This is a genomic window from Streptococcus sp. Marseille-Q8145, from assembly GCF_965112035.1.
Map to the genome: position 1 here is coordinate 115,343 of NZ_CBCOPQ010000003.1, position 57,671 is coordinate 173,013.

At 44.0% G+C, this 57,671-nt stretch carries 52 protein-coding genes and 3 pseudogenes (2 of these 55 running past the window's edge); 47 read left to right on the forward strand and 8 right to left on the reverse strand.

Annotated features, from left to right (window positions below; genetic code table 11):
* The 5 genes from zwf to ACWPVL_RS06945 form a co-directional block, all read right to left on the reverse strand.
* Positions 1–1,396, reverse strand: the 5' portion of a protein-coding gene (zwf, locus tag ACWPVL_RS06925; protein WP_454387840.1) for a glucose-6-phosphate dehydrogenase. It extends 68 nt beyond the left edge of the window; only the first 1,396 of its 1,464 coding nucleotides appear in the window; its start codon is at positions 1,394–1,396; its stop codon lies off the left edge, out of view.
* A gap of 121 nt (positions 1,397–1,517) precedes the next feature.
* On the reverse strand, positions 1,518–2,882 hold the full coding sequence (locus tag ACWPVL_RS06930; RefSeq protein ID WP_454387842.1) for an MFS transporter: 1,365 nt from the start codon (positions 2,880–2,882) through the stop codon (positions 1,518–1,520).
* 193 nt (positions 2,883–3,075) lie between these two features.
* Entirely contained in the window at positions 3,076–3,891 is an 816-nt protein-coding gene (locus ACWPVL_RS06935; RefSeq protein WP_454387844.1) for a TIGR03943 family putative permease subunit, read from the reverse strand.
* Positions 3,888–4,793: a permease gene (locus ACWPVL_RS06940; protein WP_454387846.1), complete on the reverse strand. Its 906-nt coding sequence runs from the start codon at positions 4,791–4,793 to the stop codon at positions 3,888–3,890. Before ACWPVL_RS06940 ends, ACWPVL_RS06935 begins: the two co-directional genes overlap by 4 nt.
* Positions 4,790–4,927, reverse strand: coding sequence for an SPJ_0845 family protein (locus ACWPVL_RS06945; protein WP_152902012.1), 138 nt, complete (start codon positions 4,925–4,927; stop codon positions 4,790–4,792). The genes ACWPVL_RS06940 and ACWPVL_RS06945 overlap by 4 nt, the downstream gene beginning before the upstream one ends.
* Before the next feature lie 171 nt (positions 4,928–5,098).
* Here ACWPVL_RS06945 and ACWPVL_RS06950 point away from each other — a divergent pair, with 171 nt between their 5' ends.
* The 10 genes from ACWPVL_RS06950 to ACWPVL_RS06995 all read left to right on the forward strand — a co-directional run bounded on the left by ACWPVL_RS06950 (position 5,099) and on the right by ACWPVL_RS06995 (position 12,929).
* Positions 5,099–7,231, forward strand: a complete 2,133-nt coding sequence (locus tag ACWPVL_RS06950) for a Tex family protein (protein WP_454387848.1) — start codon at positions 5,099–5,101, stop codon at positions 7,229–7,231.
* Positions 7,218–7,667 (forward strand): SprT family protein, encoded by a 450-nt coding sequence (locus ACWPVL_RS06955; protein WP_454387850.1) that lies wholly within the window; start codon positions 7,218–7,220, stop codon positions 7,665–7,667. The genes ACWPVL_RS06950 and ACWPVL_RS06955 overlap by 14 nt, the downstream gene beginning before the upstream one ends.
* A 103-nt stretch (positions 7,668–7,770) precedes the next feature.
* A complete protein-coding gene (locus ACWPVL_RS06960) occupies positions 7,771–8,043 on the forward strand; it encodes a PspC domain-containing protein (protein WP_454387852.1) in 273 nt (90 codons plus the stop codon).
* 272 nt (positions 8,044–8,315) lie between these two features.
* Positions 8,316–8,750, forward strand: a complete 435-nt coding sequence (locus ACWPVL_RS06965; RefSeq protein ID WP_454387854.1) for a preprotein translocase — start codon at positions 8,316–8,318, stop codon at positions 8,748–8,750.
* Between the two features lie 47 nt (positions 8,751–8,797).
* Positions 8,798–9,289 (forward strand): NUDIX hydrolase, encoded by a 492-nt coding sequence (locus tag ACWPVL_RS06970; RefSeq protein ID WP_454387856.1) that lies wholly within the window; start codon positions 8,798–8,800, stop codon positions 9,287–9,289.
* A gap of 143 nt (positions 9,290–9,432) precedes the next feature.
* Positions 9,433–10,368 carry an HPr(Ser) kinase/phosphatase gene (hprK, locus tag ACWPVL_RS06975; RefSeq protein WP_015605214.1) on the forward strand — a complete coding sequence of 312 codons (936 nt, stop codon included), beginning with the start codon at positions 9,433–9,435 and terminating at the stop codon, positions 10,366–10,368.
* Positions 10,361–11,140 carry a prolipoprotein diacylglyceryl transferase gene (gene lgt / locus ACWPVL_RS06980; protein ID WP_061910101.1) on the forward strand — a complete coding sequence of 260 codons (780 nt, stop codon included), beginning with the start codon at positions 10,361–10,363 and terminating at the stop codon, positions 11,138–11,140. Before hprK ends, lgt begins: the two co-directional genes overlap by 8 nt.
* 12 nt (positions 11,141–11,152) lie before the next feature.
* The gene (locus ACWPVL_RS06985) at positions 11,153–11,548 is read left to right on the forward strand and encodes a DUF948 domain-containing protein (RefSeq protein ID WP_454387859.1); all 396 of its coding nucleotides are present in this window, start codon (positions 11,153–11,155) and stop codon (positions 11,546–11,548) included.
* A 15-nt stretch (positions 11,549–11,563) separates the two neighbouring features.
* Positions 11,564–12,007 carry a YtxH domain-containing protein gene (locus tag ACWPVL_RS06990; RefSeq protein ID WP_061423198.1) on the forward strand — a complete coding sequence of 148 codons (444 nt, stop codon included), beginning with the start codon at positions 11,564–11,566 and terminating at the stop codon, positions 12,005–12,007.
* Positions 12,008–12,086: 79 nt separating this feature from the next.
* The gene (locus ACWPVL_RS06995) at positions 12,087–12,929 is read left to right on the forward strand and encodes a C39 family peptidase (protein ID WP_454387861.1); all 843 of its coding nucleotides are present in this window, start codon (positions 12,087–12,089) and stop codon (positions 12,927–12,929) included.
* A 50-nt stretch (positions 12,930–12,979) separates the two neighbouring features.
* Here ACWPVL_RS06995 and ACWPVL_RS07000 read toward each other — a convergent pair whose 3' ends face one another.
* Positions 12,980–13,270: a DUF3270 family protein gene (locus ACWPVL_RS07000; protein ID WP_454387863.1), complete on the reverse strand. Its 291-nt coding sequence runs from the start codon at positions 13,268–13,270 to the stop codon at positions 12,980–12,982.
* A gap of 129 nt (positions 13,271–13,399) precedes the next feature.
* On the opposite strand from ACWPVL_RS07000, the gene ACWPVL_RS07005 reads away from it, so the two are divergent.
* A complete protein-coding gene (locus ACWPVL_RS07005; protein ID WP_454387865.1) occupies positions 13,400–14,329 on the forward strand; it encodes a peptidase U32 family protein in 930 nt (309 codons plus the stop codon).
* A 129-nt stretch (positions 14,330–14,458) separates the two neighbouring features.
* Here the strand turns inward: ACWPVL_RS07005 and ACWPVL_RS07010 are convergent, their stop codons facing one another.
* Entirely contained in the window at positions 14,459–15,022 is a 564-nt protein-coding gene (locus tag ACWPVL_RS07010; RefSeq protein ID WP_454387867.1) for a TetR/AcrR family transcriptional regulator, read from the reverse strand.
* A gap of 141 nt (positions 15,023–15,163) precedes the next feature.
* Between ACWPVL_RS07010 and ACWPVL_RS07015 the strand changes: the two genes are divergently transcribed.
* The 6 genes from ACWPVL_RS07015 to ACWPVL_RS07040 all read left to right on the forward strand — a co-directional run bounded on the left by ACWPVL_RS07015 (position 15,164) and on the right by ACWPVL_RS07040 (position 21,661).
* A complete protein-coding gene (locus ACWPVL_RS07015; protein ID WP_048792072.1) occupies positions 15,164–15,865 on the forward strand; it encodes an ABC transporter ATP-binding protein in 702 nt (233 codons plus the stop codon).
* A gap of 1 nt (position 15,866) precedes the next feature.
* Positions 15,867–18,590: an FtsX-like permease family protein gene (locus ACWPVL_RS07020; RefSeq protein ID WP_454387870.1), complete on the forward strand. Its 2,724-nt coding sequence runs from the start codon at positions 15,867–15,869 to the stop codon at positions 18,588–18,590.
* Between the two features lie 97 nt (positions 18,591–18,687).
* Positions 18,688–19,536 carry a metallophosphoesterase family protein gene (locus ACWPVL_RS07025; protein ID WP_454387872.1) on the forward strand — a complete coding sequence of 283 codons (849 nt, stop codon included), beginning with the start codon at positions 18,688–18,690 and terminating at the stop codon, positions 19,534–19,536.
* 56 nt (positions 19,537–19,592) lie between these two features.
* Positions 19,593–20,042 carry an Rrf2 family transcriptional regulator gene (locus ACWPVL_RS07030; RefSeq protein WP_048763305.1) on the forward strand — a complete coding sequence of 150 codons (450 nt, stop codon included), beginning with the start codon at positions 19,593–19,595 and terminating at the stop codon, positions 20,040–20,042.
* Between the two features lie 228 nt (positions 20,043–20,270).
* On the forward strand, positions 20,271–21,128 hold the full coding sequence (locus ACWPVL_RS07035; protein ID WP_061910080.1) for a VOC family protein: 858 nt from the start codon (positions 20,271–20,273) through the stop codon (positions 21,126–21,128).
* A gap of 35 nt (positions 21,129–21,163) precedes the next feature.
* A complete protein-coding gene (locus ACWPVL_RS07040) occupies positions 21,164–21,661 on the forward strand; it encodes a methylated-DNA--[protein]-cysteine S-methyltransferase (RefSeq protein WP_454387874.1) in 498 nt (165 codons plus the stop codon).
* 63 nt (positions 21,662–21,724) lie between these two features.
* Here ACWPVL_RS07040 and ACWPVL_RS07045 read toward each other — a convergent pair whose 3' ends face one another.
* Positions 21,725–22,807 (reverse strand): M24 family metallopeptidase, encoded by a 1,083-nt coding sequence (locus ACWPVL_RS07045; RefSeq protein WP_454387876.1) that lies wholly within the window; start codon positions 22,805–22,807, stop codon positions 21,725–21,727.
* A gap of 262 nt (positions 22,808–23,069) precedes the next feature.
* On the opposite strand from ACWPVL_RS07045, the gene yycF reads away from it, so the two are divergent.
* The 30 genes and pseudogenes from yycF to ACWPVL_RS07195 all read left to right on the forward strand — a co-directional run.
* A complete protein-coding gene (gene yycF / locus ACWPVL_RS07050; protein WP_005589489.1) occupies positions 23,070–23,771 on the forward strand; it encodes a response regulator YycF in 702 nt (233 codons plus the stop codon).
* Positions 23,764–25,128: a cell wall metabolism sensor histidine kinase VicK gene (vicK, locus tag ACWPVL_RS07055; protein WP_005589490.1), complete on the forward strand. Its 1,365-nt coding sequence runs from the start codon at positions 23,764–23,766 to the stop codon at positions 25,126–25,128. Before yycF ends, vicK begins: the two co-directional genes overlap by 8 nt.
* Complete coding sequence (locus tag ACWPVL_RS07060; protein ID WP_037586201.1) at positions 25,121–25,921, forward strand: MBL fold metallo-hydrolase; 801 nt, start codon at positions 25,121–25,123, stop codon at positions 25,919–25,921. The genes vicK and ACWPVL_RS07060 overlap by 8 nt, the downstream gene beginning before the upstream one ends.
* A gap of 312 nt (positions 25,922–26,233) precedes the next feature.
* Entirely contained in the window at positions 26,234–26,593 is a 360-nt protein-coding gene (locus ACWPVL_RS07065) for a YbaN family protein (protein WP_125373727.1), read from the forward strand.
* A 145-nt stretch (positions 26,594–26,738) separates the two neighbouring features.
* On the forward strand, positions 26,739–27,428 hold the full coding sequence (gene rnc, locus ACWPVL_RS07070; protein WP_454387880.1) for a ribonuclease III: 690 nt from the start codon (positions 26,739–26,741) through the stop codon (positions 27,426–27,428).
* Positions 27,428–30,964, forward strand: a complete 3,537-nt coding sequence (gene smc / locus ACWPVL_RS07075) for a chromosome segregation protein SMC (RefSeq protein WP_454387882.1) — start codon at positions 27,428–27,430, stop codon at positions 30,962–30,964. Before rnc ends, smc begins: the two co-directional genes overlap by 1 nt.
* Positions 30,965–31,330: 366 nt before the next feature.
* A pseudogene (locus ACWPVL_RS07080) lies at positions 31,331–32,015 on the forward strand (AI-2E family transporter); the annotation flags it as partial.
* Positions 32,002–33,297 carry a hypothetical protein gene (locus ACWPVL_RS07085; protein ID WP_015605191.1) on the forward strand — a complete coding sequence of 432 codons (1,296 nt, stop codon included), beginning with the start codon at positions 32,002–32,004 and terminating at the stop codon, positions 33,295–33,297. The pseudogene ACWPVL_RS07080 and the gene ACWPVL_RS07085, both read left to right, overlap by 14 nt.
* A 4-nt stretch (positions 33,298–33,301) precedes the next feature.
* Positions 33,302–33,529, forward strand: a pseudogene (locus ACWPVL_RS07090) (nucleoside deaminase); the annotation flags it as partial.
* A 332-nt stretch (positions 33,530–33,861) separates the two neighbouring features.
* A complete protein-coding gene (locus ACWPVL_RS07095; RefSeq protein WP_015605189.1) occupies positions 33,862–34,653 on the forward strand; it encodes a Cof-type HAD-IIB family hydrolase in 792 nt (263 codons plus the stop codon).
* Positions 34,653–35,471, forward strand: coding sequence for a Cof-type HAD-IIB family hydrolase (locus tag ACWPVL_RS07100; RefSeq protein WP_454387884.1), 819 nt, complete (start codon positions 34,653–34,655; stop codon positions 35,469–35,471). The genes ACWPVL_RS07095 and ACWPVL_RS07100 overlap by 1 nt, the downstream gene beginning before the upstream one ends.
* 3 nt (positions 35,472–35,474) lie before the next feature.
* Positions 35,475–37,001, forward strand: coding sequence for a signal recognition particle-docking protein FtsY (gene ftsY, locus ACWPVL_RS07105; RefSeq protein WP_454387886.1), 1,527 nt, complete (start codon positions 35,475–35,477; stop codon positions 36,999–37,001).
* A 159-nt stretch (positions 37,002–37,160) separates the two neighbouring features.
* Complete coding sequence (gene upp, locus ACWPVL_RS07110; protein WP_015605186.1) at positions 37,161–37,790, forward strand: uracil phosphoribosyltransferase; 630 nt, start codon at positions 37,161–37,163, stop codon at positions 37,788–37,790.
* A gap of 170 nt (positions 37,791–37,960) precedes the next feature.
* Positions 37,961–38,551, forward strand: coding sequence for an ATP-dependent Clp protease proteolytic subunit (locus tag ACWPVL_RS07115; protein ID WP_015605185.1), 591 nt, complete (start codon positions 37,961–37,963; stop codon positions 38,549–38,551).
* A gap of 87 nt (positions 38,552–38,638) precedes the next feature.
* A complete protein-coding gene (locus ACWPVL_RS07120) occupies positions 38,639–38,908 on the forward strand; it encodes a DUF2129 domain-containing protein (protein ID WP_454387889.1) in 270 nt (89 codons plus the stop codon).
* Positions 38,909–39,006: 98 nt separating this feature from the next.
* Positions 39,007–40,167 carry an ABC transporter substrate-binding protein gene (locus ACWPVL_RS07125; RefSeq protein ID WP_454387891.1) on the forward strand — a complete coding sequence of 387 codons (1,161 nt, stop codon included), beginning with the start codon at positions 39,007–39,009 and terminating at the stop codon, positions 40,165–40,167.
* Between the two features lie 139 nt (positions 40,168–40,306).
* Positions 40,307–41,188, forward strand: a complete 882-nt coding sequence (locus ACWPVL_RS07130; protein WP_005589506.1) for a branched-chain amino acid ABC transporter permease — start codon at positions 40,307–40,309, stop codon at positions 41,186–41,188.
* 3 nt (positions 41,189–41,191) lie between these two features.
* Positions 41,192–42,145 (forward strand): branched-chain amino acid ABC transporter permease, encoded by a 954-nt coding sequence (locus ACWPVL_RS07135; RefSeq protein ID WP_005589507.1) that lies wholly within the window; start codon positions 41,192–41,194, stop codon positions 42,143–42,145.
* Positions 42,145–42,909 carry an ABC transporter ATP-binding protein gene (locus tag ACWPVL_RS07140; protein WP_005589509.1) on the forward strand — a complete coding sequence of 255 codons (765 nt, stop codon included), beginning with the start codon at positions 42,145–42,147 and terminating at the stop codon, positions 42,907–42,909. The genes ACWPVL_RS07135 and ACWPVL_RS07140 overlap by 1 nt, the downstream gene beginning before the upstream one ends.
* Positions 42,909–43,619, forward strand: a complete 711-nt coding sequence (locus ACWPVL_RS07145; RefSeq protein ID WP_125370982.1) for an ABC transporter ATP-binding protein — start codon at positions 42,909–42,911, stop codon at positions 43,617–43,619. Before ACWPVL_RS07140 ends, ACWPVL_RS07145 begins: the two co-directional genes overlap by 1 nt.
* Before the next feature lie 490 nt (positions 43,620–44,109).
* Positions 44,110–44,331, forward strand: coding sequence for a helix-turn-helix domain-containing protein (locus ACWPVL_RS07150; RefSeq protein ID WP_454387894.1), 222 nt, complete (start codon positions 44,110–44,112; stop codon positions 44,329–44,331).
* Between the two features lie 103 nt (positions 44,332–44,434).
* Entirely contained in the window at positions 44,435–45,775 is a 1,341-nt protein-coding gene (gene xseA, locus ACWPVL_RS07155; RefSeq protein ID WP_454387896.1) for an exodeoxyribonuclease VII large subunit, read from the forward strand.
* On the forward strand, positions 45,753–45,965 hold the full coding sequence (locus ACWPVL_RS07160; protein WP_005589516.1) for an exodeoxyribonuclease VII small subunit: 213 nt from the start codon (positions 45,753–45,755) through the stop codon (positions 45,963–45,965). Before xseA ends, ACWPVL_RS07160 begins: the two co-directional genes overlap by 23 nt.
* A complete protein-coding gene (locus tag ACWPVL_RS07165) occupies positions 45,962–46,837 on the forward strand; it encodes a polyprenyl synthetase family protein (RefSeq protein WP_454387898.1) in 876 nt (291 codons plus the stop codon). Before ACWPVL_RS07160 ends, ACWPVL_RS07165 begins: the two co-directional genes overlap by 4 nt.
* The gene (locus ACWPVL_RS07170; protein WP_454387900.1) at positions 46,830–47,654 is read left to right on the forward strand and encodes a TlyA family RNA methyltransferase; all 825 of its coding nucleotides are present in this window, start codon (positions 46,830–46,832) and stop codon (positions 47,652–47,654) included. Before ACWPVL_RS07165 ends, ACWPVL_RS07170 begins: the two co-directional genes overlap by 8 nt.
* Complete coding sequence (locus ACWPVL_RS07175; RefSeq protein WP_454387902.1) at positions 47,638–48,069, forward strand: arginine repressor; 432 nt, start codon at positions 47,638–47,640, stop codon at positions 48,067–48,069. Before ACWPVL_RS07170 ends, ACWPVL_RS07175 begins: the two co-directional genes overlap by 17 nt.
* A gap of 8 nt (positions 48,070–48,077) precedes the next feature.
* Positions 48,078–49,736 (forward strand): DNA repair protein RecN, encoded by a 1,659-nt coding sequence (gene recN, locus ACWPVL_RS07180; protein WP_454387904.1) that lies wholly within the window; start codon positions 48,078–48,080, stop codon positions 49,734–49,736.
* 52 nt (positions 49,737–49,788) lie between these two features.
* Positions 49,789–50,516: pseudogene (locus ACWPVL_RS07185) on the forward strand (metallophosphoesterase).
* A gap of 289 nt (positions 50,517–50,805) precedes the next feature.
* Positions 50,806–57,327 (forward strand): SHIRT domain-containing protein, encoded by a 6,522-nt coding sequence (locus ACWPVL_RS07190; RefSeq protein ID WP_454387906.1) that lies wholly within the window; start codon positions 50,806–50,808, stop codon positions 57,325–57,327.
* 186 nt (positions 57,328–57,513) lie between these two features.
* Positions 57,514–57,671, forward strand: partial view of a DegV family protein gene (locus ACWPVL_RS07195; protein ID WP_187422101.1) — the start only. It continues 676 nt past the right edge of the window; the window shows 158 of its 834 coding nt (coding positions 1–158); it begins with the start codon at positions 57,514–57,516; its stop codon lies off the right edge, out of view.

The following is a 57,671-nucleotide window of genomic DNA, read 5'->3' on the forward strand; positions in this document are numbered from 1 at the left end:
GTCCCATAGATCCGACAGGATATTCATGGAGTGGCACTTGATTTTGGCTCCAGAGTTCTTCGATGCGATCGATGAGCTCCCAGCTGGCTTTTACTTCGTCCCAATGGCTGAAATTAGTTGAGTCGTTATTGAGGACATCAAAAATTAGTTTTTCATAAGGGTCTGGAGAGGCTCCTGAAGCTGTGGCATCTGTCCGATAATCCAATGAGATCGGAGCTAGATCAAAGAGTTCTCCAACTTCCTTGCCATTAAGGCTAAGTGAAATCCCCTCAGTTGGCTGGATATAGATGGTTAGGACATTTGGTTTGAGAGGCTCACCAAAGATAGAGTCCATTTGCTTGAAGACGATATTGACATGGGTGCCTTTTTTGGTGAGGCGCTTCCCTGTTCGGAAGAAGAAAGGAACGTCACGGAAGCGGTCGCTATCAATGAAGAAAGCACCAGAGGCAAAGGTCTCAGTAGTAGACTCAGGATTGACATTGGGCTCACTACGGTAAGAAATATATTTTCGACCGTTGATTTTGCCAGACTTGTACTGGCCGCGAATGAAGAAACGTTTCAAATCTTCTTCGCTTGGCTGAACGAGGCGCTCAAATACCTTGGCCTTTTCTGCTCGGATATCGTCTTTGGTAAAGCTTTTTGGCTTATCCATGGCCAATAAGGAGAGGAGCTGCAAGGTGTGGTTTTGCACCATATCACGGAGGGCACCGGATTGATCATAGTAGCCACCGCGTTCTTCAACGCCCAACTTTTCAGCAAAGGTAATCTGTACATTATCAATGTATTGGCGGTTCCAGACATTTTCAAACAGCAAATTAGCAAAGCGGATGGCAAAAATCTTTTGAATCATTTCCTTGCCCAGATAGTGGTCAATGCGGAAAATCTGTTCTTCGTCAAAGGTAGCCAGTAGATCTTCGTTGAGCTTGCTGGCAGTTGCCAAATCTGTCCCAAAAGGTTTTTCGACAATCAGGCGTTCAAATCCTTTTCCATCAACGATTTGCTCAGACTTGAGATGCTTAGCAATGGTTCCGAAAAATTGTGGCGCCATAGAAAGGAAGAAGAGTTTATTATTTTCTGCCTGGTATTGCTCGTTAAGCTTGTTTTGCAACTTGCGCAATTCGATATAATGCTCGGTATCTTGCACGTCATGGCTTTGATAATAAAAGTGGCTGGCGAACTCTTGAGCTTGCTCAGCACTATCGGCTAGGTCTGAGATTGACTCGACAACGACCGACTCGAAATATTCCTTGCTCCAAGGTCTGCGGGCAGTTCCGATAACGGCAAAATGTTTCGAAAGATTGCCAGATTTATAAAGTCGAAAGAGGGAAGGATAAAGTTTTCTTTGAGCCAAGTCTCCGCTGGCACCGAAAATTGTAATAATAACTTTTGAAGACATGATATTTATTACCTATCTAAATGTGATTGTCTCTATTTTATCACAATTTTCAGAAAAATTGTATTTGAAAAATCTGGATTTGACCAAAGAAAATATCCCGAGGGAAAGTCGGGATAGAAATTTATGCTTCTTTCTTCTGATGAATCGCTCGAAATAGGAAATAGTAGAAAATAAAGTTGCCTAGCACGAGAAGGAGCAGTAGGCTAAAGACATTGTGGACGCCGCTTGTCGTATCGGGTGCTTGGTTGAGCAGGACGGCTGCAATTGCCGTTCCCAAGGCACCAGCAAAGGTTTGCGCTAGTTGAAAGAGGGCAGTCACATCCGCTGTCTTTTCTCTGCTGACTTGAGAAGCGGATAAAGCCATAGTATTGTTGAAGGCCATGTTGCGCCCTAGAGTAAAGAGGATATAAAATCCTAAGATTAAAGGCAGATTGAGCCAGCTTGTAAAGAAGCTAAAGACAATCATGACCAGAAAGACTAGGCTATTGCCGCCAAGCAGAGACAGTTTTGGGCCTTTGCTATCGTATAATTTTCCCAGAAAAGGCGACATGAAAGCCCCGATCATAGTTCCGGGAAGAAGGGAAAATCCAGCTTGGGCAGTAGAGACATTCTTGACCAGTACGAGAAAGTTGGGAATGAGAAAATTGCTGGATAGGTTGGAGAATTGGAAAATTAAAAAGGGTAGAATTCCAAAGAAAATCGTTGGTTCTTTGAAGATACGGATGTCCAGAAACGGATCTTGAACAGTCAAACTCCGCCAGATGAAAACGGCAAAGGAAAGGAGGAAAATAGCTAGATAAAGCCAATTGACATTATCGCCCCCTTCCAAACTGGAAATGGTCATCAGAGAAAATGAAAGAGCCGTTGCGAGCGATAGAAAGCCCAGCACATCAAAGGGCCGCTTGCTTTTTCCTGCCGAATTTTCCAAGTTAACATAAGCCAGTAAAAAAGAGAGAATGGGAACGGGCATGATAAAGCTGTAGATCATGTGCCAGTCGAAGGAGCCAATCATGAAGCCTCCGTAGGTCGGGCCGATGGCTGGTGCTATGCTGATGACTAAGCCGCTTAGCCCCATATAAAAGCCGATTTTCTGCCGAGGGACCCGCTCCACGATGAGATTAAACATAAGTGGTATGGTAATCCCAGTCGCTCCGCCCTGAAGGATCCGTCCCAGCATAAGGAAAGTAAAGTCTGGGGCAATCATAGAAAGCAGATTCCCAAGGGTAAAGATGGAAAGCGAGGTAAAGAGGATACGGCGTTCCGTCCAGTTGTGGGACAGAGTTGCGCCTAAAGTTATGGTGATAGCGGCAGCCAGTAGATAGCCAGTGGTAATCCATTGTAGTACCCCTAGGCTCAGGCCAAAGACCTGACTCAGGTGGGGAAAGGTCACATTCATACTGGTCTCTGAAAGAATTCCAGCAAAGGTGATTAAGGCTACAGCTAGAATAGAAAGCAAATCTCGCTTCCTTACTTTTTCTTGATTCATAAAAAGAGCTCCTTTTCAAATGAGATAGTATTATTGTAGCATGATTTTCCAAGATAAGAGAGAAAAAATTAGAGAGCGAGCTTCATCAAGTCTCTTCTAATTTATAAAATTCGGTCAGAGCAACTGAGTAAAGGGTAGAGAATGGCATAGAAAAGAAACACCCATGAAAATGGAATTTCATAGGTGTTTGGCTCTAAAAGACTCGATAGACGTAAGGATTGTCCGGTTTTTCTATCTTATCAAAGCTTTCAACTTCTAGAGTTGGCAGGCTTTGTCCCAGACTTTTATGGTAGTGCATGGCAAGTTTTCCCTTGGCATGAATCCAGGTATTATTCTCGAAACGCTGGGTATTTCCAGTCGTCAAGAGGCCATAGACACCTGAGTCGGCGATACAATGGATAATGCCGAAGCGAAAGAGAAATTGACTCTTATGGTCGCTAGGGTCGTTGTAGACAAAGCCGGTGAATTCCAGCGTTTTGCCTACAAACTCGTCGGGATAATCATAGATGACCTCCATGACCTCCATGTAGTTCTCAGTTGTGACCTGAATGGTATCTTGCTTGACATATTTCTTGGCGGCTGCCCGCATTTCTTTTTCGTAAGCCCCTTTGGTAAAGTAGGTGCTGGTGTCTGGCTTCAGGTATTGGCTGGTTGTGCCTTCGTCCTGCTGAATAGCAGTTGAATTTCCCTCAGCCAGCGGGAAATGAAAACCTTTAGCAGAAACGGTTGTCGAATCCAAGGTGACAGTTGGAAAGAAAATTCCCACAAAAAGCGGAATGACAAGGAGCATCACACTGCCTAACTTGGCCCAGCGAGAGGTCAAATGACTATGAACCTCCATCTTCTTCATCCAGATGATCAGCTGCACGACTGCCAAGATAAAGGACAGAATCATGGATAAATAGGCCAGATAGGAATAGTGGAGATTGATGTATTGGTTGAGCTTGCCCGTCAGCTGCAGATACATGGTAATCTCAAAGTAGCCGACTAAGATTAGAAATCGAATCATAGCACTACCCCCACAAGCCAAGAGTAAAGAAAGACGACGACGGTAACCAAGCTGATAAATTGCCAGATAAAGCGTGTCTTAAAGTAGTTTTTCATCATCAGCAGATTCTTGACATCTAGCATAGGCCCAATGACTAAGAAAGCTAAGACAGGTGATAAGCCGAAGCTAGCAATCAAGGAGCTCCCGATGAAAGCATCAGCTTCGCTACAAAGTGAGAGCAGGAAGGACAGCAGCATGAGCAGAAGAATAGCAACAGCTGGTGTCGAGCTGATAGAGGTCAGGATTCTGGTTGGCACATAGACTTGTACTACGCTGGCGAAGAGACAGCCAAAGACCAAATAGCGGCCTGTATCGAAAAATTCGTCAATGGCCTGCACAAAGACCTGAAAAAGTTTTTGTCCCTTGCTGAGATGTGAAAAGTCATGCTCATGAACAGCCTTGCGATTTTCTTTTTGGATATTGCTGTCTGCAAAGAAGCCCAGAAAAATCCCTAAAAGAATAGCCACGACCATAGAACCTAAGGCACGAAGCAGAGCCATCCGAAAGGAATTTCCAAAGGCTGAGTAAGTCGCAAAGAGCACGATGGGGTTGATGACTGGAGCCGTTACCAGAAAAGGCACAGCAGTGTAGCTGGGCACTTTCTTTTCTAAGAAGCGGTTAATTATAGGAACAATGCCGCACTCACAGGAAGGAAAGACGACGCCGATCAAGCTTCCAAAGAAAATCCGAGCCCATTTGTTCTTGGGCAGGAAACGATAAACCTTGTCTGGCGTGACATACACCTCGATAAAGCCGGAAATAATACTTCCGATCAGGACAAAGGGCAGGGCCTCAATGATGATGGAGAGAAAGATGGCACCAGCCTGTAAGACGCTGGAAGGAAGGTTAGAAAAGAAGCTCATGCTTTTTTAGCCTTGCCTTGCGCTTCTTTTTTCTTTTTGTCATCTGGAAATTCTACTTTTTCAAGCTTGGGCAGAGTGGCAAACTCCTCGAACATCTTGTCTAAATCGTCTGTTTTGGTAAATTTCACAGCCATAGGGCCACCTCATTTCTAAAATAATAATTCTATTATACTACCAAACGAAAAAAAATGATATTTTCAGCCATGATGGATTAGAGACAGTGGACTCATCTTAACAAGAAAAAGATGGATTAAACTAGTCTTTATAGATTTTTCAGCTTCATATTATGATATAATAGAAGCGTTATGGAAAATTTAAATATTGAAAAAATTGCCCAGCAATTGGGCCTTAAAGAAAGCCAAGTATCACAGGTCTTAGAACTGACCGCTGAAGGGAATACCATTCCTTTTATTGCTCGTTACCGTAAGGAAATGACGGGAAATCTGGATGAGGTCGAGATTAAGGCAATCATTGACTTAGATAAAAGCATGACTGCTTTGGCAGAGCGTAAAGCAACGGTCTTAGCTAAAATTGAAGAGCAGGGCAAACTAACGGATGCGCTGCGCTCTGAGATTGAGGCTGCTGAAAAGCTGGCTGATGTGGAAGAACTTTATCTGCCTTATAAGGAGAAACGCCGTACCAAGGCTACCATTGCGCGTGAAGCAGGTCTCTTTCCTTTGGCCCGCTTAATCTTACAAGATGCGGCTAATCTGAAGGAAGAAGCTGAGAAACTGACTAGTGAAGCCTTTCCAACAGCAGAAGCTGCTCTAGCTGGAGCGGTGGATATTCTGACCGAGGCGATTTATGAAGATACTAAGCTGCGGGCTTGGACCTACCATGAAATGCAGTCCAATTCTTCTATCGTATCCAGTCTCAAAGACGGCGACTTGGATGAAAAGCAGGTCTTCCAGATTTATTATGATTTTTCTGAAAAAGTTGCGACTATGCAAGGCTACCGAACACTGGCCCTTAACCGTGGTGAGAAGCTAGGTATTCTCAAGGTTGGTTTTGAGCACAATCTTGAGAAAATCCTGCGCTTCTTTGAAGTGCGTTTCAAGGTGAAAAATACCTATATTATCGAAGCTATCCAGCAAGCGGTCAAAAAGAAAATCATTCCAGCCATGGAGCGTCGTATTCGGACTGAGCTGACTGAGGTGGCTGAAGATGGAGCGATTCAGCTCTTCTCAGAGAACCTCCGCAATCTCCTCCTGATTGCCCCTCTCAAAGGTCGTGTAGTACTGGGCTTTGACCCAGCCTTTCGGACAGGAGCTAAGCTGGCTGTTGTGGATGCGACAGGCAAGATGCTGACGACTCATGTTATTTATCCCGTTCCACCAGCAAAGCCAGCTCAGATTGAAGCTTCTAAGAAGGAGTTATCAGAGCTGATTGAGCGGTTTGGCGTGGAAATCATTGCCATCGGAAATGGAACAGCCAGCCGAGAAAGCGAAGCCTTTGTAGCAGAAGTTTTGAAATCTCATCCAAATGTCAGCTATGTTATCGTCAATGAGAGCGGAGCATCTGTCTACTCTGCTAGTGAACTGGCTCGACATGAGTTTCCAGATTTGACCGTTGAAAAGCGCTCAGCTATTTCCATTGCCCGCCGTCTGCAGGATCCTTTGGCAGAATTGGTCAAGATTGATCCTAAGTCTATCGGAGTTGGTCAGTACCAGCATGATGTCAGCCAGAAAAAACTGTCTGAAAGTCTGGACTTTGTCGTGGATACCGTGGTTAACCAAGTCGGAGTCAATATCAACACCGCCAGTCCTGCCCTGCTGGCCCATGTAGCTGGTCTCAATAAGACTATTTCAGAAAATATTGTCAAGTATCGGGAAACAGAAGGTTTGATTCGGTCTCGCGAGGCCATCAAGAAAGTGCCGCGTCTGGGTGCAAAAGCCTTTGAACAGGCAGCAGGCTTCCTGCGAATTCCTGAAAGTGATAATCTGCTGGACAATACGGGCGTTCACCCAGAGTCTTATAAGGCGGTGGAGGAGCTCTTTAAGCGTCTGGGAATCAGCAGTTTGGACGAGGAAGCCCAAGCCAAATTAAAAGCTGTTCAGGTTGCTAGTTTGGCTGCAGAGCTGGGCTTGGGAGAAGAAACCCTCAAAGATATTATTGCCGATTTGCTCAAGCCTGGCCGGGATTTACGTGATTCCTTTGACGCGCCAGTTCTGCGGCAGGATGTCTTGGATATCAAGGACCTGCGCATCGGTCAAAAGCTGGAGGGCGTTGTACGTAATGTCGTCGATTTCGGAGCCTTTGTGGATATCGGTATCCACGAAGACGGTCTTATCCATATTTCTAAAATAAGTAAAAACTTTATCAAACACCCAAGCCAAGTCCTGTCTGTTGGCGATTTGGTTACTGTCTGGGTGGATAAGCTAGATGTGGAGCGGGAGAAAGTCAATCTCTCTCTGATAGCGCCAAATGAACCTAACTAACTACGTTAAGCAAGTTTCGTTGGAAGATTTTGGCTGGGAATTCCACCATCAAGCTTATTGGAACAAGCAACTTCGTACGACTGGCGGACGCTTCTTTCCCAAAGACGGACATCTAGATTTCAATCCGAAAATTTATGAAACTTTTGGGCTTGAAACTTTTCGAAAAATTGTCCGTCATGAGCTAGTCCACTATCATCTCTATTATCAGGGCAAGGGCTACCGCCATGGAGATAGAGATTTTAAAGACCTCCTTAAGCAAGTTGACGGTCTGCGCTATGCTCCATCCTTGTCAAACTCGCAAACCTTTCTCATTTATGAATGCTTAAGCTGCGGAACACTTATCCGTCGTAGACGCAGAGTCAATCTTCAAAAATATCGTTGCGGTCGTTGTAGAGGAAAACTGTCCTTCCTAAAAGAGGAGATAAACGGAAGCTAAGCGAACCAAAAAACGAATAGATGCAGAATCAGCCTTCGGGCTGATTTTTTTGTTCTCCCGCTATGATAAAATGAAGGAAAGAATGAGAGTTGAGGTCATCATCATGAAAACTAAGTTTTATAAATTAAGAAGAAACCGAGTAATTTCTGGGGTTTTGTCGGGACTGGCCGATAAATTTAACTTTGATCTTGGCTTGTTACGCTTTTTATTCATCATCTTTACAGTTTCCAATTTTGGCTTAGGCATTTTGATTTATATTTTGCTGGCTGTCGTGATGCCTTATAAGGAAGACGTGGAAGCGGAAATGTATGGAACCGGCCCTCGTAAAATGAAAGATGCCGAGCCAATCAATGACGATGACGGCTGGTTTTGGTAAAATAACAAATATAAAATTCGGGAGTATGCCCGAATTTTTGCTGGATGTAGAAGAAAGATAGAAGTTCCAGGAGATATTTTCCATCAGGCTTCTAACATTCAAATCGATACTTTAAGTGTTCCTATCCCAGATTGTTATTTTGAAGGACGGTATTCGTAGTTATTTTATATAGTTTATGCTACATAGACTTGAGATTTGCCTAGCTTCATATATCCAAAAAAATAGAAAAGGCTGGTTCAACTGGTCGCTTTAAAGATTAGAAAGAGATTTAAATGAAACAATTTTCTTTACCATTATATATTTTGAAATTTTTCCTCTATTTAATTATTAGTTTGATCCTACATATGTTCCTTGTTTTTACAGCTGCTATATTAGTAGGAGGGTATAATAGTTTGATTGTTATAATCATTGGTACAGCAGCTTTTCCCTTTGGTCTATGGAATTTCTTCTTTTTCCTTAAGGTCTTATCTCCAGTGCAAAGTTCAAAGCTTTTAGTAGGACTTTTGTCTATCTTATTTCTGCCAGTTCTGACTCTCATATTTTGGGGTTTTATTGGAGGTTTCCAAAGAATTATAAGCTCTCTTCCTAACAGCCTATTTTCTATTTTTGGTATGTTAGTTTCAAATACAATCGTTTACTCTCTGGCTCATTTACTTAATTTTTACAACTATAAGAAGAAAGCTATTTATGAAGGTGAAGTAGATTAAATATTGCAAATTCTACTTGAAATGACTTATTTATCCAAGGAGGAAATATGACAGAAGTTTGGAATGCTTATGACTCGAATCGAAAACAGCTCCCCCATCTCCTGGTTCGAGGAGAAAAGATTCCTGAAGGGCAGTTTCATCTCTGTGTCAATATCTTGGTTCGCCATCAGGATGGCGATATTCTCTTTATGCGGCGGTCAGCAAATAAAAGTCTCTATCCTGGCTACTATGAGTTTGGAGCGGGAGGTAGTGTATTGGCAGGAGAGGATAGTCAGACAGCCGCCTTGCGTGAATTGGAAGAAGAAACAGGCCTGGTTCCCGACAGTATCAGACTGTTAGAGCAGGTGTGCTCTGTCGAAGACCAGTGCCACTTTGATTTCTATGAAGCGGTGGTGTCTGGGGATAAGAGTCAAGTCCGCTATCAGGTAGGCGAAACTGATGCCCATGTCTGGTTGCCTCTAAGAGAAATACCAGCCTTTATCGAGAGCCATCCTTGCTTTCAAAATCAAAAAAGAATTCTTAAAAAATGGATTGGCTAGTTATTTTTACTGGCCTTTTTGCTGGCTGGCATATATTTTTACAAGCATCTAGGGAAAAATCCTGCTTAATTTCCAATCTTAAAAACTCTTTTAGGGTAAAAATTTGCTATAATAGAGAAAGATAAATTTGAAGGGAGCAGGGAATGTCTGTAAAGGTCAAAGATTTGATTGAAAAAGTCCGTTTACGCATCGTTTACGGCAGTGATGACCTCTTAGAAAAGGAGATTTCGACATCGGATATTTCGCGGCCGGGCCTTGAAATGACCGGTTATTTTGACTACTATACGCCAGAACGGATTCAGCTGATTGGGATGAAGGAGTGGTCTTATCTGATGAAGATGACGTCCCACAACCGTCATCAAGTCCTTCTGAAAATGTTTCAGCCAGAAACGCCAGTTGTCATTGTGGCGCGCAATTTGGAGATTCCTGAAGAAATGCGGCGAGCAGCTGAAGAAAAGCAAATCGCGATTCTCACCAGCCGCACGTCAACCAGCCGTCTATCAGGGGAAATTTCTAGTTTCCTTGATTCACGTTTGGCGGTCAGAACCAGTGTTCATGGCGTATTGATGGACATCTACGGAATGGGAGTGCTAATTCAAGGGGACAGTGGTATTGGTAAAAGTGAAACTGGTCTTGAGTTAGTCAAGCGTGGCCATCGGTTAGTGGCGGATGACCGGGTTGATATCTTTGCCAAGGATGAAATGACTCTCTGGGGAGAGCCTGCTGAGATTCTTCGTCATCTCTTGGAAATTCGTGGTGTCGGTATTATCGATGTAATGAGTCTTTACGGAGCTAGTGCGGTCAAGGATTCTTCACAGGTACAGATTGCCGTCTATCTGGAAAATTATGATACCAATAAGACCTTTGACCGTCTGGGCAATAATGCAGAAGAACTGGAAGTTTCTGGTGTCAGAATTCCTCGGATCCGCATCCCAGTTAAGACAGGACGCAATATCTCTGTGGTGATCGAAGCCGCAGCCATGAACTATCGGGCTAAGGAAATGGGCTTTGATGCCACTAAGATTTTTGAAGAACGACTGACTAATCTGATTAGTCAGAATGAGGTGAAAGATGCTTGATCCAGTAGCTTTTTCAGTCGGTCCCTTTAGTATTCGTTGGTATGCCATCTGCATTGTTACTGGCTTGATTTTAGCCGTTTACTTAGCTATGAAGGAAGCGCCACGCAAAAAGATGATTCCAGATGATATTCTTGATTTCATTCTGATTGCCTTTCCATTGGCCATCCTTGGAGCGCGGCTCTACTATGTGATTTTTGAATGGTCTTATTATGGCAAGCACTCTCTGATTGAGATTTTTCAGATTTGGAATGGTGGTTTAGCCATTTACGGTGGTTTGATCACCGGTGCCCTTGTCCTCTATTTCTTTTCACAGAGAAGGCTGATCAATCCTGTTGATTTCTTGGATATTGCAGCGCCTAGCGTCTTGATTGCTCAAAGCATTGGCCGTTGGGGCAATTTCTTTAACCAAGAAGCCTATGGAGCGGTGGTCAAAAATCTTAATTATCTGCCGTCCTTCATCCGCAACAATATGTACATAGATGGTGCTTATCGCCAGCCAACCTTTTTGTACGAATCCCTTTGGAATTTACTTGGCTTTGCCCTACTGCTGATTTTACGACGCCGCCCTAAATTCTTCCGTCAGGGAGAATTGGCAGCCTTTTACCTGATTTGGTACGGTTTTGGCCGGATGATTATCGAGGGTATGCGGACCGACAGTCTCATGTTCTTGGGTGTGCGTGTATCTCAGTGGCTGTCTGCAGCTCTGATTTTACTCGGCATCGGCATTATGATTTACCAAAGAAAAAAACAAGCCCCCTATTATCAAGAATGAGAGGAGAATATTATGCTTGAAATTGCTTATACTTTAGTTGCTGTCGCTTTGATTGTCTTTCTAGTTTACATGACCCTCACCGTCAAAACTCTCGGTGATAAGGCTGCAAAAATGCTGGATGAGACCGAAAATACGATCAAAGTATTGACTTCTGATGTCAATGTCACCCTGCATCAAACCAATGATTTGATTGCCAAAGTCAATGTGTTGACAGATGATATCAACCACAAAGTAGCAACGATTGATCCGCTTTTCAATGCGGTGGCAGACCTATCCGAATCAGTATCTGATTTAAATGATCAGGCGCGTGTTTTAGGAAAGAAAGCAGTCGCAGCAGGAAGCACGACAGCCAAAACAACAGCAGGTCTAACGGCCCTTCGTTTGTTTACAAAATTATTCAAAAAATAAGAAAGTAGGTTTACTATGGGAAAAATTTCATCACTTTTATTAGGTGCTGTGTCTGGTGCAGCTGCAGCGTACTTTCTAACTAGTAAAAAAGGCAAAGAAATCACTGAAAAAGTTCAAGACTTTGTTGTTGATTATCGTGAAGATCCAGATAAGACTCACGAAGCCGTTGTCCAATCAGTAAAGGACTTTTCAGATCAAGCTGTCAAGGCCATCAACCAAACCAAGGAAAAGGTTGAAAATGGTGAAATCACAGCAGAAACGGTATTGGAGTCTGTTAAGGATACGACCAAGTCAGTAGTAGACTATTCACAGGACAAATTCCAAGAAATCAAAGAAAAGTTTGAAAAAGAAGAGGAAATTCTTGAAGAAGAAATTTCTGATATCGTGGTGGAAGAAGGAGAAAAAGCCCCTTCAGAAGAAATCATCATTGATTTAGAAACAGAAGAACTTGAAAAATAAAAATTAGGCTAGCATTTGCTAGCCTATCTTGATTTTCAGAAAAGAAAGCGTTATCATATAAATAAAAGGGGGTGTTGGTATGAAAGATTTAAAAGTACTTGCCTTGCTAGGTCTGGGCTGCTGCTTACTCGCTTGTTCTCGGCAGAAAGCTTCAGAGTCCCCTCAGTCTGGAAGCTCTGACTCTTCTTCTAAGGCTTCGAGCACGAGTCAAGCCCACTCGAAAACAACTAGCAGTAGTCAATCTAGTGCAAATCAATCTAGCCCTAGTCAGAGTTCGACTTCTGCGGAGTCGGAAAGCTCTAGTCAGACCGGTGAAAAGGTCAGAGAGGAGGAGACACAGCCTTCTAGTAAAGAAACGCCTTCTCCAATCCGAAAACGCCTGGAAGTTCCTATGCAGATCCAGCGAGCTTGGAATACTTGTGCACCGACCTCTGTCAGTATGATTCTAGCTTACAGGGGCGTTCAGGCTAGTCAGGAAGAATTGGCACGAGCGATGGGCACCGATGAGACTTTCGGCACCCATAATGTCAATGCAATCCGTGTTTTAAATCAATATTTATTTGGTTATGCGGAAGTGCCGGCAGGTCAAGCGGGTTATCATCTTGCTACAGTGACTAGTAGCGCCCTGCATTCTGAAGATATGCGACTCTTTAAGGAGCGCCTGCGCAAGAATATTGATGATGGCTATCCGCTCTACTATACGATTGATAATGCCTCCATCTACCCAGGGCACAAGGGTGAACACAATGTTGTGGGTACGGGCTATGAATTATCAGCAGACGGCGGTGAAATCCTTGCAGTTTATTACATTGATCCGTCCTACACCGTTCAGGATCCAGTCTATGGAGGGCTGAAAAAGGTGACTCCAGAAGAATTATTGGCAGCTATGTGTGCTTGTCAGGAGCCAAATTACGCTTGGTAAAGAAAAGAAAAAAACAAGATCTCTTGATCTCGTTTGATTTAATTCGTGAATTAACGGTGTTTCTTTCTCCGAACAGTGCGGTATCCTTGAATAACCATGAGACTCAGGACTACAGCAAGTGTAAAGGATAGGAAGGTACTTATCTTTGCAGATAAGAAGATAAAGCTAAAAAAGACTGTTAAAATACAGAATAAAGCGATATTTATAAAGAAAAATAGCTCACGTAATTGTGATGCTGATTCTGCTTGGGGCAGGTATTCTTGATAGGATATTTCCTTAGTTTGTTCTGTCGAATCATGCAGGGGCGCTGATTCAAACTGTTTAAAATCTCTTACAGCCATTGTCTCTCTCCTAGTAGTACCTTATCATTCTATCATGTTTCTATGATTAGATATATTACAAGATAGTTACAAAACGAATAAAATCGAATTAAGAAATCATAAATCCTATTTTTTTGGTATAATAATGACATGAAAAAGATAATCATAACAGCAACAGCTGAAAGTATAGAACAAGTTCAAGCCTTATTGGAAGCAGGAGTAGGTCGTATTTATGTCGGTGAGGAAAAATACGGTCTTCGTTTACCGCATAATTTCACTTACGACGAATTAAATCGTATATCTCAGCTGGTTCATCAGGCAGGAAAAGAAATGACCGTTGCCGTCAATGCTTTGATGCATCAGGACATGATGGACCAGATCAAGCCTTATTTGGATTTTCTTCAGGAGATTGAAGTGGACTATATCACTGTTGGGGATGCAGGTGTATTCTACGTCTTGCAGCGGGATGGTTATAAGTTGAAAACGATTTATGATGCTTCAACTATGGTTACTAGTAGCCGTCAGATTAATTTTTGGGGCAAGAATGCTGGGGTATCGGAAGCTGTTTTGGCGCGAGAAATTCCATCGGCAGAACTCTTTAAAATGCCAGAAATTCTTGAGATTCCAGCAGAAGTCTTAGTTTATGGTGCGAGCGTTATCCACCACTCTAAACGTCCACTTTTGCAAAATTATTATAACTTTACACACATCGATGATGCGAAATCAAGAGAGAGAGATCTCTTTCTTGCGGAACCGAGCGATCCTCAGAGCCATTATTCAATCTTTGAGGACAAGCATGGGACTCACATTTTTGCCAATAATGACTTGGACTTGATGACCAAGTTAACAGAATTGGTTGACCACGGATTTACTCATTGGAAGTTGGAAGGTCTCTATACTCCTGGTCAGAATTTTGTTGAGATTGCTAAGCTCTTTGTTCAGGCAAGAGATCTGATTGAAAAAGGTGAATTTAGCCATGACCAAGCTTTCTTGCTAGATGAGCTGCTTCACAAATTGCATCCGAAGAATCGTTTCCTCGATACAGGATTTTATGATTACGATCCAGACATGGTGAAATAGGACAGATTTTGTTGCCTTTATCTAAGTGGGCATCCTTAAAAAGCCATTTGCTCACCAGAAATGTTTTAAGAAAAGGCACAGATTACTCTGCGCCTTTTTGAGTTTTCAGCTATAAAAATGGAGCGCTGGTCATGATTTCCAATAATCATAATTGTAGGTAGCTAGGATCATTTGAGTAATTTCTTCAGGCTCTTCCTGAGCTCCACCGGCTATCCAAAGAGAAATAATCCCCTCAACACTGGATAGGAAGATTTCCAAGGCGTATTTCTGTGGGATATGAAAGTTCTCCTCTAGAAAACGCTGGGTAGCAGCTTCTTGCTTATCACTCAGAATGATACTGGTTATGAACTCTCGAATAGCTCCGCGAAAGTCAATATAATGGCTTCTGGTCAGGGCATTGATTAGACGTTCATTAGCACGCAGTATATGAAATTTGGCTATCATGAACTGTTTGGAATATTCGCCTTCTTCTTCAAAAAGACTATAACTATAAAGTTGAGAAATGATGTCGCTTTTGAGGCTATCAATCATCTGATACTTATCTTGGTAGTGGAGGTAGAAGGTGCCGCGATTAATCCCTGCTCGTTTGCAGAGCTTGCTGATGGAGATAGTATCAAACCTTTCCTCTGACAGTAGCTGAATCAAGGCTTCTTTGATGTCTTCCTTGGTACTAGTTTTCCGTTTTTGGACCATTTTTCTTCCTTTTTGCTTAAATCAACACTTTGTTGATTTTTGATTATTGCTTTTTGTCTAAGCTCATTATATAATATCTGTGATTTAGAATCAACACTTTGTTGATTTAAGGAAACGAGCTTTGAAAAGGAGAGAGACGATATGGCTTACATTGAAATGAAACATAGTTTTAAACGTTATCAGGTAGGTGACACGGAGATTGTTGCCAATCATGATATTTCTTTTGAGATTGAAAAGGGGGAACTGGTCATTATCCTAGGTGCCTCTGGTGCAGGCAAGTCTACGGTTCTCAATATCCTCGGAGGTATGGATACCAATGATGAGGGAGACATTCTGATAGACGGCCAGAATATTGCTGACTACAATTCCCATCAGCTGACAGACTATCGTCGTAATGATGTGGGTTTCGTCTTTCAGTTTTACAATTTGGTGCCCAACCTGACGGCCAAGGAAAATGTTGAATTGGCTTCTGAAATTGTCAAGGATGCTCAAGATCCAGTAGCGGCTCTGACCGCAGTGGGATTGGAAAATCGCCTCAATAATTTTCCAGCCCAGCTATCAGGCGGGGAGCAGCAGCGAGTGTCTATCGCTCGGGCGGTGGCCAAAAATCCCAAGATTTTGCTCTGCGATGAGCCGACAGGGGCTCTGGACTACAATACTGGTAAGCAAGTGCTGCAAATCTTACAGGATATGTCCCGCAATCAAGGGGCAACGGTGATTATCGTGACCCACAATGCTGCCTTGGCTCCCATTGCTGATCGGGTTATCCGCATGCACGACGCGAGAGTCAAGAGTATCACAGTCAATGATCAACCACAGGATATAAGTACATTGGAGTATTGATATGAAGAGAAAGATTTATTGGAAAGATATTCTGCGCTCCTTCACTAGCTCTAAAGGCCGTTTCCTATCTATTTTAATCCTTATGATGCTAGGCTCTTTAGCTCTCGTGGGACTCAAGGTCGCTCCACCCAATATGCGCAGAGCAGCAACAGATTACTTGAAAGAGCAGCGAACCATGGACTTGGCCGTTATGGCGGATTATGGATTGGATGCGGAGGATCAGAAAGAGCTGGCAGATATCAAAGGAGCGGATATCGAATTTGGCTATCTGACAGATGTCACCGTAGACGAAGAGGCTCTCCGAGTATTCTCAGATACCAAGGATATTTCAAACTTTCAAGTGACCTCCGGTCGTCTTCCCAAGAAAGAGCAAGAAATTGCTCTGGCTAGCTTTTGGTCCAAGAAATATAAACTCGGTCAGGAGATTGATCTGACCGAGAAAGCAGGCAGTCGGTCAGTTCTGAAAAACAAGACCTATAAGATCGTGGGATTTGTCAACTCGGCAGAGCTCTGGTCTGATAGAAATCTGGGCAATGCGACTAGTGGCAGCGGGGCTTTATCTGCCTATGCTGTAGTCAGCCCCAAGACCTTTGATACAGATGTTTACAGTATTGCCCGCCTGCGCTATCATGATTTAGAAAAGCTGGCTCCCTTCTCTGAAAGTTATCAGGAGCATTTGGAGCAGCACCAGACTGCTTTGGACAAGAGCCTGGAAGATAACGGAGCGGCTCGCTTTAAGCGATTAAAGGCAGATGCCAAAAGCACCATTCAGAAGGGGCAAGATAAGATTGCTCAGGCTGAGAGCGAACTGGCCCAAGGGAAAAAACAATTAGAGCAGGCTCAGAATCAGCTGGACCAGCAAAAACCCCAGCTAGAAGCAGCCCAAGCCGCTTCTATCCTCCCTCCTGCACAGCTCAGCCAGAGCCAGCAACAGATTCAGGAAGCTGAGTCCCAGCTCAATCAGAAAAAAGCAGAGTTAGCACAGGCAGAGAAAGACTTATCGGCTAGCAAGGAAAAGCTAGCTGACGCTAAGGCAGACCTGAGTCGTTTGAAAGAGCCGGCCTATCATAGTTATGACCGCAAGTCCCTGCCAGGTGGGAATGGCTATCATATGTATAAAAACTCCATGAATAGTATTGCGTCGATTGGTAATATCTTCCCGGTGGTGCTCTATTTGGTGGCAGCTATGGTGACCTTTACCACCATGACTCGCTTTGTCGATGAGGAGCGAACAAATGCAGGCGTCTTCAAAGCTCTAGGCTATCATAGCCGCGATATCATTCGCAAGTTTGCTCTTTACGGTTTGGTGGCGGGGAGTCTAGGTACCCTCATGGGGATTCTGCTGGGACATTATTTCTTGTCGGGGGTGATTTCTTCTATTATTACCAGAGGGATGGTGCTTTCTGCCCCGCATGTATATTTTTATGCTTCCTATAGTTTACTGGCCCTTGGGCTTTCCCTTCTTTCCAGCGTTCTCCCTGCCTATTTGGTGGCGAGACGGGAGCTGATAGAGGAAGCAGCTCACTTACTTTTGCCCAAGCCACCGGTCAAGGGCTCCAAGATTTTCTTGGAAAGACTGCCCTTTATCTGGCGACGTCTTAGCTTTACTCAGAAGGTCACAGCTCGCAATATCTTTCGCTATAAGCAGCGGATGTTTATGACTATCTTTGGTGTGGCGGGTTCGGTTGCCCTGCTCTTTGCCGGCCTAGGACTTCAGTCTTCTATTGGTGGTATTCCCAAACGTCAGTTTGAGGAGATTCTGCGATACGACTTGATTGTCGCTGCCAATCCTGGAGAAAATCAAGCTGAGCAAGACAAGCTGAAAAAGATGTTGGCAGATGGCTCGATTACTGATTATCAGGAGATCCACAGTGAAACCTTGACGGAGAAATACAAAGGAAAAAAAGAGACAGAGTCAGTCACTTTAATGGTTACAGACAAAGAAAATTTTGAACCTTTTATTTCTATGGAAAGTCCTGACAACCAGCAAAAGCTGACTCTCAAGGACGGTGTGGTTGTTTCGGATAAATTAGCCCGCATAGCTGGAGTTAGCTCCGGTGGCAGTATAGAGCTGGGTGGCAAGCCTGTCAAGATCGCAGCAGTCAATGAGAATCATTTTGGCCATTTTGCCTTTATGAAGGCGACTGACTACCAGAAAATTTACGGGAAAAAGCCTGAGAAAAATGCTTATCTAGTGCGACTCAAGGACTCTTCCAGCAAAAATATTGTCGATAAGGCCAATGAATTCATGAGCCTCAAGTCTGTCAAGAGTGTTTCCCAAAATGCAAGCATGGTGAAGCAGTTCAATGTTTTAGCTAATTCTCTTAATAATACGATGATGATTTTAGTGCTGATTTCCATTCTTTTAGCAGTCGTCATTCTCTACAATCTGACCAATATCAATGTAGCTGAGCGGATTCGCGAGCTATCTACCATCAAGGTTTTGGGCTTTCATAATAAGGAAGTGACTCTTTATATCTATCGAGAGACCATTATTCTTTCAGTGATTGGGATGGCAGTTGGGCTTCTAGGCGGTTTCCTCCTGCATCGTTTTTTGATTGAGAAGGTTGCGCCTAGCATTATCAGCTTAAACCCTCAAGTAAGCCCTTCAGTCTATCTGCTTCCTCTAACGGCAGTGACTCTTATTCTGACCTTGCTTGGCTTCTTTGTCAACTACCGCCTCAGACGGGTGGATATGCTGGAAGCACTCAAATCTGTTGATTAATTTATAAAAACATTTCAAAGCTTTCGCTCACTTGATGGGTGGAAGTTTTTTTGAACTTTGATATAATATTCCTTGTAAAGAAAGAGAAAGACATACGATGACACGAAAAATTGCCTTATTATCCGATGTGCATGGGAATAGCACAGCTTTGGAAGCAGTACTGGCGGATGCGGAAAGCCAGCAGGTGACAGACTATTGGTTTTTGGGAGACTTGCTCCTGCCAGGAACCGGTCGCAGAAATATCTTAGATAGGATGGAGCAGCTGTCCATCAGCCTTCAGGTCAGAGGAAATTGGGAAGACAGTCTCTGGCATGCCCTGCACCAAAAGCTGGATTTGGATCGTCCCAGCCATCTCTACCTGACCCGGCTCTGCCATTTTGTCCTAGAGGAAATCCGTCCTGAAGAGATTGACCGCATGCAAGAACTTCCTCTGCAGGTCTTGACAGAAGTAGAGGGATTGAAGATTGCGGTCAGCCACCATCTGCCCGATAAGAATTGGGGACGGGAGCTGATTCATATTGGCGAGCAGAGCGATTTCGACCGACTTTTTGAGGGAAACGACTGCGCTGTCGCTGTTTATGGTCATATTCACCAGCAGTTTCTCCGCTACGGGACTAAGGGGCAGTTGATTATCAATCCCGGCTCTATTGGTCAGCCATTCTTTCTAGATTCGACTTTGCGTCAGGACTTGCGAGCCCAGTATGCCATTTTAGAGATAGATGAGACTGGTCTGAAAAATATTGATATGCGTCGTGTGGCTTACGATGTGGAGCAGGAGCTACGATTGGCTCGGGAGCTCCACTTGCCTTACTATGAGATTTATCGGGAGAGTTTGGTCAATGGTATCCACCATACCCATAACCACGACCTGCTGCGGGAAATCAGTGAGCGGGAAGGCTATGCAGATGAGATTGCAGCTTTCTTAAAGTCTAGTCGTAACTCTTGAAGTTACACCCTTTTTGGGATATAATAGTGAGAGAAAATGATGAGGGAGGAGAAGAGATGCAGATTTCTAGTCGTTTCACCATTGCCACTCATATGCTGATTGTCCTGGCTTTGGAGGGAAAAAAACGAAAACTGACAAGTGATATCCTTGCTGGCAGTGTCGGTGTCAATCCAGTTATTATTCGCAAGACCCTGTCCCAGCTCAAGAATGCCGGGATGATTACAGTTGCTCGTGGGACTGGCGGAGCAGAGATTGCCAAAGATTTGAAAGATATTAGTCTGTTGGACGTCTATAGTGCGGTTGAATGTCTTGGCAAGAGCGGCCAGCTCTTTAGCTTTCATGACAAGCCCAATCCAGACTGTCCTATCGGTAAGAACATTCACAATGTCTTAGATGACCGCTTGGCAGCTATTCAAGCAGCCATGGAAGCTGAATTGGCTCAGACCAGCCTTGACGAAGTCGTCGCAGCAACCGAAAAAGAAATTAAAGAACAATCTGTTTCCTAGTGAGCAGATTGTTTTTTGTTAAGAATTTTGCAAGATGTAATTGTTGACATTACATTAAAACCTGCTATACTAATAGATGTAATAAAAACAATTACAATCTGAATAATCTTTCGGAGCAAATGGAGATGTGGAAAACCACATCAAGAAACGTATTTCTGTTTTGGAGAAATAAAAAAAGATGGAGCAGACGAACTGCTGAACTTTAAAATTAAAGAGAGGAGAAAAAACATGACTTTTGAATATCAAAGCAAGATTTATCTAGGAGAGGTGGCACTTTATGTGGCCGATTTAGCAAGACAAAAGGATTTTTATCAGCGCGTTTTAGGGCTGGAACTTTTGGAAGAGCAGGACGGACAGGTGGCTTTGGGCAGGGACGAACAAGTGTTGGTGCGGCTTTTAGCGACCAGTGACCGGCAGTCAGTTAAGTCGGCTTACGGTCTTTATCATCTGGCGCTTTTGCTTCCCAGCCGTCAAGCTTTAGCAGATATCCTGAAGCATTTATCCGAAAATAAAGTTCCTATGGTTGGAGGGGCGGACCATGGTTATAGTGAAGCCATTTATCTGGAGGATCCAGAAGGCAATGGCATTGAGCTTTATCGGGACAAACCTCAGGCTGATTGGGATATTCGAGAAGATGGCCGCATTATCGGAGTGACGGAAGCACTTGCGGCTCAAGAAATCTATGAATTAGGTCAGGAAGTCCAACCCTTTAGTATTGCTGCAGGCACTCGTATGGGCCATGTCCACCTATCTGTGACAAATAGCAGAGCAGCCAGTCATTTTTACCAAAAGCTTCTAGGCTTGGAGGACAAATTTTCTGTACCTTCTGCTAGCTGGCTGGCATCCGGAAACTATCATCATCATTTAGCGGTTAATGAATGGGGTGGTTCTCACTTGAATCATCGCCAACCTAAGCAACTAGGACTAGCCTATTTTGAGGCGCAAGTAGAAGGAAAAGAAGACCTAGTAGCTATTTATGAAAATGCTCTGGACTTGCAGGCGCCAGTCCGATGGATTAGCTCCCAAGAGCTAGAAGTCACAGACCCAGATGGGATTGTGGCAAAAGTTAAGACAAGAGTGGTATAATAAGGCTTATCAAGAAGCTAAAAGAAAGAAAAAATATGTACAAGACTTATTATACATCGCCGATTGGCCGGATTCTCATCTTGACAGACGCAAATGCCTTGTTGGGGCTTTGGCTGGAGAATCAGAAATATTTTGGGGCAGGCTATGATCTGGAGCAAGCGCAACAGGGGGAGACAGAAGTCAGCCGACGCGTCTCTGCTTGGCTCGACGCTTATTTTAAGGGGGAAAATCCCGCAATAGATGAAATTCCATTGGCACCTCAAGTAACTGAGTTCAGAAGCAAGGTTCTGACAGTATTGCAGAAGGTTCCCTATGGGCAAACGGCTACTTATTCAGATATTTTGCGGGAATTGCAGGCTGAGTATGGGAAGATTGGCTCGGCTAGAACAGTCGGTGGTGCCATCGGCCATAATCCTATTTCACTACTGATTCCCTGTCACCGGATTGTCGGAAGCGACGGCAAGCTGACCGGCTATGCCGGCGGTCTTGATAAAAAAGCCTTCCTGTTGAAACTAGAGGCGGGGGAGAGTTGAGAGGCTAACTGTTTTAAATTATTGATAAACTAAAAAAGCACCGTTCGGTGCTTTTCTAGTTTCTTAATCAAAATACAGCAAGTCCTTGCTAGTCTCGGTGAAGAGTTCAAAACCATTCTTGGTAACATAGCCGCAGTCCTCGATGCGGACGCCGACCTTGCCAGGGATGTAAATGCCGGGCTCGACAGAGAAGCACATGCCTTCTTCGATGACCATGTCGTTGCCCTCCATGATGGATGGAAATTCGTGAACATCCATGCCAATACCGTGGCCAAGGCGGTGGTTAAAGTATTCGCCATAACCAGCTTTTTCGATGACTTCACGGGCAGCGCGGTCTACTTCATGAGCTGTGACGCCTGGTCTGATAAAATCAAGTGCAGCTTGTTGGGCTTCCAGAGTCAGATAGTAGATATCCTTTTTGAACTGATCTGGCTGGCCGACAGCGACGGTCCGTGTCATATCACTGGCATAGCCATTGACCATGCAGCCAAGGTCAAAGAGAAGAAGGGCGTTGTTTTCGATTTTATTGGCTCCGGGAATGCCGTGCGGATTGGCTGCGTTATTGCCTGTCAGCACCATAGTTTCAAAGCTCATTTCGTAGCCTTCGCGCTTGATGGCGAAGTCGATTTGAGCGATGATGTCTGTTTCAGTATTTTCTAGTGAAATATTGTCAAAACCGATATTGACAGCCTTGTCAGCATATTGGCCGGCTACTAGCATTTTCTGGATTTCATCAGCCGACTTGATCAAGCGCAAGCGGTTAATGTAAGGGGTCAGATTGACAAATTCAGCCCCATTAAAAACAGTGCGCAGGCCGTGGTACTTAGTTAGAATTAGATTGTCAAACTCGACCGCTACTTGCTTGAAGGTTTGAGATGGTAGGGAAGCCTTGATCTTTTCCCAAGGGTTTTCAGAATCGACATAGCCTACAACTTGAAAGTCTACGGTGGAAGAAGCACGCTCAACTTCCAATGCTGGTACGAAAAGGAGTGGCTCATGGTCAGTGTAGACGAATAGGAACATTTGGCGTTCATGAGGATCGCTGTAAAAGCCTGTTAGGTAATGAATGGTTACAGGATCGGAGATAACAGCCACATCCTGCTTTTCATTTTCAAGATAAGTGATGATTTGATTGATTTTTGTCATAGTTCAACCTTCTTTCTATGCCTCTATTTTTGCAGAAAAAGTGAAAAAAATCAAGGATTTTAGTGAGGATTCCTCCTCCTTGACTGAGATTTTTGGGAGAAAGATAGTTGAGTTGAAATTTCTATAAGAATGTTGGAATATAGTGTGCGAAAATAGTATTTTTTAAGGAAAATTTGATATAATAGTGCTTATGGAGCGGTAGGACAGATACAAAAATAATAGATGTCTAAGCTTAAAAATTGTATAGATATGAAGGTAAAAAATGAAAAAAATATTAGTTGTAGATGACGAGAAACCAATCTCGGACATTATAAAGTTTAATATGGCTAAGGAAGGCTATGAAGTACTGACAGCCTTTGATGGTAAGGAAGCTCTAGAAATGTTTGAAGCAGAGCAACCGGATATCTTGATTCTGGATTTGATGTTGCCAGAAGTGGACGGACTGGATGTTGCTCGGACCATCCGTAAGACCAGCAATGTGCCGATTATTGTACTTTCGGCCAAAGATAGCGAATTTGATAAGGTAATCGGTCTGGAAATCGGAGCAGATGACTATGTGACCAAGCCCTTTTCAAATCGTGAATTGCTGGCTCGGGTCAAGGCCTTGCTGCGCCGTTCTGAACTAATCCCAGATAGTCATGTAGATGAGAGCAGTCCAAAGGAACTGTTTATTGGGGATTTGCAGATTCTTCCAGATGCTTTTGTGGTGAAAAAACATGGGAAAGAATTGGAATTAACCCATCGTGAATTTGAGCTCTTGCACCATTTGGCGACTCATGTTGGTCAAGTCATGACGCGTGAGCACTTGCTGGAAACGGTCTGGGGCTATGATTACTTTGGAGATGTGCGGACAGTCGATGTAACCATTCGCCGTCTGCGCGAAAAAATCGAAGATACTCCAAGCCGTCCGGAGTATATCCTGACTCGCCGCGGTGTCGGTTATTACATAAGAAATAATGATTGAAACGCTAAAAGAATTCGTACTTTCTCCTGACTTTGTCTTTTCACTGATTGTTGTCGGCTTTATCATCGTCGTGGCTCTTTTGCTACTGGAAAATCGACGAGATACTCAAAAGCTGGTGCAGTTAAACCAAAAGATCAAAGGATTGATTGCAGGAGATTATTCAGAAGTTTTAGATATGCAGGGCAGTCCTGAAATCACGGACATGACCAATTCCATCAATGATCTCTCTGAAGTCATCCGCCTGACGCATGAAAATTTGGAGCAAGAAACCAAGCGTCTATCCAGTATTTTGTCTTATATGACGGATGGGGTGCTTGCGACCAATCGTCGAGGGCAGATTATTACCATCAATGACATGGCAACCAAGCAGTTGGGTGTTAAACGTGATGATGTCCTTAATACCAGTATTTTAGATTTGCTGGATATTGCTGATGAGTACGATCTACGCGAATTGATCACCAAGGTTCCAGAATTGACCATTGATTCTCAAGATGAAAATGGTGAATATGTAAGCCTGCGGGTTCGATTTGCCTTGATCAGACGGGAGTCAGGCTTTATATCAGGGCTGGTAGCAGTGCTGCATGATACAACGGAGCAGGACAAGGAAGAACGGGAGCGTCGGCTTTTCGTTTCCAATGTTAGCCATGAATTGCGGACGCCTCTAACCAGTGTAAAATCCTATCTGGAAGCCTTGGATGATGGCGCTCTGTCAGAGCCTGTTGCACCAGAATTTGTCAAGGTTTCACTAACCGAGACAAACCGGATGATGCGGATGGTGACGGACTTGCTTAGCTTATCGCGGATTGATAATAATACCAGTCATCTGGACGTTGAGCTGACCAATTTTACAGCCTTTATCACCTATATCCTCAACCGTTTTGATAAGATAAAAAATCAGGATGAGACCAAAAAATATGAAATTATCAGGGATTATTCAATTACGCCGATTTGGGTAGAGATTGATACGGATAAGATGACCCAGGTGATTGATAATATCATGAACAATGCCATCAAGTATTCACCTGATGGTGGGACGATTACGGTTTCTGTGAGAACAACAGATGTTCAGTTGATTCTCTCGATTTCAGATGAAGGTCTGGGCATTCCCAAACAGGATCTGCCAAAGATTTTTGATCGTTTCTATCGGGTGGATAAGGCCCGTAGTCGAGCCCAGGGAGGAACGGGCTTGGGTCTGGCTATTGCTAAAGAAATTATCAAGCAGCATCATGGCTTTATCTGGGCTAAGAGTGAGTATGGCAAAGGCTCTACCTTTACCATTGTCCTTCCATATGATAACGATGCTGTCCGTGTAGATGACTGGGAAAATGAAGAGAATGTAGAAAGTGAACATGACTAAGGGATTTCAATATAGTATTCTAGCATCAGGCTCGAGTGGTAATTGCTTTTATCTGGAAACAGACCAAAAACGCCTACTTGTCGATGCTGGTCTATCAGGGAAAAAAATTACGAGCCTTCTGAGCGAAATTGACCGCAAACCAGAAGATTTAGATGCTATTTTGGTCACCCATGAGCACAAGGATCACATCCATGGTGTGGGGGTTTTGGCGCGTAAATACAATCTAGATATTTATGCCAACGAAGCAACCTGGCGAGCGATGGAAAAGGACTTGGGCAAGCTGGATGCCAGTCAGAAGCATATCTTTGAAATGGGTAAGATGAAAACCTTCGGCGACTTAGATGTCGAAAGTTTTGGAGTGAGCCACGATGCAGCTGCTCCCCAGTTTTATCGCTTCATGAAGGATGGTAAGAGCTTTGTTATGCTGACGGATACGGGCTATGTCAGTGACCGTATGGCTGGAGTGATTGAGAATGCAGATGCTTATTTGATTGAGAGCAATCATGATATTGAGATTCTCCGGAGCGGTGCCTACCCGTGGAGCCTGAAACAGCGCATCCTATCTGACTTGGGACATTTATCCAATGAAGATGGTGCGGAAACCATGATTCGCACACTTGGCAATCGCACCAAGCGCATCTATCTGGGGCATTTGAGCAAGGAAAATAATATCAAGGAGCTGGCTCATATGACTATGGTCAATCAACTGGCTCAAGCTGACTTGCCAGTGGGGCATGATTTCCAAGTCTTTGATACTTCTCCTGATACTGCAACGCCTTTGGTAAATATCTAATCATCAGTCGCTCAGAAAGAGAGTGGGACAGAAATCGGTAATTCGTTAGAATTCGATTTCGTCGTCCCACCTCCGCACAGTTGAGTAGGGCTGTAAAAGCTGATGAAATCAGCGTAGTAGAGCCCACTCAACCGCTGCGTCTTGCTCGACAATCCAAAGACAATTGAGAGGCTAGGACTTCTGTCCCAGCCTCTTTTTTAGGATTGACAAGAATTATTTTTTATGGGAAACTAGTTTTATATTTTTTAGCTTGTTTTTTATACTAGAAAGGAAGCTAAAGAATGAGCATGAAAACGTACGTGAGGAAACCAAATGCGCCTGATTTATTTTGTGATTGCCTGCCTATCTTTGGCTTTAGGAGTTTTGGGGATTTTTCTTCCTCTCCTGCCGACGACACCATTTCTTCTCTTGTCCATCGCTTGCTTTTCACGCAGCTCCAAGCGGATTGAGAATTGGCTTTATCACACCAAAATGTATCAAATCTATGTCGCAGATTTTCGGGAGACGGGTTCGATTGCCAAAGAGCGAAAGAAAAAGATTATCGTGTCCATCTATATCTTGATGGGAATTTCTATTACCTTCGCGCCCATTATTTGGGTGAAAATTTTCTTGTTCGCCCTGACAATCTTTATTACCTATTACCTTTTCAAGGTCATCCCAGATAAGGAATAGACCGGGAATTACGCTAAGAAGACAAGTAAACAAGTGCGTTGGCACTTGTTTTTTGGTATAATGGTAGATAGTTCACAAAGAACGTCATTTTAGAAAGGATGGATTGGATTCATGCTCTGCCTTGGCCTAGCATGAAAAAGAAACTATGGAACAATTAAAAGATGCACTGCTGGAGCAGTTTGGGCTGGTGTTTGAAGACAGTAGTCTGCTAGAGACCGCTTTTACTCACACCAGCTATGCCAATGAGCACCGCCTCTTAAAAATTTCACACAATGAACGCCTGGAATTTTTAGGAGACGCTGTTCTGCAGCTGATTATTTCTGAGTATTTATATAAAAAATACCCCCAAAAACCAGAAGGAGATTTGTCAAAACTACGCTCCATGATTGTCCGAGAGGAAAGTTTGGCTGGCTTTGCACGGGACTGTCAGTTTGACCAGTTTATCAAGCTGGGGCGCGGTGAGGAAAAGTCAGGAGGTCGCAATCGCGATACTATTCTGGGTGACTTATTTGAGGCCTTTTTGGGTGCCCTCCTTTTGGATAAGGATGTGGAGACTGTCAAGGACTTTATTTATCAAGTCATGATTCCCAAGGTGGAGGCGGGTGACTTTGAGCAGGTGACTGACTATAAGACCAAGTTGCAGGAACTCCTGCAGGTTAATGGGGATGTGGAGATTGTCTATCAGGTTACAGATGAGACAGGGCCAGCCCATGCTAAGAACTTTGCTGTGGCTGTGTTGATCAATGGTCAGAAAGCGGGTCAGGGACAGGGCCGTTCTAAAAAATTGGCTGAGCAGGAAGCTGCCAAGGATGCATTTGAAAAGGAAAGTCACTAATGTTTTTAAAGGAAATTGAAATTCAAGGCTTCAAGTCATTTGCAGATAAGACCAAGGTAGTTTTTGACCAAGGGGTGACTGCTGTTGTTGGTCCCAATGGCTCAGGCAAGTCCAACATTACAGAGAGCCTGCGCTGGGCTCTGGGTGAGTCGAGTGTTAAGAGTCTGCGGGGCGGTAAGATGCCCGATGTCATTTTTGCAGGGACGGAGAATCGCAAGCCCCTCAACTATGCTTCGGTTGTTGTGGTTCTGGATAATCAGGACCAGTTTATCAAGCAAGCAGGTAAGGAAATTCGTGTCGAGCGCCATATCTACCGCAGTGGTGATAGCGAGTACAAGATTGACGGCAAAAAGGTCCGTCTCCGCGATGTTCATGATCTTTTCATGGATACAGGGCTAGGTCGAGACTCCTTTTCCATCATTTCCCAAGGGAAGGTCGAGGAAATCTTTAACAGCAAACCAGAAGAGCGCCGGGCTATCTTTGAGGAAGCAGCCGGTGTACTCAAATATAAGACTCGTCGCAAGGAAACAGAAAGCAAGCTAGCGCAGACTCAAGACAATCTGGATCGCTTGGAAGATATTATCTACGAGCTGGATAGTCAAGTCAAGCCGCTGGAGAAGCAGGCTGAGACAGCCAAGCGCTTTTTAGAACTGGATCATGAGCGTCAGGAACTCTATCTAGATGTCTTGGTGGCTCAGATTAAGGCGAATAAAAGTGATTTGACGGCGGCAGAAGCTGATTTAGAGGCGATCAAGCAGGAACTGGCGGCTTATTATACGAAACGGGACGAGTTGGAGCGTGAAAACCAAGAGGTCAAGGTCAAACGTCAGGAAGTAAATCAAAAACTGTCTGACGATCAGGCCAGTCTTTTGGAGTTGACGCGTTTGATCAGTGATTTGGAGCGCCAGATAGACCTAGCTAAGCTGGAATCTAGTCAGGCGGCCAGCAGCCGTTTGGAAAATGAAGAACGTTTGGCTGGATTGAGAGAAAAAAGCCAGCAGCTGACAGCTGATATTTCCTCCAAGGAAGCTCATCTGGCTGATTTAGCAGGCCAGTTGACTGATAATCAAGAGGCCATGAGCCAGTTGGAAGCAGAATTGGCGGACTTTTCAGATGACCCAGACCAGTTGATTGAAAACCTGCGGGATCGTTACGTCAAGCTCATGCAAGAAGAAGCGGATTTGTCCAACGATTTGACCTCGCTAGAAAATCGTCTGGAGAATGAGCGTAGTCAAGCTGCCAGCAAACAGGCAGAGTTTAGCAAACTACAGGCTGATTTAAAGGCTGGTAGGGCAGAAGAAGCGGCTAGACAGGCAGAATTGGAAGCGGCTCAGGCTGCTCTCAGAGCCTTGCTAGATCAGTATCAGGAGCAGCAGGGGCAGGTCGAGAAGTTGGCGACTGCTTATCAAAATGAGCAGACCAGCATGTTTGCCCTGCTGGATGATTTGAAAAATAAAAAAGCCCGTGCAGCCAGTTTAGAAGCCATCCTTAAAAATCACAGCAATTTTTATGCAGGAGTGAAAAGCGTCCTGCAGGAGGCTGATCGTCTGGGTGGTATTGTCGGTGCAGTCAGCGAGAAATTGAGCTTCGATCCTCATTACCAGACTGCTTTGGAAATTGCGCTGGGGGCAAGTAGCCAGCATATCATCGTTGAGGATGAGGCTGCAGCGACCAGAGCCATTGATTTTCTTAAGAAAAATCGGGCTGGTCGGGCTACTTTCCTGCCTCTGACGACCATTAAGACTCGTCAACTCCCCGAGCAAAATCAATCTCGAATTGAGGCCAGCCTGGGCTTCCTAGGTTTGGCTTCAGAGCTGGTGACCTATGAGCCAGGTTTGGACAATATTTTCCAAAACCTGCTGGGAACAACCGCTATTTTTGATACGATTGAGCATGCGCGTGCAGCTGCCCGTCAGGTTCGTTACCAAGTCAGAATTGTAACGCTGGACGGCACGGAACTGCGAACAGGCGGTTCTTATGCCGGAGGAGCCAATCGTAATAATAACACAATCTTTATCAAGCCTGAACTGGACAGCCTGCTTGGAGAAATGGAGCAGCAGTCCCAGAAGCTGAAAGCTCAGGAGCGGCAAGTCGAAAGCTTGCAATCTCAGCTCTCAGAGGCTAAGCAAGCCTTGGAAGCTATCAAGTCTGAGGGTGAGCAAGCTCGCTTGACGGAGCAAAGGGTCAAGCTGGCCTACGAACAGATTGCGGAACGGGTTGCAGAACTCAGCCAGCTGGAGCAACTGCAGGAGCAGGACTTGGCTAGTCAGTCTGAGACTGGAGGACTGGCTGAAAAGAAAAAAATGGAAGAGCGGTTGTCGGCTATTGAGGCCGCAAAAACAGCTATTACTGCTGAAATCGAGCAAGTCAAGTCGAATAAAAACGCTGTTCAGGATCGCTTCGATCAGCTATCGGCTAACTTGTCAGAACTGAAATTGAAGAGCACGGAGCTGACTTCTAGCCAGCGCTTTGAGAAGAATGATTTGTCGCGTTTGCTAGAGGAGAAGGCTGCTCTGGACAAGGAAGTCGCTACTTTGCAACTTTTGATAGAGCAAAAGGAAGAAGCTGTCAGTCAAAAGGTGGATATTTCCGTCTTGGAAGAGCAGCTCAAGACTGCCCAAGAGAAAAAGACAGACTTAGATCAGATCCTCATCCGACTCAAATTTGAGCTGGACGACTTAGAGGGCCAGTCTGAGGATATTCTAGGGAACTTAGATCAAGCCCGTCAGCAAAACGAAAGTCTGATTCGCCGTCAGGCCAAGGCAGAGGCTGAAAAAGAGAAATTTTCAGATGCCTTGCGTCGTCTGCTGACTAATCTGACGGATAATTACCAGATCAGCTTTGAAGAGGCTGATCAAAGAGCGCGTTCTTTGGAAAATCTTGCAGCTGCAGAAGCCCAAGTCAAAGACTTAGAAAAGGCTATTCGTGCTTTGGGACCGGTCAATCTGGAAGCAGTAGAACAATTTGAAGAAGTCAGCAACCGACTGAATTTCCTCAAAAGTCAGCGGGACGATGTCCTCTCAGCCAAAAATCTTCTCTTGGAAACCATTGAAGAGATGAATGACGAAGTCAAGGAACGTTTCCAAACAACCTTTGAAGCCATTCGTGAAAGCTTCAAGCTGACCTTTAGCCAGATGTTTGGCGGCGGTTCAGCTGACCTGATCTTGACAGAAGGCGACCTGCTGACAGCTGGGGTAGAGATTTCGGTTCAGCCTCCGGGCAAGAAAATCCAATCTCTCAATCTTATGAGTGGTGGAGAAAAAGCCCTGTCAGCCTTAGCCCTTCTCTTCTCCATCATCCGCGTCAAGACCATTCCGTTTGTTATCTTGGATGAAGTTGAGGCAGCTCTGGATGAGGCCAATGTCAAGCGCTTTGGGGATTATCTCAATCGCTTTGACAAAGAAAGCCAGTTTATCGTTGTGACCCACCGTAAGGGAACCATGTCTGCGGCAGATTCCATCTATGGAGTAACCATGCAGGAGTCAGGAGTTTCCAAGATTGTGTCGGTCAAGTTAAAAGATTTAGAAAGTTTATAGTATGAGTATAAAATTAGTAGCAACAGAAATCGGAATAAGGTAATTGATACAATAGAATACTAAGAAAGCCTTTGAATAAGTTGTTTCAAGGCTTTTTACTGTCTATAGATAGAAGGAAATGGGTATCAGAAATACTTTGATTCTATGGAGACACCCTTGATTTGTTAAACGTTAAATTGCATGTTTCGAAAGTCAATCATCTTGAGGCAGTATAACTGCATAATAACATTTCTTTCGTCAATAGAAAGTAGGAGTTATAGTAAATTGTGAGAATTCTTGGTATAATGAGGATAATAAATAAAAAATAATTTGAAGGCACAGGTATGTTGATGGAAATAAACTAGGTTATAGATAATACAAAAGCGTATATCGTCTGTCATTACATTCCTTGGCGGATTTACAACGAATATTATAGGCTCTTCTCAAATGTGTTCTCTGTGATTATGGGGATTTTCTTCATGATTAATATTCTCGTAAGTAAGGAAATACTCGCACGTTTAACGCTTCGCATTCTCAATGTGGTGTTGCTAAAAGACAAAATTGAGCACATTCTTATGTCGGGGAAGTCATCGTGGATACGTATGACCGTTTCTTGATGAGTCAAATCATCGAGGCGGGAATTGTTGGGGTTATGATTTTTGCCGCATACTCTCTTGTAGGGTTGCCATATGCAGGACTTGTTGGGGTGCTGGCCGGAGTATTCTCGTTCATTCCGAATATCGGGCCGTTTATGGCGTGCGGAATCGTAATGCTCTTCATCTTTACAGAAAGCCCAATTCAAGCACTCATTTCGGTTGTCGTCTTTATGGTCGTTCAAACAGTGGAAGGCAATGTCGTCTATCCTAGGGTTGTCGGCAGTTCCGTAGGGTTGCCAACGGCTCTAACCCTTGCTACTACGTTAATCGGTGGAAATCTCTTTGGTTTAGTAGGAATGATTTTCTTCACACCAATCTTTGCCGTGATTTACCGTCTCGTGAAAGAATGGATGGAGAAACATGAACAAGCTGCTCCAGTGGTAGCTGTAGGAGGTATTATTGATGAAGAAAATTAGCGACTTAGGGATTACGGGGAAAAAGCTCCTCTTTGAAGGGATTGCGTTCCTTGTTGCTGGGATATTGCTCCTTATATTCGGACCAAGCTTCCCAGAATTGATGTTACGTCTGTTTTTAACATTCTTATGGGCCCGTGAACTATGGAATTTCTTATTCCGTTGGTTTAGTAAAGCGGCATCTAAAGACCCGTTATGGCTGAATATAGGGAAATTTTCCCTTTACGGATTTTTAGCAGGAAATCAATTCTTCCTGTCATTGCCGATTGCGATTGTAAGCATCTTGATGGGACTCAATGAAGTGATGAAGGCGGGAATTAGTGGTGTGACATACTATATTTATGTCAAAGATGATATTCGCCCGCGATTTCGCTTGCTCTTTGATACCATTTGGCTTTCAGTTGTCGGGGTAGCCACTTTAATTTCTCTTGGGGGCGACGGCAATTTGCAAATGTTCTTCCTTTCGCTCTATTTTATCGGGTATGGGATTAGCAATATTCGGGACGGCTGGTTCTTCGAGGCCGAAGTTGGAAAGAAAGTCCTTCGCAGACGCTTGCGTCGTGGGATGCCGCTTGTATTTGCTGCACTGATTCCTCGAGTAACCTTACAAAAAATTAATGATGCGTTGGAACTTGGAGAAGGCGAAACGGCTTCAGAAATTTACGACCGTGCCAAAGAAAATGCAGAACCAAACTTAGAGATGTTTATTCATGTCACAAAAGACGGGTTTGGAGCCATCGGGCATGTCGACCTGTGTTATAAGGGCCGCATTATTTCATTCGGAAACTACGATACGAATTCGGAGCGCCTCTTTGGAACGATGGGGGACGGGGTACTTTTCAGTGCCGACCGTGAAAAATACATCGAATTTTGTAAACGCGAAAATCATAAGACCCTACTGGGATATGGTCTTGCCTTGTCTCCAGAACAACTCGCGGCCATCGATAAGGAAATCGCCAAATTGATGTCGCTGACAGTGCCTTGGGATCCACCGAAAATGGTGAAACCTAAGCATCCTGGAATCGACAAAGAAGAACCAATGTATGCCTACAAGCTCAAACAAGAAGCAGATGCACTCTTGTATAAATTTACCTCTTCAAAATTCAAGACGTATTTTGTGATGAGTACCAACTGTGTATTGCTAGCCGATACGATTGTCGGGACAGCAGGCACCGATATTTTAAGCGCCCGAGGATTTATTTCACCAGGAACGTACCAAGATTACTTAGATAAGGAGTTTGAGAGACCGCATAGTCTAGTCGTGACGAAGCGCGTCTATCAGTAAGAACATGGAACTTCATGAAAAAGAATTCTTTATGAGGGAAGCGTTGAAGGAAGCGCAGAAAGCCTATGACCAAGCGGAAGTGCCAATCGGGGCTGTCGTGGTCTTGAATGGTGAAATTATTGGGCGTGGTCATAACTTACGTGAAAAGGAACAAGACGCCACGCTGCACGCCGAAATCAAAGCCATTCGCCAGGCAAACCAACACCTTGGAAGCTGGCGACTCGAAGACTGCTAAGTCAGTTTGTAGACCACGCTTCGCCAGAACGTATTTGCCAAATAGCAAAACATAAATTGAATTTAGGATAACTAAATATATAAAAAGTTTATGTGATGTTATTTTATAAAATAAAAAAGTAAATAGATATAGTATAAACAATATCAAAAACGGTCAGGTCATAGAAATATGATCTGACTGTTTTTCATCTGTGGAATGAAGTGTTAGTTTTATGATATAATATAAAGGATTAACAGAGATGAGAAATGATGGGGGTTGCCTAAATCCTTAAAAGATGCATACCCTAAATGCCCTTTGCACACCCCTAATTCAAAAAAGGAGATAATTGTATGATAAGACTCATTGCCACAGATATGGACGGGACTTTTTTAGATGACAAGGGTCAGTTTGATATGGAGCGGCTCAAGCACCTGCTAGCTCAGTTTAGAGAAAAGGGCATCTACTTTGCTGTTGCCAGTGGTCGAGGGATTCTCTCTCTTGAGAAGCTCTTTCATGAAGTTCGGGATGATATTATCTTTATCGCAGAAAATGGTAGCCTAGTAGAGTTTCAAGGAAAAGATCTATACGAAGCAACCATGCCAAGAGAATTTTATCTAAAGGTATTTGACAAGCTTAAGGAGTCGCCTTTTGTCAATATCAATGAGTTGCTTCTGACAGGGAAAAAAGGCTGTTATGTGCTAGAGACAGTAGATCCGACTTATCTCTCTTTCAGCGCTAATTATAATGAAAATATCCAAAAAGTTGCTGATTTTAGTGAGATTACAGACGAGATTTTTAAATTCACGACCAATTTCAGCGAAGAAACAGTGGCCGACGGCGAAGCCTGGGTCAATGAAAATGTCGCAGGTGTCAAGGCGATGACAACAGGCTATAAGTCGATTGATATCGTGCTGGACTATGTGGATAAAGGCGTGGCTCTTGTCGAGCTAGCTAAGAAGCTAGGCCTAGAAATGGACCAGGTCATGGCTTTTGGCGATAACCTCAATGACCTGCATATGATGCAGGTGGTGGGGCACCCGATTGCACCAGAAAATGCACGGCCGGAAATTTTGGCAGTTGCGAAAGAAGTGATTGGCCACCATGCGGCCCAATCTGTTATGACCTACATGGAGGGCTTATAATGGCTGATATTAAATTGATCGCTTTGGACTTGGACGGGACGCTTTTGACTACGGATAAAAAGATTTCTCAAGGGAATCTGGCAGCGCTCAAAGCGGCTCAGCAGCAAGGTGTCAAAGTTGTATTGACCACAGGGCGTCCGCTTAAGGCTATGGAATTTTTCCTGCATGAGCTGGGCACTGATGGTCAGGTAGATGAATACACCATTACCTTTAATGGTGGTCTGGTTCAGCGCAATACAGGCGAAATTTTGGATAAAACAGTTTTTGCCTACGATGATGTAGCTAGAATTTATGAAGAAACTGAAAAATTAGGGCTGCCTCTGGATGCGATTGATGGTGGCTTGGTTTATCAGATTCAATCAGACCAGGCATCGCTCTATGCGGAGTTTAATCCGGCTTTGAACTTTGAATCCATTGCTTTTGAAGACCTTTCTAGCCAGATTACCTACAATAAGTGCGTCACAGCCTTTGCTCAGGAACCGCTGGACGCAGCCATTCCTCACATTTCGCCAGAACTTTTTGACCAGTATGAAATTTTCAAATCACGGGAAATGTTGCTGGAATGGTCACCGAAAAATGTCCACAAGGCGACTGGTTTGGAGAAACTGATTGCCCACTTGGGAATTGATAAAAGCCAAGTTATGGCCTGCGGTGACGAAGCCAATGATCTGTCAATGATTGCTTGGGCTGGGCTAGGAGTTGCCATGCAAAATGCTGTGCCAAAAGTCAAGGAAGTCGCAGAAGTTGTCACTCCGATGACCAATGATGAAGATGCAGTTGCTTGGGCCATTCGGAAATATGTATTGAAGGAGAACTAAAGAATGGGATTATTTGACCGTCTTTTTGGACGTAAAAAAGAGGAACTTGAAGAAAAGCCCCAGATAGAGGAACAGGCAGAGGAGAGTTATCAGACTACAGAGATTGAAGTTCCATCTGAGACAGACTTCCAGCCCCTTGCTGCTTCTAATGAAGAAACAGCGGAAACTTCGATAGTAGAATCTGTGTCAGAAGAGAAAATAGAGTCCTCAGATTCAGCAACTTCTGAGCAGGAATTTGTCCCAACTGCTCAACAAGCTGACTTATCTGAACCAATGCTTGAAGATCAGGAAAGTCCTGAACAAGTTTTGGCTGAGGCAGAAGAGCAGTCTGAAACTTCAGCAAATCAAGCTCTGGAAAGCAGTAGCGAATCAGAAGTAGCGACTGAAAGCAGAGATTATTACCAAGAATTGCAGGAGCGTTTAGCTGCAGCAAGAGAGCAAATCAACCACGAACCAGAGCAAGAAGTATCTAGTGAGCAGGAAGCAGGCACTTCTTCACAAGTAGACTCGACCGAGCATGATGAAGAGTCGACGGAAGAGCTGGCTCAAGTAGAGAATGGGACTCCCGCAGAAACATCTGAGAATTCTACTGAATACCAAGAAGAGAGTGTTCAAGACAAGTATGACCGCAGTCTCAAAAAGACGCGGACTGGCTTTGGTGCTCGTCTCAATGCCTTCTTTGCTAATTTCCGCTCAGTTGACGAAGATTTCTTTGAAGACCTGGAAGAACTGCTGATTACCAGTGATGTCGGTGTACAGGTAGCTTCCAACCTAACTGAGGACTTGCGCTATGAAGCACGTCTAGAAAATGCTAAGAAACCAGAAGCCTTGCGCCAACTAATCATTGAAAAATTGGTTGATATCTATGAGAAAGACGGCCGTTTCAATGAGAAAATCAATTTTCAAAATGGTCTAACAGTTATGCTCTTCGTCGGTGTAAATGGAGTAGGGAAGACGACCTCAATCGGTAAATTGGCCTATAAATACAAGCAAGAAGGTAAAAAAGTGATGCTGGTGGCAGCAGACACCTTCCGAGCTGGAGCAGTTGCCCAGCTGGCTGAGTGGGGTCGCCGAGTCGATGTGCCTGTTGTGACTGGCCCAGAAAAGAGCGATCCAGCCAGTGTCGTCTTTGACGGTTTAGAAAGAGCCAAGGCTGAAAATGTCGATATTCTCATGATTGATACAGCTGGTCGCTTGCAAAATAAGGACAATCTCATGGCAGAGCTGGAAAAAATCGGTCGCATTATCAAGCGGGTAGATCCAGCAGCGCCACACGAAACTTTCCTGGCCTTGGATGCCTCTACGGGTCAAAATGCACTGGTTCAGGCCAAAGAATTTTCAAAAATTACGCCTGTGACAGGTATTGTCCTGACTAAGATTGATGGAACAGCGCGCGGTGGTGTTGTTCTTGCCATTCGTCAGGAATTGGATATCCCAGTGAAGCTGATTGGTTTTGGTGAGAAAATTGACGATATCGGTGAGTTTAATTCTGAGAACTTTATGAGAGGCCTCTTAGAAGGTTTGGTATAAAATAGTCTATCTAAGAAAATGTGACAAAGTTTAAAGTTTAATCAGACTTTTCTATAAAAAAAGAGAACCAAAATTGATGAAAAGGTTTGCTTGTTGCAAGCCTTTTTTCTTCTTTTCTGATATAATAAGAAGAATAAATTGAAAGAAGGAAATCCAATCATGGGAAAACTTGAAGTTATCGCTCATCCGCTCATTCAGCATAAATTGTCTATCTTGCGTCGTACAGATACCTCTACTAAAGCTTTTCGTGAATTAGTAGATGAAATCGCAATGCTGATGGGATACGAAGTTTTGCGCGATTTACCACTTGAAGATGTAGAAATTGAAACACCAATTACGAAAACAGTTCAAAAGCAGATTGCAGGGAAAAAATTGGCTATTGTCCCAATCCTGCGGGCTGGTATCGGTATGGTGGATGGTCTTTTGAGCTTGGTTCCTGCCGCTAAAGTTGGCCATATTGGAATGTACCGTGATGAAGAAACCTTGAAGCCGGTTGAATACTTGGTAAAATTACCTGAAGACATTGACCAACGTCAAATCTTTGTTGTCGATCCAATGTTGGCTACGGGTGGTTCTGCTATCTTGGCTGTGGATTCTCTGAAGAAACGTGGCGCAAGCAATATTACATTTGTCTGCTTGGTGTCTGCTCCAGAAGGTGTCAAAGCCTTGCAGGATGCTCATCCTGATGTAGATATTTTCACGGCTGCACTTGATGATCATCTTAATGAGCACGGCTACATCGTTCCAGGTCTCGGAGATGCTGGTGACCGCCTCTTTGGTACAAAATAGAAATTCTAGTCTGTAATAGGAAAGTCCAGCCAATCCCGTGGATTTGTGCTTTCCAAACCAAAGATAATCTCAGCTTTGTTCTCTGTCATCCGACAGATAAAGCAAATATTTGACCTTTTTTGACCAAAAAGATATAATAATGAATAGATCGAATGAAGGAGAAAATATTCATGATTCCTGTAGTTATTGAACAAACCAGCCGTGGTGAGCGTTCTTATGACATTTACTCACGCCTTTTAAAAGACCGTATTATCATGCTGACAGGTCCTGTTGAGGACAATATGGCTAATTCTGTTATTGCGCAGCTACTTTTCCTAGATGCACAAGACAGCACCAAGGACATCTATCTTTATGTCAATACTCCGGGTGGCTCTGTGTCAGCGGGATTGGCGATTGTAGATACCATGAACTTTATTAAGTCTGATGTGCAGACGATCGTCATGGGAATGGCAGCCAGCATGGGAACCATCATTGCTTCTAGCGGTGCTAAGGGCAAACGTTTCATGCTTCCAAATGCAGAGTATATGATTCACCAGCCAATGGGTGGTACTGGTGGCGGTACTCAGCAAACAGATATGGCCATTGCAGCAGAGCATTTGCTCAAGACTCGTAAGACCTTGGAGCAAATTCTTGCTGATAATTCTGGTAAATCGGTTGAGCAAATTCACGCAGATGCAGAACGTGATTACTGGATGAGTGCCCAAGAAACCTTGGAATATGGTTTCATCGATGAAATCATGGCTAATAACAATCTTAGCTAGTCTTCAATTATAACTACGAAAAAATGCCCCATTTGTGGGCTTTTTTTGATATAATCAATAGAGTACAAATGACCAGAGAGGATTGTCATGTTTAAAAAAGAAGAACGAATGGGCTTAATTATTCATCTATACTATAATCGAGATGCAAAGAAGTTGGCTCATGTTGGAGATATTATTTATCATTCTAAGAAACACCGCTATTTGCAGCTTTATGTGGCAAAAGATCAGGCAGATTCTCTGAAGGAGAGCCTGTCAAAAGAGTCCTATATCAAAAAAATCCAGACTTGCGAGATCCAAAATCTGGATACGGATTTTGTTGGAAGTTTATTTAGAAACCAAGAAAACGCTATTATTTAAAAAAATGGCTTCTTTGGGTTGACAATTGTCAGATAATTCGGTATATTCTTACTATATCATTTGCAAACAAAGCAAAAAACAAATAGAGGAGATTATTCATGAAGAAAAAATTTGCACTTTCGCTTGTAGCTTTTGCTAGTGCTGCGCTTCTAGCAGCCTGTGGAGAAGTTTCTACAAACAACTCATCTGCTACTGGAACAGAAATCGGTAAAACACTTAAATTCGGTTTCAACTTTGAAGAAACTGGCGCTGTAGCAGCTTACGGTACTGCAGAACAACACGGTGCTCAACTTGCTGTTGATGAAATCAACGCAGCTGGCGGTGTAGACGGCAAAAAGATCGAAGTAACTGATAAAGACAATAAATCAGAAACAGCAGAAGCAGCTACTATTACTACAAGCTTGGTGACTCAAGACAAGGTCAATACCATCATCGGTCCTGCAACTTCTGGAGCTACAGCTTCAGCTACTGCAAATGCTGGTAAAGCAGGCGTTCCTTTGGTAACACCAAGTGCTACACAAGATGATTTGACAAATAAACAAGATTATTTGTACCGTGCAACCTTTACTGATGGTTACCAAGGTAAAATCATTTCTAAATATGTAACTGATACTTTGAAAGCTAAAAAAGTTGTTCTCTACTATGATAATTCAAGCGATTATGCAAAAGGAATGGCAGAAGCTTTCAAGAAAGAATACAAGGGTGAAATCGTTGCGACAGAAACTTTCGCTTCTGGTGACTCAGACTTCCAAGCTGCTTTGACAAAAATCAAAGGTAAAGACTTTGATGCACTGATTGTGCCAGGTTATTACACAGAAGCTGGTAAGTTGGTGAACCAAGCGCGTGGTTTGGGAATCAACCAAACAATCGTTGGACCTGATGGATTTAGCGATGCCAAGTTCGTTGAGCAAGCAACTCCAGCAGCAGCAACTAATGTTTATTATGTATCTGGTTTCTCAACTTCAGGTGACATGACAGATAAAGCGAAGAAATTCGTTGCGGCTTACAAAGCTAAATATAACGAAGAACCTTCAATGTTTGCAGCCCTTTCATATGACGCAGTTTATATGGCAGCAGAAGCATCTAAGGGTGCAAAAACATCTGTAGATATTAAAGATAACCTTGCTAAGTTAAAAGACTTTGAAGGAGTTACTGGATCTATTACCATCGATAAAGATCACAATCCTGTGAAGACAGCCTTGATGATTGGTTTGAAAGATGGTAAAGTAGAAACTGTTGAGACAGTTAAACCTGAATAAAGGGTCTGAGGCTGGGAGCATTCCCAGTCTTTGGCTTGTTTATTACTTGCTTATGATGTTTGAGTAGAGACGGCAAGACAAGGCTTCGTCTGAGATTGTTGTTTCTGCTCTTATTTTATATTAGAAAGAGTGGTGTGGAATGCTCGAACAATTTCTTCAGCAATTGGCTAATGGATTGATTTTGGGGAGTGTTTATGCGCTTCTGGCCTTGGGTTATACCATGGTTTATGGAATTATCAAACTGATTAATTTCGCGCATGGAGACATTTATATGATTGGTGCTTTTATGGGATATTACCTGATTAACACCCTTCACCTAAACTTCTTTGTAGCCCTTATTTTATCTATGGTTGGAACAGCGATCCTTGGTGTAGTGATTGAGTTCTTAGCCTATCGTCCTTTACGCAATTCAACGCGGATTGCAGCCTTGATCACAGCAATTGGGGTTTCTTTCCTTTTGGAGTACGGGATGGTCTTTTTTGTAGGTGCCAATACTCGCTCCTTCCCTCAAGTGATTAAAACAGTACGTTATACACTTGGGCCAATTTCGATTTCCAATATTCAATTGATGATTTTGGGAATTTCTATTTTACTCATGGTTGGTTTGCAGTTTATTGTGCAAAAGACGAAAATGGGTAAAGCCATGCGAGCTGTTTCCGTGGATAGCGATGCTGCCCAGCTGATGGGGATTAATGTCAATCGTACGATCAGCTTTACTTTTGCCTTGGGTTCAGCCTTGGCAGGAGCAGCAGGGGTGCTGATTGCTCTTTACTACAACTCACTTGAGCCACTGATGGGAATGACACCAGGTATCAAGTCCTTCGTTGCGGCAGTTTTGGGAGGAATTGGTATCATCCCTGGGGCAGCTTTGGGTGGTTTTGTAATCGGCCTCTTGGAAACTTTTGCAACAGCAGTTGGACTGTCAGATTTCCGTGATGCGATTGTGTATGCGATCTTGATTATCATTCTATTGGTTCGTCCAGCTGGTATTCTAGGTAAAAACGTGAAAGAGAAGGTGTAATGTATGAAAAATAATTTAAAAGTAAATGCGTTATGGCTTGCTCTGATCCTCTTTGGCTATCTATTGATGACAGTGCTTGCTAGCACAGGTATTCTCAATCCTTTCTATCTGCAAATCTTTGAGCAGATTGGGATTAATATTATCTTGGCTGTTGGCCTCAATCTTATCGTTGGTTTTTCTGGGCAATTCTCGCTTGGGCATGCTGGCTTTATGGCCATTGGTGCCTATGCAGTAGCTATCATGGGCTCTAAATCTCCAAACTATGGCACTTTCTTTATTGCTATGTTGGTTGGCGCTGTGATTGCAGGTGCAGTAGCTCTGCTTGTTGGTATTCCGACCCTGCGCTTAAAGGGAGACTATTTGGCAATTGCGACGCTGGGTGTTTCTGAAATTATCCGGATTTTGATTGTCAATGGAGGCGATCTAACTAATGGTGCGGCAGGTATCCTATCCATTCCTAACTTTACCTCTTGGCAGTTGGTTTATGTCTTTGTCGTAATTACAACTATTTTGACTCTTAACTTCCTCCGCAGTCCTATCGGACGTAGCACCTTGTCTGTTCGCGAGGACGAGATTGCGGCAGAGTCTGTCGGTGTCAATACAACAAAAATTAAAGTCATTGCTTTCGTTTTTGGTGCCATTACAGCTTCTATTGCAGGTTCTTTGCAGGCTGGATTTGTCGGTTCTGTTGTACCAAAAGACTATTCCTTTATCAATACAATCAATGTCTTGATTATCGTCGTTTTTGGCGGTCTTGGCTCAATGACTGGAGCAATCGTTGCGGCAGTGGTATTGGGTATCCTCAATATGCTTTTACAAGATATCTCAAGTGTTCGGATGATTGTTTATTCGCTTGCCCTAATCTTGGTGATGATTTTCCGTCCAGGCGGCTTGCTTGGTACTTGGGAATTTAGCTTGGCTAAGCTCTTTAAAAAGAATAAGGAGGTCAAAGAATAATGGCACTTCTTGATGTAAAAAAATTAACCAAAAATTTTGGAGGACTAACAGCTGTTAGTGACGTAACTCTGGAATTAAACGAAGGGGAACTGGTCGGTCTTATCGGGCCTAACGGTGCTGGGAAAACAACTCTTTTCAACCTTTTGACAGGTGTTTATGAACCGAGTGAGGGAACGGTTACTTTGGATGGTCATTTGCTGAATGGCAAAACACCTTACAAAATTGCAACACTGGGTCTCAGCCGGACTTTCCAAAATATCCGTCTTTTTAAAGATTTGACAGTCTTGGACAATGTGTTGATTGCTTTTGGTAATCACCATAAACCTCATGTGCTGGCTTCTTTCTTCCGCCTTCCAGCATTTTATAAAAATGAAGAGGAATTGAAAGCAAAAGCTCTGGAATTGCTGGCTATCTTTGACTTGGATAAGGAAGCAGAAACCTTGGCTAAAAATTTGGCTTATGGTCAACAGCGTCGTCTGGAGATTGTCCGAGCGCTTGCCACAGAGCCTAAGATTCTCTTCTTGGATGAGCCAGCTGCTGGGATGAATCCACAGGAAACTGCTGAGCTGACTGCCCTGATTCGTCGGATTAAAAATGAATTTAACATTACCATCATGCTGATTGAGCATGATATGAGTCTGGTTATGGAAGTAACTGAGCGCATCTACGTACTAGAGTACGGTCGCTTGATTGCCCACGGCACACCAGATGAGATTAAGAATGACAAGCGCGTTATTGAAGCTTATCTAGGAGGTGAAGCCTAATGTCCATGCTCAAAGTTGAAAACCTATCTGTCCACTATGGCATGATTCAGGCTGTCCGTGATGTCAGCTTTGAAGTCAACGAAGGAGAAGTCGTATCCCTGATTGGGGCCAATGGTGCTGGTAAAACGACTATCCTCCGCACGATTTCGGGTTTGGTTCGCCCAAGTGCTGGAAAGATTGAATTTTTAGGCAATGAAATTCAAAAAGTGCCTGCTCAAAAGATTGTGGCTGCAGGACTTTCACAGGTTCCAGAAGGACGCCATATTTTTCCAGGTTTGACCGTTTTGGAAAATCTTGAAATGGGTGCTTTTCTTAAGAAAAATCGCGAAGAAAACCAAGCCAATCTCAAAAAGGTCTTCTCTCGTTTCCCACGCTTGGAAGAGCGTAAGAACCAAGATGCAGCGACTCTATCTGGTGGTGAGCAGCAGATGCTTGCTATGGGCCGAGCGCTCATGTCTACGCCTAAGCTCTTACTCTTGGACGAGCCGTCAATGGGGCTGGCTCCTATCTTCATCCAAGAAATCTTTGACATCATCCAAGATATCCAAAAGCAGGGGACAACAGTGCTTTTGATCGAGCAAAATGCCAACAAGGCGCTCTCTATCGCAGACCGTGGTTATGTTCTTGAAACAGGAAAAATCGTTCTGTCTGGAACTGGACAAGAACTTTTGACTTCCGACGAAGTCCGCAAAGCATATCTAGGTGGCTAAAAATGTCTGGGAGACATTTTTAGGTTGTGGATAGAAAGTTACGGTAGTAACTTAACATTTTGAAAGGGTCCACTGGACCTTTTTAAGTTGCAGATAAAGAAAACGAGGTTTTCTTCAAAATGTCTAGGAGGTTGTTTCAGGTTGCAGATAGGAACTCGCGTCAGCGAGTTTTCACTTATTAAGGTCCAGTGGACCTTTTTATTTTATACAAGAATCGATGAATATTTATAGGCGAATTTTAACTTGGATGAAGAATGTTAGTCGATAAAATTTGAGATACTTGGAAAAATTCGAGTCTCTTTTTGTGATTTTTAGAATCTTGTCCTGACTGGGGAAATCTAAGATTTTTCTTCTTTTTCACATGATCTATTTTTTCAATATATATTAAAAAAGTTAATATGATAGAACCCTTTTTTGTGCTATAATAATAATAAAGTATGAGAGTTAATATTATACAATTTAGTAGAAGTGGATAAGTGCAAAAAGTGTTATGTCAGAGTTAAGGATAGCAATTGGAAAAAAAATTAGAGAACTAAGGGAACAACGTAAAATGACAAGGGAATTGCTGTGTGAGGATGAGACTCGTTTGACAGTCAGACAGCTTGCTCGGATTGAGGCAGGTGATTCGATTCCTAGTTTACTAACCTTAGAGTTCATTGCGCAACAGTTGCGCATCGAAATGTATCAAATTATCAAAGAAAGTTCCAAGTGATAGTGATTTTATGATGAAAATCAGGAACTTGGAATCACTGACTTCCTCCATTTTTTGGTATAATAAAAGTTACGAAAATACTAAAAAATAGAAAGGGAGCGACATGCCAGATTATTTATCGGTTTCGACCTTGACCCGTTATCTGAAGATGAAGTTTGACCGTGATCCTTATTTGGAACGGGTTTATCTGACAGGTCAGGTCTCTAATTTTCGCAAGCGTCCCAATCACCAGTATTTTTCCCTCAAGGATGAAAAGGCAGTTATTCAGGCAACTATTTGGTCAGGTGTTTATAAAAAGCTTGGTTTTGAACTAGAGGAGGGCATGAAGGTCAATGTCATCGGCCGTGTGCAGCTCTATGAGCCAAGTGGTTCCTATTCGATTGTCATTGAAAAGGCTGAGCCAGACGGCATTGGCGCCTTGGCTGTTCAGTTCGAGCAACTCAAGAAAAAACTGGGAGAAGAAGGCCTTTTCCAAGATAAGTTTAAACAAGCCTTGCCTCAGTTTCCTAGGAAAATTGGGGTGGTGACCAGTCCTAGCGGGGCTGTCATCCGAGATATCATCACGACAGTCAGCCGCCGTTTTCCAGGCGTGGATATCCTACTTTATCCGACCAAGGTTCAGGGCGAAGGAGCTGCCGCCGAGGTGGCGGCTAATATCCGTCGAGCCAATGAGAGAGAAGATTTGGATGTTTTGATTATTGGTCGGGGCGGCGGGTCCATCGAGGATCTTTGGGCTTTTAATGAGGAAATCGTCGTGCGAGCCATATTTGAGTCTCAGATTCCGATTATTTCCAGTGTAGGGCATGAAACGGACACGACTCTGGCTGACTTTGTGGCAGACCGACGAGCAGCAACCCCCACAGCAGCAGCGGAATTGGCGACGCCAGTCACCAAGCTGGATCTTCTGGGGCATTTGAGCCAGCAGCAAAATCGTCTGGCAAATGCAGCTTCAAATCGTCTGGCTCACCAGCGAGAGCGCTTGCACAAGCTGGCTTCCTCTGTTATTTTTCGGCAGCCAGAGCGGCTTTATGATGGCTATCTACAAAAGCTAGACCAGCTCAATCTACGATTAAAGCAAAAAATTCGCGAATATTATAGTGAAGAAGTTCAGCAGGTCAAGATTCTCCAGCATCGCTTGGAGTCTTTGTCACCTCTGCGGCAGGTGCAGCGCTATAAGGAGCAGCTTCACCAGAAAGAACGCTTGTTGCGTAGCAATATGGCAGTGATCTATGACCATAAGGTGGCTGAAGTTAAGCGGCTGTCGGATGCGCTACTCATGCTGGATACCAGTCGAATTGTGGCGCGAGGCTACGCTATTATCCAAAAAAATGAAAGAGTAATAGAGTCCAGTCAGGATATCAAGGAGAAGGACCAGTTGACCATTCTCATGCGGGATGGTCAGGTCCAAGTTGAGGTAAAAGATGTCAAAAGACAAGAAATTTGAAGAAAATTTAGCTGATTTGGAAGCCATTGTCCAGAAGTTGGAAAATGGGGATGTGGCCTTGGAAGAGGCAATCGCTGAATTCCAGAAGGGCATGCAGCTGTCTAAAGACTTGCAAAAGACGCTAGATCAGGCAGAAAAGACCTTGGTCAAGGTTATGCAGGCTGATGGCACGGAAACGGATATGGAATGACAAGAGAGTTTAAAATCAGGCAAATTGGCCTGACGATTCAAGAATTTTATCAGAGCAAGGAAGTGTCAGCGGATTTGACTGAGACCATTCTCTATTCTGTCGAGGCTGGTGGCAAGCGGATCCGCCCTCTCTTGCTTTTGGACTTGCTAGAGGGCTTTGGTCTGGAATTAACTCCTGCCCATTTTCAGGTGGCAGCAGCTCTAGAGATGATTCACACTGGCAGCCTGATCCATGATGATTTGCCAGCTATGGATAATGATGACTACCGCCGTGGGCGTCTGACCAGCCACAAGAAATTTGGGGAGGATATGGCCATTTTGGCGGGGGATTCCCTCTTTTTGGATCCTTATGGTTTGGTGGCAATGGCAGAGCTCCCTAGTCAAGTCAAGGTGGATCTGATAGCAGAGCTGTCTTTGGCGGCTGGATCCTTTGGCATGGTGGCCGGGCAGGTTTTGGATATGCAGGGCGAAGGTCGCAAGTTGACCATGGACCAGCTCCAGACCATTCATGCCAATAAGACAGGCAAGCTCTTGGCCTATCCTTTTGTAGCAGCAGGAATCATTGCTCAGACTGGTCAATCCGTCCTAGGGAAGCTCCGTCAAGTGGGAGAACTCTTGGGCTTGGCTTTTCAGGTGCGGGATGATATTTTAGATGTGACGGCCAGTTTTGAGCAGATCGGTAAGACACCGCAGAAGGATCTGGCGGCAGAGAAATCGACCTATCCAGCTTTACTAGGTTTGGATGGAGCCAGAGCCTTTTTCGATGAAACGCTGGAACAAGCGAAAACCCTGCTGGAGCAACTAGAAAAAGAAAGTGATTTTTCAGCGGAAGAAATTCAAAAAATAATAGAAAGTTTGAGACTGGATGGCTAAGGAAAGAGTGGATGTACTGGCCTATCGGCAAGGCCTCTTTGAGACCCGAGAACAGGCCAAGCGGGGAGTGATGGCAGGCCTAGTCGTGGCACTTGCTAATGGAGAGCGCTTTGATAAACCGGGTGAAAAAATTGATGATGCAACAGAGCTCAAGCTCAAGGGAGAAAAACTCAAGTATGTCAGTCGGGGCGGCCTGAAATTAGAAAAGGCTTTGCAAGTGTTTGGCCTTTCGGTGGCAGACCGAGTAGCCTTGGATATCGGAGCTTCGACTGGGGGATTTACCGATGTCATGTTGCAGGCGGGAGCACGACTAGTCTACGCTGTTGATGTCGGTACCAACCAGTTGGCTTGGAAACTCCGCCAAGACGAACGGGTCGTAAGCATGGAGCAGTTCAATTTCCGCTATGCCGAGCCAGCTGATTTTGACTTTCGGCCCAGCTTTGCTAGCATTGATGTCAGCTTTATCTCACTCAGCTTGATTTTGCCGGCCCTCTATCAGATTTTAGAGGAGGGAGGTCAGGTCGTGGCCTTGATCAAGCCTCAGTTTGAGGCTGGCCGCGAGCAGATTGGCAAGAAGGGAATTATCAAGGACAAGAAAGTTCATTTGACGGTGCTGGAAACCGTGACAGCCTTTATGCTGGAAGCAGGTTTTTCAGTCAAAGGTTTAGATTTTTCTCCGATTCAGGGTGGGCATGGTAATGTTGAATTTTTAGCCTTTCTGGAGAAAAGCGAGCAGCCGAAAAATGACTTGGAGCAAGACTTAGTCGCTGTCGTAGAGGCGGCCCACAAGGAATTTAAAGATGAAGAAGAAGGATAGATTAGAGAAAATCAGACGATTTGTCAGCGAGTTTGAGATTGGCACCCAAGAGGAAATTGTAGCACATCTTAGGGAGTCTGGTATTACAGCGACACAGGCAACGGTTTCACGAGACATCAAGGAGCTAGGGATTGTAAAAATCCCTTTTAAAGATAATACCTATATCTATGAGCTTCCCAAAACGGCGACCAATAGTCTGAAGTTGGCTGAAAATAATATTTTGGCCTGTCAGAATCTAGGAAATATGCTCAATCTTAACCTAATACCAGGAAGTGCAGCGGTGGTCAAACGCCACCTGTGTAAAGAATTTGCTGAGGAAATTTTCAGCATCATTGCGGATAATGACAGTATCCTAATCGTTGCAGTAAGTGAAAGTGCAGCCCAAAAAGTCACGGCTGAAATCAATAATTGGTAGGAAAGTCTATGTTATTAGAAATTTCGATTAAAAATTTTGCCATTATTGAGGAGATTTCCCTTAATTTTGAGCAAGGTATGACGGTTTTGACCGGGGAAACCGGAGCCGGCAAGTCTATTATTATTGACGCGATGAACATGATGCTGGGCAGCCGTGCTACGACGGATGTTATTCGTCATGGTGCCCCAAAAGCTGAGATAGAGGGACTTTTTTCGCTGGAAAATAGCAGAGCTTTGCGAGAGATTTTTGAGGAGCAAGGTTGGGAGCTGACCGATGAGCTGATTATCCGTCGGGAAATTCTGCAAAATGGCCGAAGTGTTAGCCGTATCAATGGCCAGATGGTTAATTTGTCTGTTCTAAAGGCTGTCGGCCAGCACTTGGTGGATATCCATGGTCAGCATGATCAGGAAGAACTGATGAGACCCCAGCTCCATATTGCCATGCTAGATGAGTTTGGAACAGCAGACTTTTTGCATCTCAAAGGCCGCTATCAGGAAACTTTTGACCACTATCGAAGCCTGCGTAAGCAAGTCCTGACTTTGCAGAAAAATCAGCAGGAGCATAAGGCCAGAATTGAGATGCTGGAGTTTCAGATGGCGGAGATTGAGAGCGCTGCACTCAAAAGCGGTGAAGATACAGCCCTGCATCAAGAGCGAGATCGCTTGCTCAATCACAAGCTCATTGCCGATACGCTGACCAATGCCTATACCATGCTGGATAATGAAGAATTTTCCAGTCTGACCAATGTCCGCTCAGCTATGAATGACCTTGAGTCTATCGAGGATTACGATCCAGCCTACAAGGAGCTTTCAGGCAGCTTGTCAGAGACTTATTATGTTTTAGAGGATGTCAGCAAGCGCCTAGAAGACATTTTAGATGGACTGGATTTTGACCGAGATCGGCTGCTGCAGGTGGAGAGTCGTCTGGATTTGATTAACAGCATCACGCGTAAATACGGTGGCCAAGTAGATGATGTGCTGGAATACTTTGCGCAGATTACCAAAGAATACAGCCTTTTAACTGGAAGTAACTTGTCCTCAGAGGATATGGACCGAGAGCTGAAGACCTTGGAGAGAGAACTGGTAGAGCTGGCCCAGGAGCTGAGTCAGGCTCGTCATGGTCTAGCAGCTCAGCTGGAAGCGGAAATCAAGCAGGAGCTGCAAGACCTCTATATGGAAAAGGCGCGCTTTAAAGTGCAGTTCACTAAGGGCAAGTTCAACCGTGAAGGCAATGAACAAGTAGAGTTTTACATCTCAGCAAATCCGGGCGAGGATTTCAAACCTTTGGTGAAGGTTGCCTCTGGCGGGGAGCTCTCCCGTCTCATGTTGGCGATCAAGTCTGCCTTTTCTCGTAAGGAAGGCAAGACCAGCATTGTCTTTGACGAAGTGGATACGGGCGTTTCTGGCCGAGTGGCCCAGGCTATTGCTCAGAAGATTCACAAGATTGGCTCCAACGGCCAAGTCTTGGCTATTTCCCATCTGCCGCAGGTTATTGCGATTGCCGATTATCAGTTCTTTATTGAGAAGATTTCGGATGAGAATTCGACCGTCTCAACGGTTCGCTTGCTGACGGCTGACGAGCGTGTTCAGGAAGTTGCTAAGATGCTGGCTGGCGAAGATGTAACGGATGCTGCTTTGACTCAAGCCAGAGAATTATTAAAAAAATAAACAAGCGAGGCTGAGACACTAGTGTTTCGGTCTCCTTTAGAAAGTGACGACTATGACAGAATATTTTGTAATCGGTGATGTCCATGGCAAGGCTGGTATGCTTGATGAATTACTCCAGCACTGGGACGGTCGCAGCCAACTAGTCTTTCTAGGGGACTTGATCGATCGTGGCGAAGACAGCCGAGCAGTTTTGGAGCGGGTCAAAGCTCTGGTGGAGCAAGAAGGAGCTGTCTGTCTTTCTGGCAATCATGAGTATATGTTTCTGACTTGGCTGGACAATCCTGAGAAGTCCTATGATCACTACCGGCGTAACGGTGGAGATACGACGATTAATTCGCTTTTAGGCCGACCTCTCAATGCTCCTGTAGATGGAGTGGCAGACGCGGAACGTGTCAAGACGGAGGCGACTGATTTAGTCGACTTTATTCGTCAGATGCCTTTCCTATTGGAGACAGAGCGGTACATTTTTGTCCATGCCGGCCTAGATTTGGAGCTGAAAGACTGGCGAGAGACCAGTGATTATCAAAAGGTTTGGATTCGCGCGCCATTTCATGAAGGCAGCAATCAGACTGGTAAAAAATTGTCTTTGGCCATACACCGACATTTTATCTCTTGCATGAAGCGCCGGGAACTGACCAGCTCTGGATGACTGAGGATGGCAAGATTGGTATGGATGGCGGAGCTGTTTATGGCGGAGTCCTCCACGGAGTTCTCTTTGGCCATAATGGCATCATAGAGCAGTATGCCATCAAAAATGATGGTTTTGCTGCGGAGGACTGAGAAGGTATCTACAAATGCCAAAATAGTTTAACTTACTAGCGTCTCGAATATTCCCTGCCAATAGAAAGAAATCAAAAAGATTGAAGAAGCGTAGCCTAGCTATCTTTTTCAATTTTTTTGTTTGGATGAGATAATTTTTGCTGAAAAAAATAGGCCAATGCATATAGTTATATAGGTTAAATTTCCTATCCTATAAGTAATCATAAACCCTTAAATAATAATTCAAAATATATGCAATTCCTCTTCTTTATGCTATAATAGTTATCGAAAAAGCAAAAAGGAGGAAAAGATGTTTTTTCAGGATAGAAAGATAAAGTATTCAATCCGCAAATTATCAGTTGCTACTGTATCACTTGCGATTGGATTTTTGTTTGCACCCGCAGCGATTGGAGCGGGTCAAGTAGCCCATGCGGATGAGCTTGTGGCTACAGCTCAAGTAGAAAATAAGTCAGAAAATCAAGTCTCGGTGGGAACTTCTGAACCAGCGAAAACAGAAACTCAAGAGACTGTCTCAGTAACGCCTTCTGCACCCGTGCAAGTAGAAAGTAAAGAGGCTGTCTCAACAACAGCTCCTGCGCCAGCACAGACAGAAAGGCAAGGGGATAACCAAGCCTCATTGAAATCTGCTACGCCTGCTGAGACAGAGGCAAGTCAAGCGACAGATTCGACTACTTTTAAAAATGCTCAGCCAGCTACAGGTACAAGTCAGCCAGCTGCAGCCACTGCTCAACCAGCTTCAGCAAATGCTAGTCTAAACAAGAGCACTTTAGAGAACTACCTCAAAAACTTGCGCAGCAAGGACTTTTCAAGTAAGACAGACGATAGTCTAGCAATCTTGAACGGCGTAATGACAGCTGCTGATGGTGTGCTTCAAACTGCAACAAAGCAAGAAGAAATTGATAAGGTTTATCGCAATCTCGTGAACTTTGTCAATTCTGGTCTTCGTGATAAAAATCCGAAAGTCATCCCAGATCAGGATAAAACTCCTCGCTCAGCACTTTATGAGTTTGAAAGTGCTACACCAGGAAAAACAACTCCGCTTACTCTGAACTACTTGAAGCCAGAAGACACAAAAATCTACAAAAAGGGCGATAAAGTAAAGGCCATCCAGCCAACTGAAACAACTTATATAGAGAATGATGGAAGTGGTAGATGGACCTTTAAGGGCTATGACTATGATAGTCAGGTGATTGACAAAGATGATGTTTTCTTCACAGGTAAGTGGGAATATACACCAACACCATACAAGGCTACCTATAGAGCGGTTAATGGCTCACCTGGAAAAACTCCGCCACCTTATGTTGCAAACTGGAGTCCAGAAGATAAAAGAAGATTTGCTGAGGGTGAAGTAGTAAAAGCACAAGAATTTCACTATGTTTTTTATACTTCAGAAGAATATCCTAACCGAAAAGGCTATTGGGCTTTGACTGGCTTTGATGCTCCAAGTAAAGTGGCAAACAATGGCGATGTAGAGTTCGTAGGAACTTGGAAATACTTTGAGGATGTCACTGTATCCTACAAACCTATGAACCAGCACGATTTTGAGAATTTTTATCATTTACCAAGTAGTCCTAAGACCTCACGTGACGAATATAAATTACCTCTTCCTAAGGAGATAAAAGATCTAGAAAGTAAGCTATACGATTACAAGCTTACTTTCAATCAGTTTGATGAACGCCATGAGTATTTACCTAAAGATATACTGGATACGCGAGCAGCCTTGCTTCGCTACGATGAAGTTCAAGGTGTCTACAAACCCTTTTATGATGCGGAAAATGAAGGAAATTGGACCTTTGAGGAAGATGTAGTAGATTTAACCTTCAGTCGTGAACTAGAGCGGGCGGCTACATATGGGGAAATACCAAAAGTTACGATACCATTGATGTTTAAATTTACACCAGTTCCTCGGAAACCGACTTATGAGTTTGTCAGTGGAACGGCTGGCAAAGAACTACCTGCTGAGATCAATAATCTGAAGCCTGTTTATATGGATGAGTGGGCGTATGCAGATAGAAAGAAATACCCGAAAGGCAAGGATATAGTTCAGTCTGTTAGACCAATTCAAGAAACCTATGAAGATAAGGACAAGAAGGGGACTTGGCACTTTAAAGGCTACGATTTTACTAAAAAACCAGTGAGCGACTGGGAGCACGATGGATGGAATCTCAAGTTCACAGGTACTTGGACATTTGAAGAGAAAAAGTACCCAGAAAACTATGAGTATGTCAGCAAAGACCCTAGCCTAGCTCTACCAGATGGACTCAGAACCTTCCCGCCGATCAGCACAGAGACATATGTTGATGGTGCTACTGTTCAGGCAAAAAAACCTGAGAAGACGACTTACATGGACTTTGAGAATAAAGGTACTTGGAAATTTGAAGGCTATGACAAGGATAAAAAGGTAGTCAATAAAGCTGGCGTCCTCTTTACAGGTAGCTGGTCCTTCACACCACACAGAGATAAGACAGTTTCCTTTGACTTTGTGAGTGATACTCCAGGGAAGACCATTCCTGATGATTTAAAGGCACAAATCCCTGCTCCTATCACGACTTCTCCATCAGATTATTCTGCCAATGTCTTTAATGAAATTCAATATCTCAGTTCATACGTCGATAATGAAAATGATGGTACATGGGTTGCTCAGCAGATTCCTCAGCGAAAGGAGGAAGTTGAGAAACCAGCTGACGATGAGGATTCTACCTACACGGTTCATTGGAAATTTTTACCGACCAAGCATAGTGTTTACTATGACTTCTATACAGATTCAAAAGATGATTCTGGTCAAACGATCTATCCGCCATCAACTTTGTATAATCTAATCACTTACGAAAGAGAATTTGTCAAGGGTGAAAAAGCTCGCGTTAAAATGCCATCTAAAACAAGATTTGAGGATCCTGATGGCAGAGGAACTTGGGTCTTTGATGACTACTATGAAGATGATAATACGACTATTTCTCCACGTGTGAAAACAGTCGAGGCAGGAGACGTTATCTTTAGAGGGAAATGGATTTTGGTTCCGACTGATCAGTCTGATACGATCTATAGGGTAGAGTATAAATTTACTAACTCGACTCCTGCTTATCCTCTTCCAAATAAGATTCGCGAGATGCTTCCAGCTGGCACTGATTTCGTTGGACGAGCTGACGATTACAAAGATGCAAGCAAACTCGACATATCTACAGTAACTGTTCCGACAGGTACTTGGACCTTCCATGGTTTTGATGCAGATAAATACGGAAAAGCTATTGCAGGTACGAAAGTGAAGACCATCACAGGATCTTGGAGCTTTACGCCAAATGGTATAGACTATCAGTTCCAATCAACTAATCCTGATTTCGTATTACCAGATCATATCACCAAGTTGACTCCGAAAAACCCAATTGATTATAAGATGGGCGGTCTGTTCCTTACAGAAGTAGATGCTGAGCAACCAAGTGAAACGACTTATGTTGACACAGCAAACAAGGTAACTTGGACATTTGCAGGATACGATAAAGAAAAAATCGTTGTAGCAAAAGGTAGACAGACTTTCCTTGGAAGCTGGGTACCTACTCCAAATCCAGAATATGTATTCAAATCTTCTGACGCACGTGTTCCATTGCCACAAAGTATTTTGGGAATGCTTCCAAATGATGAGGCTTCTTATAAGGTTGGAGACACCATTGTAGCCAAACAACCTGCTAAAGAATCAGTAGTTGACGAAGAAAAAGATTATGTCTGGACCTTCAAAGGTTATGATCAGAAGAATGCGACATATAATGGCAAGCGCGTGACATTTACAGGTATCTGGGAAGCAACGCCTAGACCGCATCATGTAAGCTATACTTTTGAAAGCGAAACGGCTGGTGTTGATTTGCCTGAATTTATCCAGAAGAAAGCACCAAAAGACAGCTCAACTTACTTCAATGGGACGAGAGTTTTTGCAGAAGAGCCGACAACAAAGACTCACAAAGATGATGTGAACGACGGTACTTGGACTTTCGCTGGTTATGATGCCAAAAGTAAGATTGTGAAAAAAGCTGATTTGACTTTCACAGGTAAGTGGAAGTTTGAAGCTAAGAAGTACCAAGCTACTTATCGCTTCGAGAGCGCAACGGCAGGTCAAGCTCTTCCAGCGGCTATCACATCCTTGACTCCAAGCGACAGTGCAACTTATGAGAATGGTAACTCTGTTTCAGCTAAGCAACCAGCGCAAGCGACCTACACAGACCCAGTGAACGACGGCACATGGACCTTCAAGGGTTACGACGCAGCTAGCGCCGTTGTCAACAAGGCTGATGTATCCTTCGTCGGTAAATGGACCTTTGAAGCCAACAAGTACCAAGCTACTTATCGCTTCGAGAGCGAGACAGCAGGTCAAGCTCTTCCAGCAGCCATCGCAGCATTGACTCCAAGCGACAGTGCGAAATATGTGAATGGTAGCTCTGTTTCAGCTCAACAACCAGCAGAAAGCACATACACAGATACTGAGAATGACGGCACATGGACCTTCAAGGGCTATGACGCAGCTAGTGCCGTTGTAAACAAGGCTAATGTTGAGTTTGTAGGGAAATGGGCCTTTGAAGCCAAGAAGTACCAAGCTACTTATCGCTTCGAGAGCGAGACAGCAGGTCAAGCTCTTCCAGCAGAAATCACAGGTTGGACCCCAAGCGACAGTGCAACATATGTGAATGGTGCCTCTGTTTCAGCTCAACAACCAGCGCAAGCGACCTACACAGACCCAGTGAACGACGGCACATGGACCTTCAAGGGTTACGACGCAGCTAGCGCCGTTGTCAACAAGGCTGATGTATCCTTCGTCGGTAAATGGACCTTTGAAGCTAAGAAGTACCAAGCTACTTATCGCTTCGAGAGCGAGACAGCAGGTAAGGCTCTTCCAGCGGAAATCAAAGGTTGGACCCCAAGCGACAGTGCGAAATATGTGAATGGTAGCTCTGTTTCAGCTCAACAACCAGCAGAAAGCACTTACACAGATACTGAGAATGACGGCACATGGACCTTCAAGGGCTATGACGCAGCTAGTGCCGTTGTCAACAAGGCTGATGTTGAATTTGTAGGGAAATGGACCTTTGAAGCTAAGAAGTACCAAGCTACTTACCGCTTCGAGAGCGCGACAGCAGATAAAGCTCTTCCGGCAGCCATCGCAGCATTGACTCCAAGCGACAGTGCAACTTATGTGAATGGCAATACTGTTTCCGCTCAACAACCATCACAAACCACTTACGCCGATAGTGTGAACGACGGCACATGGACCTTCAAGGGCTATGACGCATCTAGCGCCGTTGTGAACAAGGCTAATGTAGGGTTTGTAGGTAAGTGGGCCTTTGAAGCTAAGAAGTATCAAGCTACTTATCGCTTCGAGAGCGAAACAGCAGATAAAGCTCTTCCGGCAGCCATCGCAGCATTGACTCCAAGCGACAGTGCAACTTATGTGAATGGTGCCTCTGTTTCCGCTCAGCAACCAGCGCAAGCGACTTACACAGATACTGTGAACGATGGCACCTGGACCTTCAAGGGCTATGACGCAGCTAGCGCCGTTGTTAACAAGGCAAATGTTGAGTTTGTAGGAAAATGGGAGTTTGAAGCGAATAAGTACCAAGCAGGTTACCGTTTCGAAAGTGCGACCGCCGGCAAAGCTCTTCCAGCAGCCATCGCCGCATTGACTCCAAGTGACAGTGCAACTTATGAGAATGGTGCCTCTGTTTCCGCTCAGCAACCAGCTCAAACCACCTACACAGACCCAGTGAACGATGGCACTTGGACCTTCAAGGGCTATGACGCAACTAGCGCCGTTGTCAACAAGGCAGATGTAGAGTTTGTAGGAAAATGGGCCTTTGAAGCCAACAAGTATCAAGCTACTTACCGCTTCGAGAGCGCAACAGCAGGTAAGCAACTTCCAGCAGCCATCACATCATTGACCCCAAGCGACAGTGCAAGATATGTGAATGGTGCCTCTGTTTCAGCTAAGCAACCATCTCAAACCACATACACAGATAGTGTGAACGACGGTACATGGACCTTCAAGGGCTATGATGCAGCTAGTGCAGTTGTCAACAAGGCAGATGTATCCTTCGTCGGTAAATGGACCTTTGAAGCTAACAAGTATCAAGCTACTTATCGCTTCGAGAGTGCAACAGCAGATAAAGCTCTTCCGGCAGCCATCGCAGCATTGACTCCAAGCGACAGTGCAACTTATGTGAATGGTGCTTCTGTTTCAGCTCAACAACCATCACAAACCACTTACACAGATACTGTGAACGATGGCACCTGGACCTTCAAGGGCTATGACGCAACTAGCGCCGTTGTCAACAAGGCAGATGTAGAGTTTGTAGGAAAATGGGCCTTTAAAGCTAAGCAAGCTCCTAGTCCGCAGCCGCAGCCGCAACCGGAACCAGCACCGCAACCGGAACCAGCACCGCAGCCGGAACCAGCTCCGCAACCGGAACCAGCTCCGCAACCGCAACCGGAACCAGCACCACAACCGGAACCAGCGCCGCAGCCGCAACCAGTTCCGAAGCCACAACCACAGCCAAGTCCAGTTCCACCAGTGACTCCAGAAGTGAAGCCAGATCAAGAGACTGATTCAGCTAATAAAGCTCAAACGGATCAGCTAGTGAAGCCTGAAAGCAGACCTGTTTCAAATGATAAGCCAGCTGTTCCAACTCCAGCAGGAGATAAGACTAAACAAGCGACCTTACCAAATACAGGTAGCACTGCTCCAGTTTCAATCGTGGGAGCAACGACCAGTGCTATTCTTGCGAGCCTAGGATTCATGATTCTTGGTCGCAAGCGCAAAGATGATGAGGCTTAAAAGGGCATCTTCTTGATGCAAGCTTTGGCTAGTGCCTCAATCAACTAGTTAAGAGTCTTCTAAGTAGTATTTTACTTAGAAGGCTCTTGTTTTTCCGGGATTTATGGATTAAGCTAAGATTGATTCACAAAAACTTAGGATTTTTTGGTATAATAGACTTAATAACAGGATAAAAGTAGGGAAAATATGACAAAAATTAAAGTTGTGACAGACTCTTCGATTACGATTGAGCCTGAACTAGCAAAAGATTTGAATATTACAATAGTTCCTTTGACAGTCATGATTGACGGTGTAGTCTACTCGGATTCCAATTTGAAGGAAGGAGAATTCCTTCAGTTGATGAA

Excerpts from the sequence above, each read along its gene's own strand:
- ACWPVL_RS06930 (WP_454387842.1), bottom strand. The coding sequence starts at position 2,882 with ATGAATCAAGAAAAAGTAAGGAAGCGAGATTTGCTTTCTATTCTAGCT.
- ACWPVL_RS06935 (WP_454387844.1), bottom strand. The coding sequence starts at position 3,891 with ATGATTCGATTTCTAATCTTAGTCGGCTACTTTGAGATTACCATGTAT.
- ACWPVL_RS06940 (WP_454387846.1), bottom strand. The coding sequence starts at position 4,793 with ATGAGCTTCTTTTCTAACCTTCCTTCCAGCGTCTTACAGGCTGGTGCC.
- ACWPVL_RS06945 (WP_152902012.1), bottom strand. The coding sequence starts at position 4,927 with ATGGCTGTGAAATTTACCAAAACAGACGATTTAGACAAGATGTTCGAG.
- ACWPVL_RS06950 (WP_454387848.1), top strand. The coding sequence starts at position 5,099 with ATGGAAAATTTAAATATTGAAAAAATTGCCCAGCAATTGGGCCTTAAA.
- ACWPVL_RS06955 (WP_454387850.1), top strand. The coding sequence starts at position 7,218 with ATGAACCTAACTAACTACGTTAAGCAAGTTTCGTTGGAAGATTTTGGC.
- ACWPVL_RS06960 (WP_454387852.1), top strand. The coding sequence starts at position 7,771 with ATGAAAACTAAGTTTTATAAATTAAGAAGAAACCGAGTAATTTCTGGG.
- ACWPVL_RS06965 (WP_454387854.1), top strand. The coding sequence starts at position 8,316 with ATGAAACAATTTTCTTTACCATTATATATTTTGAAATTTTTCCTCTAT.
- ACWPVL_RS06970 (WP_454387856.1), top strand. The coding sequence starts at position 8,798 with ATGACAGAAGTTTGGAATGCTTATGACTCGAATCGAAAACAGCTCCCC.
- hprK (WP_015605214.1), top strand. The coding sequence starts at position 9,433 with ATGTCTGTAAAGGTCAAAGATTTGATTGAAAAAGTCCGTTTACGCATC.
- lgt (WP_061910101.1), top strand. The coding sequence starts at position 10,361 with ATGCTTGATCCAGTAGCTTTTTCAGTCGGTCCCTTTAGTATTCGTTGG.
- ACWPVL_RS06985 (WP_454387859.1), top strand. The coding sequence starts at position 11,153 with ATGCTTGAAATTGCTTATACTTTAGTTGCTGTCGCTTTGATTGTCTTT.
- ACWPVL_RS06990 (WP_061423198.1), top strand. The coding sequence starts at position 11,564 with ATGGGAAAAATTTCATCACTTTTATTAGGTGCTGTGTCTGGTGCAGCT.
- ACWPVL_RS06995 (WP_454387861.1), top strand. The coding sequence starts at position 12,087 with ATGAAAGATTTAAAAGTACTTGCCTTGCTAGGTCTGGGCTGCTGCTTA.
- ACWPVL_RS07000 (WP_454387863.1), bottom strand. The coding sequence starts at position 13,270 with ATGGCTGTAAGAGATTTTAAACAGTTTGAATCAGCGCCCCTGCATGAT.
- ACWPVL_RS07005 (WP_454387865.1), top strand. The coding sequence starts at position 13,400 with ATGAAAAAGATAATCATAACAGCAACAGCTGAAAGTATAGAACAAGTT.
- ACWPVL_RS07010 (WP_454387867.1), bottom strand. The coding sequence starts at position 15,022 with ATGGTCCAAAAACGGAAAACTAGTACCAAGGAAGACATCAAAGAAGCC.
- ACWPVL_RS07015 (WP_048792072.1), top strand. The coding sequence starts at position 15,164 with ATGGCTTACATTGAAATGAAACATAGTTTTAAACGTTATCAGGTAGGT.
- ACWPVL_RS07020 (WP_454387870.1), top strand. The coding sequence starts at position 15,867 with ATGAAGAGAAAGATTTATTGGAAAGATATTCTGCGCTCCTTCACTAGC.
- ACWPVL_RS07025 (WP_454387872.1), top strand. The coding sequence starts at position 18,688 with ATGACACGAAAAATTGCCTTATTATCCGATGTGCATGGGAATAGCACA.
- ACWPVL_RS07030 (WP_048763305.1), top strand. The coding sequence starts at position 19,593 with ATGCAGATTTCTAGTCGTTTCACCATTGCCACTCATATGCTGATTGTC.
- ACWPVL_RS07035 (WP_061910080.1), top strand. The coding sequence starts at position 20,271 with ATGACTTTTGAATATCAAAGCAAGATTTATCTAGGAGAGGTGGCACTT.
- ACWPVL_RS07040 (WP_454387874.1), top strand. The coding sequence starts at position 21,164 with ATGTACAAGACTTATTATACATCGCCGATTGGCCGGATTCTCATCTTG.
- ACWPVL_RS07045 (WP_454387876.1), bottom strand. The coding sequence starts at position 22,807 with ATGACAAAAATCAATCAAATCATCACTTATCTTGAAAATGAAAAGCAG.
- yycF (WP_005589489.1), top strand. The coding sequence starts at position 23,070 with ATGAAAAAAATATTAGTTGTAGATGACGAGAAACCAATCTCGGACATT.
- vicK (WP_005589490.1), top strand. The coding sequence starts at position 23,764 with ATGATTGAAACGCTAAAAGAATTCGTACTTTCTCCTGACTTTGTCTTT.
- ACWPVL_RS07060 (WP_037586201.1), top strand. The coding sequence starts at position 25,121 with ATGACTAAGGGATTTCAATATAGTATTCTAGCATCAGGCTCGAGTGGT.
- ACWPVL_RS07065 (WP_125373727.1), top strand. The coding sequence starts at position 26,234 with ATGCGCCTGATTTATTTTGTGATTGCCTGCCTATCTTTGGCTTTAGGA.
- rnc (WP_454387880.1), top strand. The coding sequence starts at position 26,739 with ATGGAACAATTAAAAGATGCACTGCTGGAGCAGTTTGGGCTGGTGTTT.
- smc (WP_454387882.1), top strand. The coding sequence starts at position 27,428 with ATGTTTTTAAAGGAAATTGAAATTCAAGGCTTCAAGTCATTTGCAGAT.
- ACWPVL_RS07085 (WP_015605191.1), top strand. The coding sequence starts at position 32,002 with ATGAAGAAAATTAGCGACTTAGGGATTACGGGGAAAAAGCTCCTCTTT.
- ACWPVL_RS07095 (WP_015605189.1), top strand. The coding sequence starts at position 33,862 with ATGATAAGACTCATTGCCACAGATATGGACGGGACTTTTTTAGATGAC.
- ACWPVL_RS07100 (WP_454387884.1), top strand. The coding sequence starts at position 34,653 with ATGGCTGATATTAAATTGATCGCTTTGGACTTGGACGGGACGCTTTTG.
- ftsY (WP_454387886.1), top strand. The coding sequence starts at position 35,475 with ATGGGATTATTTGACCGTCTTTTTGGACGTAAAAAAGAGGAACTTGAA.
- upp (WP_015605186.1), top strand. The coding sequence starts at position 37,161 with ATGGGAAAACTTGAAGTTATCGCTCATCCGCTCATTCAGCATAAATTG.
- ACWPVL_RS07115 (WP_015605185.1), top strand. The coding sequence starts at position 37,961 with ATGATTCCTGTAGTTATTGAACAAACCAGCCGTGGTGAGCGTTCTTAT.
- ACWPVL_RS07120 (WP_454387889.1), top strand. The coding sequence starts at position 38,639 with ATGTTTAAAAAAGAAGAACGAATGGGCTTAATTATTCATCTATACTAT.
- ACWPVL_RS07125 (WP_454387891.1), top strand. The coding sequence starts at position 39,007 with ATGAAGAAAAAATTTGCACTTTCGCTTGTAGCTTTTGCTAGTGCTGCG.
- ACWPVL_RS07130 (WP_005589506.1), top strand. The coding sequence starts at position 40,307 with ATGCTCGAACAATTTCTTCAGCAATTGGCTAATGGATTGATTTTGGGG.
- ACWPVL_RS07135 (WP_005589507.1), top strand. The coding sequence starts at position 41,192 with ATGAAAAATAATTTAAAAGTAAATGCGTTATGGCTTGCTCTGATCCTC.
- ACWPVL_RS07140 (WP_005589509.1), top strand. The coding sequence starts at position 42,145 with ATGGCACTTCTTGATGTAAAAAAATTAACCAAAAATTTTGGAGGACTA.
- ACWPVL_RS07145 (WP_125370982.1), top strand. The coding sequence starts at position 42,909 with ATGTCCATGCTCAAAGTTGAAAACCTATCTGTCCACTATGGCATGATT.
- ACWPVL_RS07150 (WP_454387894.1), top strand. The coding sequence starts at position 44,110 with ATGTCAGAGTTAAGGATAGCAATTGGAAAAAAAATTAGAGAACTAAGG.
- xseA (WP_454387896.1), top strand. The coding sequence starts at position 44,435 with ATGCCAGATTATTTATCGGTTTCGACCTTGACCCGTTATCTGAAGATG.
- ACWPVL_RS07160 (WP_005589516.1), top strand. The coding sequence starts at position 45,753 with ATGTCAAAAGACAAGAAATTTGAAGAAAATTTAGCTGATTTGGAAGCC.
- ACWPVL_RS07165 (WP_454387898.1), top strand. The coding sequence starts at position 45,962 with ATGACAAGAGAGTTTAAAATCAGGCAAATTGGCCTGACGATTCAAGAA.
- ACWPVL_RS07170 (WP_454387900.1), top strand. The coding sequence starts at position 46,830 with ATGGCTAAGGAAAGAGTGGATGTACTGGCCTATCGGCAAGGCCTCTTT.
- ACWPVL_RS07175 (WP_454387902.1), top strand. The coding sequence starts at position 47,638 with ATGAAGAAGAAGGATAGATTAGAGAAAATCAGACGATTTGTCAGCGAG.
- recN (WP_454387904.1), top strand. The coding sequence starts at position 48,078 with ATGTTATTAGAAATTTCGATTAAAAATTTTGCCATTATTGAGGAGATT.
- ACWPVL_RS07190 (WP_454387906.1), top strand. The coding sequence starts at position 50,806 with ATGTTTTTTCAGGATAGAAAGATAAAGTATTCAATCCGCAAATTATCA.